Origin of the sequence: Kitasatospora sp. NPDC051705 (genome assembly GCF_044453265.1) — a bacterium.
Taxonomy (GTDB): Bacteria; Actinomycetota; Actinomycetes; order Streptomycetales; family Streptomycetaceae; genus Kitasatospora.
Genome location: NZ_JBITCO010000005.1, coordinates 55,966 through 98,261 on the forward strand (window position 1 = coordinate 55,966; position 42,296 = coordinate 98,261).

A 42,296-nucleotide genomic window follows, 5' to 3' on the forward strand; every position below is an offset into this window, starting at 1 on the left:
CACCAAGGACGGCCAGGACCTCCAGCTCACCCCGACCGAACTGCGCCTGCTGCTGGAACTCAGCCGCCGGCCCGGCCAGGCGCTCTCCCGCCAGCAGCTGCTGCGGCTGGTCTGGGAGCACGACTACCTGGGCGACTCCCGGCTGGTGGACGCCTGCGTCCAGCGGCTCCGGGCGAAGGTCGAGGACGTGCCGTCCGCGCCGACGTTGATCCGCACCGTGCGCGGGGTGGGCTACCGGCTCGACCCGCCGGCCTGAGCGCCCGGTGCGGCCTCCCGCGCCCTCCCCCGCACCACCCCGGCATGAACTCCCGTACGACGACAGGCTCCCGTGACTGACCAACAGACGACGACCCGGCGCTTCGCCACCGGCCGGTGGCGCCGGCTGCGCTCCCTGCGGGTGCGGCTGATCGCGGTGTTCGCCGCGGTCGCGCTGCTCGCCGCCGTGTCGGCCTCCGGCATCGCCTACTGGCTGAACCGCGACGCGGTGCTCAAGCGCGCCCAGGACACCGCACTCAACGACTTCCGCGTCTCGCTCAGCCGCAACGTCTCCGAGCTGCCGCTGAACGCGAGCTGCCCGGACCTCGTCTCGCTCGCGACCAGCGTCGCCAGCTCCGGGCTGAGTTACGACGTCGTGGTGGTCGATCCGGCGCACCCGGAGTGCAGCGCCTCCTCCGACCCGGGGCGCTTCACGCTGGCCGACGTCCCGACCCCGCTGCAGTCCACCGTCGCCAAGCCCCGCGAGATCACCGACACCAACCCGTACCCGTACCACCTGTACTGGCAGCGGCAGAACCTGGACGGCCGGCCGTTCGTGATCGGCGGCACCAAGGTGGTGCCGACCGGCCCGACGGCGTACATGTTCAAGTCGTTGGAGAACGAGCGGGCCGACCTCAACACGCTGGGCTGGTCGCTGGCCATCGCCACCCTGCTGGCGCTGATCGGCTCGGCGCTGCTCGCCCAGGCCGCCTCGTCCACCGTGCTGCGGCCGGTCAAGCGGCTCGGGGACGCCGCCCGGCGGCTCGGCGAGGGCCACCTGGACACCCGGCTGGAGGTCGAGGGCTCCGACGAACTCGCCGACCTGGCGCGGACGTTCAACCGGGCCGCGGAGTCGCTGCACGAGCAGGTCGAGGAGCTGAGCGCGCGCGAGGCGCAGAGCCGGCGGTTCGTCGCCGACATGTCGCACGAGCTGCGCACCCCGCTCACCGCGATGACCGCCGTCACCGACATCCTGGAGGACGAGGCCGAGTCGCTGGACCCGATGATCGAGCCGGCCGTCCGGCTCGTGGTGAGCGAGACCCGCCGGCTGTCCGACCTGGTCGAGAACCTGATGGAGGTGACCCGCTTCGACGCGGGCACCGCCAGGCTGGTCGCCGACGAGGTGGACATCGCCGACCTCATCATGTCCTGCATCGACGGCCGGGCCTGGTACGACGCCGTCGAACTGGACGCCCCGCGCGGCATCCTGGCCGTGGTCGACCCGCGCCGGCTCGACGTGGTCTTCGCCAACCTGATCGGCAACGCCCTCAAGCACGGCGGCTCGCCGGTGCGGGTCAAGGTCCGCGAGAGCGGCGGCTCCGTCCGGGTCGAGGTCTCCGACAGCGGCCCGGGCATCCCGGAGGACGTGCTGCCGCACGTCTTCGACCGGTTCTACAAGGCGGACCGGGGACGGGCCCGCTCGGAGGGCAGTGGCCTGGGGCTGTCGATCGCGATGGCCAACGCGCAGATACACGGGGGGACGATCACCGCGGCGAACGGGGAGGTCGGGGCGGTGTTCACGCTGACGCTGCCGCTGGCTCCGCCGCCTCCGCCGTCCGCGGACGGCGCCGTCGACGGCGCCGTCGGCGACGCAGCCCAGAACAAGGACGCCTCGTGACCTCCCCCACCTCCCCGACCGGCAGCACCCCGACCGGCAGCACGCTGCGCCGCGCCTGCGGCGCCCTCCTCCTGCTCGCATTGGCCACCGGCTGCGGCATCCGGCCGACCGCCGTCCCGGTGGACGCGGGCGCCCCGGCCAGCCGGACGGCCTGCCCGACCGCGACCCCGCACGTACCCACCGCCCTGGCCACGCCGTCCCCCGCCTCGCCCACCCCGACCGCGGCGCGCGGCGCGGCCAAGTCCGGTGCCTCCCCGAGCCCGTCGCCGGTGGTGGTGACCCCGGGAAGCCCGCCGCCGGACAACGTGTTCAGCGCCGTCCCGACGGCTGCGCCCTGCCGTTAGGGCGGGTCCGGGGACCGCGCCGGGCGCGGTCCCGGCTCGGTTCCGGGAGCGGTCCGGGCTCGGTTCCGGGAGCGGTCCGGGCTCGGTTCCGGGAGCTGTTCCGGGCGCCGGGGGCGCGTCCTGGAATGTTCACGCCCGGGGTGGAACCACCGCGCCACCGGTCCACGTCCTTCCCCCCGTGCAGCGAGATGGCACCAGGACACGCGACCAGCGTTCCGGCGCGCGGACCGAGACCCGGCCGGCGGCGGCCGTCCACCGATCCCTCCGCTCGGCGGGTCTGGCGGGCCTGGCCTGCCACCTGGCGCTGGTGCTCTGGCTGGTGGTGCTGCGGCCGCTCCCGGTGGCCTGGGTGTACGACGCCAACCTGACGCCGCTGGCCTCGTTGCGCTCCTCCACCGCCTGGCAGGTGGCCGGCGAGTTCGTCCTGCTGGCCCCGCTCGGCGTGCTGCTGCCGCTGGCCGGCGGCCGGCTGCGGGCCCCCTGGCTGCCGTCCTTCCTGCGCACCACCGGCGTCTCCGCCCTGCTGGCGACCGGCCTGGAGTTCCTCTCCTCCTGGACGCCCGGGCACGTCCTCAACGTCGACCACATACTGTTCGCCGTGATCGGCGTGGCCGCCACCCACCTGGCGCTCGCCCCCGGTCTGCGGCGGCTGCTGCGCGAGCGGCGGCCGCGGGTGCGCGCACCCCAGGTGACCACCCTGGTCGGCCCGCCGGTGCCCGCCGTCACCGCCCCCGTCGCCCCGGTGCGGGCCCGGCCCCGCGCCTACGCCGAGCCGACCCCGCCGGCCCGCTGAGCCCCGCCCGCCGCCACCCGGCAGACCCGACCGCCGACCTCGACCAGGCCGTCCGGACGCGGGCCGGTCAGCAGCTGCGAACCCCGGCCCTGGGTGACGGTCAGCGCCCGCCCGAGGCGCGCGGTCAGCAGCAGGGCCGCGGCGCCGGTCGCCTCGTCCTCGTCGATCCCGTCGTCCCGCCCGGGGAAGGCCCTCGCACGGACGGTGCCGGCCGCCTCGTCCTGCCAGGCCCAGGCGTAGATCCACTCCCCCGGCGGCGGCACCTCCAGCGCCTCCACCTCGGCCGCCGAGCGGTACCGGCGCAGGGTCCGCGGCGGGGCCCACTCGGGGCGCGCCGCGATCCTGGTCAGCCCGCCGTCGTGCCGGGCCGCGACCTCCCCGGCCGGGGTGACCAGCCGGTCCGCGCCGAGCAGCCAGGCGGCGCCCACGCAGGGGTGGCCGGCGAACGGCAGGCGCAGGGTCGGGGTGTAGATGTCGACCTCCCCGCGCTCCGGGTCGTCGACGAACACCGTCTCGCTGAAGCCGAGCTGCCGCGCGAACGCCTGCCGCTCCGCCCGGCCCGGCAGCGCGGCGCCGTCCCGCACCACGCCGAGCTCGTTGCCGTACCCGCCGTCGGGACCGCAAAAGACCCGCAGCACCTCATACGCAGTCATTTCCCACCTCGTCAATTGCCGTTCCGGAGCAGCGCAACTACTCCGTGACGAAAACACGGCGACGGATGTCGGCCGCCTCCAGTACTGTGCGCTGTCGTCCCCAACGGCTCCGCCGTTTTCTCCGCTTCCCCGGGAATCCTTCTTGAACAACCTCGACTTCAGCGCCGAGCCGCTTTTCTCCTGGTACGTCGTCGCGCTGGCCTTCAGCGGCGTCGCCATGCTGGTCCTCGGAGCGCTCAACCTCGGCGGCGGCCTGAAAATCGGCTGGCGGATCCTCAACGTCCTCGTCGGTCTCGGATTCCTGGGGTACGCCTACTACCTCGCGTTCGTCTTCGAGGGCGGCCGGTACGAGATCTTCTTCAAGGCGTTCATCCTGCCGATCGCCCTGATCGTCCACTCGGTGAAGGCCATCGTCGAGCGCGGCAACGCCAAGGCCCAGCAGCCCGTCCCGCCGGGCGCGCCGTACGGCCCGCCGGCCGGCTTCGACCCGAACGCGCCCGCGCAGGCGCCGTACAACCCGAACGCCCCGCAGCCGGCGTACGCCCCGCAGCCCGGCCAGGGGGTCCCGCCGCAGGCCGCCGCGCCGTACGCCCCGCAGCCGGGCGCACCGGCTCCGCAGGCCGCGGCGTACGCCCCGTCGGCCCAGCCGGTGGCGGACAACCCGTACGCGCAGCCCGCGCCCCCGGCGCAGCCGCCGCACCCGGCCGGCTGATCCGCCGCCCGGACGCCGAAGGCCCGTCGGTCACCGCTGATCAGCGGTGGCCGACGGGCCTTCGGCCGTTCCGGGTCACTTCCCCGCGCGGTGCGCACCCTTGCGGCGGTGCGCCACCAGGGTGCCCAGGCCGAGGACGATCGCGGTGGCACCGGTGATGGCCATCGGGGCGGAGGAGGGGCCGCCACCGGTGGAGGCCAGCCGGTCGTCCGTCGCCACGATCGGGGCGGGCGCGGCCGGGGCCGCGGCGACGACCCGCGGGGCGTCGTCGGCGACCGGGCTGGGCACCGCGGTGGTGGCCTGCACGACCGGGAGGACCGGCACGGCGGCCTGGGCGGCCGGGACGCTCGGCGGTACGGCCGGCAGGGTCGGGGCGGGCGCCGCGCCGGCGGGGCTGGTGGCGGGGGCCGGAGTCCCGGTGCCGCCCGCCGGAGCCTCGATCGCGAAGTCGATCCGGGGGCTGGTGGTCCCGTTCTGGGTCTCGCCGGGGCCGGGCAGGCTGCCGCCGTTGACCGTGACCGACTCGGCGCCGGCCGGGGTGTCCCGGGTGAAGGCCAGCCGGACGTTGACCGTCCGGGTCTCGCCCTTGGGGACGGTGACGGCGTCGGCGTCCTGGTTCCCGGTCCGCAGCCACACGGCCAGCTGGGTGCCGGGGATCTCCCACTCCTCGGGTGTGCCGGGCAGCCACCGGCCGTCCTGGGTCTGGAACTCCAGCCGGACCGAGGAGGCCCGGACGACGTTCTGCCCCTGCAGCACGATCCACGGGAGCACCCGCAGGTCCTTGCCGGTGCGGTTGGCGAGGACCAGCCGGAACGGCTTGGCCGGGCCGCCCGCGGTGAAGGTGGCCGGCACGCCCTCGACGGCGAGGTCGGCCAGCCCGGCCGGGGTCGGCCGCGTGGTCGGGTTGGCGTCCACCACGGTGAAGTTGGGGGTGCCGCCGTTGGCGAACGTGGTGCGCTGGTCCACCGGCAGGGTCGGGTCGGTCACCTTCGCGCCGAGGCCGCCCGCGGCACGGCCCGGGTGGGCGTCGGCGCCGAGGGTGAGCCGCAGCCGGTAGTCGGCCGAGGCGCCGGCCGCCAGGTGCAGCGGCGCAGCGGTGCCGTCCAGCTCCCACGAGGCGCCGGGGGCCTGGCCGCCGGTCGGCCGGGCGTCCTGCCACGACGATCCGCCGGGGCGCTGGAACTCCAGCTTGAGCTGGGACTGCTGGAGGCCGCCGTCGACGCCGGAGAAGCTGACGGCGGTCTCGGCGTCGACCGCGTGGTCGGCGGTGTTCCTGAGAGTGGCGGTGAACTCGACGGCGGTCCCGGTCCGGACGGTCTCGGGGAAGCCGTTCACCGTGACCTGGACCGGGGAGGCCTTGCCGTGCGGGCCCGGGTCGGCCGTGGGGGTCGCGGTGGCGACGGGCGCCGCGGACGCGGCGGGTGCGGAGGCCAGCGCCAGACCGGAGACCAGGGTGGCAGCGGCGGCGGCGGCGAGGAGTCTGCGGGGCTGGTTGCGCAATGGAACCTCACGGAGGAATTCGGGCTGATCCCGACAAGCGTGTGAAATCACAGGAAGGGAGGGGCCGTTTCCACGCCGTGAAGGCGCCGCCGGTCCTGCCCCCCAACCACCAGCGTCGGCGGAATCATATCGGGGTGGTCCGACCACTCCGCCACAGGGTTTCGGCCGGCCGGTGTCGGGTGGGGGAACAGTGTTTCCGCCCGCGCTCGGCCCGGTGTGGGGCACCGGTCGAGCCGGTGGCCCGACCGGTGCCGTCAGGGTGTCGGGGTGTCGGGGCGCGCGGGCGTCAGGGTGTCAGGCGGTGCACGTCGCGCGGGAAGAGCGCGGTGCGGCGGACGTTGTCCGCCCCGGTGAGCCGGGCCGTCCAGCGCTCCAGGCCGAGCGCGAACCCGCCGTGCGGCGGCATGCCGTGCGCGAAGGACCGCAGGTAGCCCGCGTACGGTCCGACCGGCTCGCCCCGCGCCGCCAGCGCCGCCAGGTAGTCCTCGTGCCGGTGCAGCCGCTGCCCGCCGGTGACCAGTTCGAGCCCCCGGAAGAGCAGGTCGAAGCTGTTGGAGTACTCCGGGCGGCCCGGCTCGGGGTGGGTGTAGAACGGCCGCTTGCGCATCGGGTAGCCGACCACGAACAGGAACTCGCTGCCGTGCTCGCGCAGCGCCCACGCGCTCAGCCACCGCTCGTGCGCCGGGGAGAGGTCCGGCTCGTCGACGCCCAGCATCCGCATCGCCTCGGCGAAGTGCAGCTGCGGGATCTCCGCCGGCACCTCGGGCAGGCGCACCTCCAGCAGCTCGACGGAGGAGGCGGCCCGGGCGGCGACGGAGGCGACCATCCCGGCCAGCACCTCGCGCAGCACCGCCATCACCTCCCGGTGGTCGGCGATGAAGCCGAGCTCCGCGTCGAGGCTGGTGTACTGCGCCAAGTGGCGGGCGGTGTCGTGCGGTTCGGCCCGGAACACCGGCCCGGTCTCGTAGACCCGCTCGAACACCCCGACCATCGCCTGCTTGAAGAACTGCGGCGACTGCGCCAGGTAGGCGGGCGGCCGAACCAGTCGAGTGCGAAGACCTCCGCGCCGGACTCGGTGGCCGAGGACACCACCTTGGGCGTGTGGATCTCGGTGAAGCCCAGGCCGTCGAGGGCGGCGCGGAACCCGGCGACGGACGCCGCCGAGATCCGGTGCGGCGCGGACAGCCGGGGGTGGCGCAGGGTGACCGGCGCACCGTCCAGGACGACCGGCAGCGCGGCCTCCACGGTGGGCCGGAAGAGGCTGAACGGCGGCGCCTCGGCGAGGCTGGAGAGCACCTCGACCGCCGGGGAGGTCAGCTCGACGCCGTTCGGCGCCTGGGGGTTGGCCGTGACCGTGCCGCGGATCCGCAGCACGGTCTCCTCCGGCAGGTTCGCGGCGGCGGCCGGGGCGACCACCTGGGCCAGGCCGGAGCGGTCCCGGAGGACGAGGAAGGTGACGGACTTCAGGGCCCGGCGGCGGTGCAGCCAGCCGGAGAGTTCAACGGTCTCGCCGACGTGGCCGGGTAGTTCGGCGGCCAGGACACGGGCGGTCGTCGGGTGGATCATCGCGGCCCTCCACGGGGCGTCGTGGTGATCCCTTGGGAGTGCGGGCGAGAAGGGGACTCGCGGTGCCACCGCACTTTCGCCGCCGCCGCAGGGGCGGCGGCCTCGTCGTGGCCCGGTGACGGGGGCCGGCCGGCGGGGCATTTCCTCCCCGCGCTCAGGAGTGTCTTCCCTCCGGGGCGTGAGGCCGCCTTCACAGCGATCGGCGGCTCTCTCGGCTCACGGTTCCCGGAGGTACTCGGCTCCCTCGAAGCGTTGGAGAGGAGGCTAGGTCGGGGAGGCGGGCCCCGCAAGCGAGTTAGATCAGGTGGTCGAACTCCCCGGCCTTGACCCCGAGGATGAAGGCCCGGAGCTTGGCGGCATCGGTCGTGACGATGACGCCCCGGTCATCCGACTCCCGCAGATGGCGCAGGTCTCCGGTGCCAGACGCGACTTCGAGGCAATTGTCGGCACCGTCCGCGTCACTGAATGACGACTTCTGCCAAGAGAGGTGGGACATCGGATCCCTTTCAGGTCTGGAGCATGTAGAGAAGATGCTGGATGATTCCCCACGAGTCACGGGAGTGGAGCTTACGCAAGGACGCACCGCCATCCACGGCGGGGAGCGCAAGGTCGCGCAACTGCTGGAACTTCTCATGGTAGGCCGCGATGTCGGACGGATCACCAAAGTGTTCAGCGCGCCTGGGCCCAGAGATCACGATCGTGGCCAGATCCATGCAGCCCGGGTCACAGAACAGGAACGAGGATGAGAGCGGCGCATGCCTTGGGGCTGTGAACGGCAGCACCTGGATGGTGACGTTGGGGAGCTGCGCCATCTCGACCAGGTGCAGTAGCTGGGCCCTCAGAACGGCATCACCGGAGAACCGCATCCGCAGCGCGGCCTCGTGAATCACGAAGCGGAACGTTCGCCGCTTGCCGTCAGTAAGAATCTGCTGCCGTTCCATGCGGAACCGGACTGCGGTATCCACGTCCCAGCGGGCGTTTCGATAGGAATCCTGGTAGATGGCCTCCGTATAGGCCGGCAACTGGAGGAGCCCCGGAATGTACAGCGTGTCGTAGCTGTCCAGATGGACAGTCCGATCCTCCAGCTCCGCCAGATCGAGGGCAAGGTCCGGCACCTGCCCCTCGAACTCCGTCCACCAACCCTTGCCGGTGCTGCGGCCCATCTCCGCAAGCGTCGCGCGATAGGCGGGATCGGTGCAGCCGTACGCATCGAGCCAGCTCTCGAGACGCTCGGGATTGAGCGTGATCCGACCGGCTTCGGTGTGGCTCACCGCCGGTCCCTTCATGCCGACCAGCGCGCCGGCCTCCGGCGCGGACAATCCCGCCGCCGCACGCAAGCGTTGCAGCTCTTCACCAAAGCGGCGCTGTCGCTGGCTGATCGGGCCCTTGTACCCCACGACTGTCCTTTCCTGTCCACCTGTGCGACGCCACACACCAACGAGTGACGGCAGTCTAGGAGGTCTCGCGGATCGGCTTGCAACATTGCCAACCTCACCCCTACTCTCAGTGTTGCACCGATCACATGACGGAGCGTCAGTAATGCCGTTCCAGGCGCCGCAGAGCAGCCTCGCCCGGCCTGGCTCACGGTCACGCTTCGCCTGAACTCACTCTCCTCTCCCGGAGGTTCTCCGTGCGTGCCTTCACCTCGCCCGAACCCCCCGACTGGTCCGCCGCCCGCGAGGAGCTGCGCGACCTGCTCTCCTCCTCCGGCTGGCCGCCGGACGTCATCTTCGACGCCGAACTCGCCCTCCACGAGCTCTTCGTGAACGCCTGGAAGCACGGCGGCAGCCCGGCTCCCCTGGTCGTCCTCGCCCTGCTCGACAAGCGCCTTCGCGTCTCGGTCTGCGACGGCAGCCCGGACCTCCCCGAGCAGCGCGACTCCGCCGACCCGTACGAACTCTCCGGCCGGGGGCTCCAGTTGGTCCGCTCCCTGACCCACCGCTTCGGCGCCGACGTCCGCACCCGGGGCAAGTCCATCTGGTTCGAGCTGGAGGCCGCCTGATGCCCGTCCACCGCCGCCCGATGAAGCCGACCGATCCGCGCGTCCGCTTCTACACCGAGGCCCACGCGAGGGCCCTCATCGCCGAACTCGACGAGCGCGGCCGCCGGTTCGGCCTGGTCTGGCCGTCCGCCACCACCGACCGCACCCTCGACGGCCGTGTGCTCGTCCGCTTCGGCACCGCGCCCGTGACCACGCTGCTCAACCTCCTGACCCTCCTGCTCGACGCCGAGCGCACCGGCGACGACCCGTGCGCTTCCTGATCGCCACGGCCTTCGCCGTCCTCCTCGCCCTCGCGATCGCCACGGTCGCCCTCGGCGTCGTCACGGCCCTCAACGTCGCCAGGCCCGGCGACGAGGACGAGTCCGCCTGACCGCCCCATCCCCTGCCCTCTCCCCGGGCGGCCTCCGCCCCGGCCGCCTCTCCCCCTCCCCGAAGGGCCCCGTCATGCCCGAACCCCAGCCGTGCCCGCTCCGCAACGCCCTCGCCGCGACGCACTACGCGGTCGCCGCCGCCTTCCGCGACTACGCCCCGACCGCCGGCGTCCCCGCCGTGCCGGACGACTTCGACTGGCCGCGGCTCGAAGCCTTCGTGCACCGCCTCGGATTCGAGGCGGACCACTCCGTCGTCGCCCTCGACCTCTACCGCCTGCTCACGGCCGTCCAGCGGATCGCCTACCGCGAGGCCGCCGGCCGCAACACCGCCTGGCCCGCCACCCGCCTCAACCCCGCCCCCGGACCGGCCCCCGGACCGCCCACCCCGTGACCCCCGCAGGGCGGGTGCGAGCTCAGCGCGGAAAGTCGGCCCGTCCGACGTCCTGCTCCACCCGCTCTCCGATTGCACCCTTGTCACCCGACCCCGGCGGGCGCCGACCCCGCCCTCCCGGCGCACGGGAAGTCGGCCGGACCGACGTCCCACGCCCACCGTCACCCGACCAGGCCACCCCCCTCCGGGTGGACCCTGAGCTGAACCCCGATGTCCGGCTACGCCTCCCCGGTGATCCGGCGGGGTACCGAATCGACTGCCAGGTGGACGCGATCGGGCCTGCGGGCAAGGAGAGTTGGAGTACGCCCGCCGGACCGCCCGGACCGGACGCCACCTCACGGAGCACACCATGAGCGCCCGCCTCGCCCGCCCCCGCCACAACCGCGTCATCGCCGGCGTCTGCGCCGGGATCGCCGAGCGCTTCGGCGTGACGCCGTGGACCGTCCGGCTGATCTTCCTGATCTCGATCATCCTGCCGGGGCTGCAGTGCCTGGTCTACCTGGCCCTCTGGATCCTGCTCCCCCAGGAGCCGTGACACCGGGGCCGCAACGCACGGAACCCGTGAAACCGGGACCGTGACCCCCGGGAGCCGCGCCGGCGGCCCCGGACGGCGACGGGCCGCCCGCCCCGGGATCACCGGGGCGGGCGGCCCGTCGCCGTACCGGCGGTTCGGTCAGCCGGTCAGGCCCGGCAGCGGCAGGGTGTTGGTCAGCCCGCCGATGGGGGTCTTGTCGACGCCCGGGATGGTCGGGACCGCGCCGCGGTTGGTCACGCCCGCGACGGGCGCCTCGGCGGCCGGGGCGGCCTGGCCCGCGGTCGGGGCGAGGGTGCCGAGCGTGCCGGTGACCTTGTCGCCGCCGGGCAGCTTGGACGCCGTGTCGGCGACCGCGCCGGTCACCGCGGGGTTCGTCAGGGTGCTGGTGGGCAGCCCGACACCGCCGGGCGCGGGTGCGTCGGCGGACGCGGTGCCGGCGCCCACCGCCGCGATCGCGATGCCGAGCGCCGCGGTGCCGGCGGCCTTCAGAGCCTGCTTCATGGTTCTACCCCTTGGGTCCTCGTCGGTGGCCGACGGCGCGCACGATCGCCGGAGGGCGACCGCCACCACGGCTCGTCAGCAATGACTGGCACACCGTAGTGAGCGGGTCGCGTCAGGACCAAAGGGCGTTCACTCAGCCGAGTGAGTCGTCGGATGAACACCAACTCCCGTTCGAAGCACTGGTGTTCACCCGACGACCGGGTCCGTCCGGACCGTTCAGCCGGCGACGCCGGCGCTGAACAGCCACTCGGCCTTGAGCTCGGCGTACCCCGGCTTGATCACGTCGTTGATCATCGCCAGGCGCTCGTCGAACGGCAGGAACGCCGACTTCATCGCGTTCACCGTGAACCACTCCATGTCCCCCAGCGTGTAGCCGAAGGCCTCGACCAGGTGGCCGAACTCCCGGCTCATGCTGGTGCCGCTCATCAGGCGGTTGTCGGTGTTCACGGTGACCCGGAACTTCAGCCGGCTGAGCAGACCGATCGGGTGCTCGGCGTACGAGGTCGCGGCCGCGGTCTGCAGGTTGGAGGTGGGGCACATCTCCAGCGGGATGCGCTTGTCGCGCACGTACGCGGCCAGCCGACCGAGCTGGACGCTGCCGTCCTCGCCCACCGTGATGTCGTCGACGATCCGCACGCCGTGGCCGAGCCGGTCGGCGCCGCAGCACTGCAGGGCCTCCCAGATCGACGGCAGGCCGAAGGCCTCGCCCGCGTGGATGGTGAAGTGGTTGTTCTCGCCCTTGAGGTAGTCGAAGGCGGCCTGGTGGCGGGTCGGCGGGTGGCCCGCCTCGGCGCCGGCGATGTCGAAGCCGACGACGCCCTGGTCGCGGTGGCGGTTGGCCAGCTCGGCGATCTCGGTGGAGCGGGCGGCGTGCCGCATCGCGGTCAGCAGGGTGCCGACGCGGATCCGGTGGCCGGCTGCGCGGGCGTTGGCCTCGCCGAGCCGGAAGCCCTCGTTGACGGCCTCGACGACCTCGTCCAGGGAGAGGCCGGCCTCCAGGTGCTGCTCGGGGGCGTAGCGGACCTCGGCGTAGACGACGCCGTCGGCGGCCAGGTCCTCGGCGCAGTCGGCGGCGACCTTGATCAGGGCCTCACGGGTCTGCATCACGGCGCAGGTGTGCGCGAAGGTCTCCAGGTAGCGGACCAGCGAGCCGGAGTCGGCCGCCTCGCGGAACCACTCGCCGAGCTCCTTGGGGTCGGTGGTGGGGAGTCCTTCGTAGCCGACCGCGGCGGCCAGCTCGACGACCGTCTCCGGGCGCAGCCCGCCGTCGAGGTGGTCGTGCAGCAGCACCTTCGGCGCGCGGCGGATCTGGTCGGGGGTGGGGATGCGCGGGCCGGTGCCCGCGGCGGTGACAGGGATCTGCTTCTCCATTGCGGAAATATAGCCCCTACGCGCGTAGACCCACCACCGCCAACACGGCCGGTTCGGCGAAAGTCCACCCGGAATTCCACCGCACGGGCCAGCCCGACACCTCCGGGCCAGCCCCCCCTGACCTGTGACCCGGCCGGCGACCCGCCGGCGACCCGTCGGCCGCCGGTCAGTCGTGCTGCAGCAGGCGGCCCCGCCGCGACAGCACGAAGTCCCGGAACGCCGCCGCCGGCGGGGTCAGCGGCCGCCCCGTCGCCCAGGCCAGCCCGATCGCCCGCCGGGTGCGCGGCGCCGTCACCTCCAGCTCCACCACCCCCGGCCGCGGCACCAGCGCCGGCGGCAGCAGCGCCACCCCCAGCCCGGCCGCCACCAGCCCGCGCAGCGTCTCGGTCTCCTCGCCCTCGAAGGCCAGCCTCGGCACGAACCCGGCCTCGGCGCAGAACCCGTCCGTGATCGCGCGCATCCCGTAGCCCGGCTCCAGCCCGACGAAGGTCTCGTCGGCCACCTCCGCCAGCCGGATCCGCCGCCGCCCGGCCAGCCGGTGGTCCACCGGGACGACCAGGTGCAGCCGCTGCTCGTCCAGCCCGCGGGCCGTGAAAGCCGGGTCCTCCGGGAGCGGCGCGACCAGGCAGAGGTCCAGCTCCCCGGCCCGCAGCCGTTCCAGCATCGCCGCGCCGTAGTCCTGCACCAGCTGGAACCGGACCTGCGGGTGCGCCGCCCGGAACCCGCCCAGCAGCGCCGGCACCGTGTCCGCCCCCATCGTGTGCAGGAACCCGAACGCGACCCGCCCGACCTCCGGATCCGCCTCCGCCCGCGCGGCCTCCGCCCCGCGCTCCACCTCCGCCAGCGCCCGCTCCACCGAGGCCAGCAGCAGCCGGCCGGCCCTGGTCAGCCGGACCGTCCGCCCCTGCCGGGCGAGCAGACCGACCCCCAGCTCCTCCTCCAGCCGGGCCACCGCCCGCGACAGCGTCGGCTGCGGCACCCCGAGCAGCGCAGCCGCCTGCGTCACGTGCTCCAGCCGGGCCACCGCGGCGAACTGCGCCAGCCGGGGCGCCAGCAGCACCGCCGGCTCGTCAGGCCCCAGCTCCGCCGCCCGGTACCGCGCCTCCGTGCCGTCCGGCAGCTCCGCCCCGGCCATCCCGCCACCACCTCGACTCATACGACAGTGCATCAATAATCCCCTGTTGATGCATTGGACGCATCAGCGCCGCGCGCCTAACGTCGACGACATGCAGCCCGCCGATACCAAGGCGTCCGTGGCCGTCCCGGATGCCCCCACCGCCGCCCCCGACCCCACCGCCGCGCCGGACGCCCCCACCGCCGTCCCGGACTCCCCCGGCACCGCCCCCGCACACGACGACCGCCACCGCCCCGGCCAGCGCTCCTTCCGCCGCGCCAACCTCGCCCTGTTCGCCGCCGGGATCGCGACCTTCGTCCTGCTCTACTCCACCCAGGGCCTGCTGCCGGTCCTCTCGGCCGACCTCGACCTCACCCCCGGACAGGCCAGCTGGACGGCCTCCGCCGCCACCCTCGGACTCGCCCTCGCCCTGCTCCCCGCCAGCGCCCTGTCCGACCGGTACGGCCGCACCGCCGTGATGACGGCCTCCACCCTCGCCGCCGCCGCCCTCGCCCTCGCCCTCCCGTTCGCGCCCGACCTCACCACCCTCGTCGTGCTGCGCGTCCTCCAGGGCGCCGCCCTCGCCGGCCTGCCCGCCACCGCGATGGCCTACCTCGCCGAGGAGGTCCACCCCAGCGCCCTGGCCTCCGCGATGGGCCTGTACGTGGCCGGCAACAGCATCGGCGGCATGGGCGGCCGGCTGCTCTCCGGCTGGACGGCCGCCGCCCTAGGCTGGCGCTGGGGCCTCGCCGCCTCCGCCGCACTGGCCCTGCTCGCCGTGCTCGCCTTCCGGCTGCTGATCCCCGCCGCCCGCCACTTCACCCCGGCCCCGGTGGACGCCCGCGCCCTCGCCCGCACCGTCGGCGGGCACCTGCGCAACCCGCTGCTGGTCCGGCTGTACCTGCTCGGACTGCTCTTCATGGCCGTGTTCGGCGCGGTCTACAACACCGTCGGCTACCGGCTGATCGGCGCGCCGTTCCACCTGCCGGAGTCCGTCGCCGCCTCGATCTTCGTCGTCTACCTGGTCGGCACCGGCACCTCCGCCGCCGCCGGCCGCCTCTCCGGCCGGCTCGGCCGCCGCGGCGCGCTCTACGTCTCGATCGGCGTGACGGCCGCCGGGCTGCTGCTCTCGCTCGCCGAGTCCCTGCTCTGCGCGCTGCTGGGCCTGGTGCTGATCACCGCCGGCTTCTTCGCCGGCCACGCCACCGCCTCCTCGGCGGTCGGCCGCACCGCCACCCGGGGCCGCGCCCAGGCCTCCGCGCTCTACCTGATCGCCTACTACCTGGGGAACAGCCTCGGCGGCACCGTCGGCGCCGACGCCTACCACGCCACCGGCTGGACCGGCGCCGCCGTCGTCGGCCTCGTCGCCATGACCCTCGCCGCCGGCGTCACCCTCCACGGCACCCGGCAGGCCCACACCGCCCGCCGAGCGGTCGCGAACGCCTGACGGCCACCGCGGATACGCTCCGGACCATGAGCACCGACCCCGCCGGGTACGCCCGGCTGCGTGAGATCGCGCGTCAGCTGCCGCAGGTGCCGGGAATAGGGAAGATCGAGATCGCCGACGGCGGGATCGTCGTGACGACGTCACCGGTGAAGCGTCACGAACTCGCCGCCATCCGCCTGGCGCGCGACAGTTCGGTGAGCCCTTGACACCAGCGTCCTGCGGACCTCCGCCTGAAGCGGCCCGTCAGGCCGCCGGCGGGTGGAAGCGGACGGCGGCCTCGACGTCGGGCGTGACGTGGATGTCGAGCTCGGACTCCAGCGCGGCCGCCAACCGCTGCAGCAGCGGAAGCGTGGGCACGGTGCCGGCTCCCTCGATGCGCTCGATTTCGTCCTCCGTCAGGTTGGCCCGACGGGCCACCTCCGCCTGCGACAGGCCGAGAGCAGTGCGGCGGTCGTAGAGCGCCTGCCCGAACGCCCAGGAGTAGTGGAACTCCAGCCGCTCCGCGGCGCTCTCCGGGCTCTCCTGGACATGCTCGCCCAGCAGCTCGCGCGTGCGGCGGGTCCGCCACTGAGAGTGGTTCACTACTGCTCTCCCTCCGAGACGATCCGGCTGAACTCCTCGTGCGCGGGTTCGTGTTCGGACTCGCAGATCTTCTGAGCCCACAGAGCCCGGGTGACCTCAGCAGTCTCGCGCATCCGCCTCTTGGTGAACACCGTCAGCAGAATGATCCGTCGCCCGGGCGCGAGCCAGTAGGTGATCCTCGTGGCCGCGCCCCCCAGATCGAAGCGAAGCTCGCGCACCAACCCGTCCAGGTGGCGCGAGTACGGCTCGCCGAGCGTCGTCGCACGATCGGCCAGAAGGTCGACGGCGCGCTCGGTCCTGCAATAGTGCAGCGGCGGAAGCGCGGCGAGCCACGTCCGGACTTCGGGTTCGATCTCGATGGAGAAGCGGTCGACTCCCATGTGCGGCAGCGTAGAGCACGCTGCCGCACAGGAAGTAATCGCATGACTACGCGATGCGGTCCAGCACGATCGGGTTCGGGGTGAACGCGGTGCCGGCCGGGGAGACCTCGATGCCGCCCTCCAGGGCCTCGACGGCGTAGGCGAAGCGCTCCGGGGTGTCGGTGTGCAGGGTCAGCAGGGGCTGACCGGCCACCACGGTGTCACCGGGCTTGGCGTGCATCTCGACGCCGGCGCCGGCCTGCACCGGGTCCTCCTTGCGGGCGCGGCCGGCGCCGAGGCGCCAGGCGCAGACGCCGACGGCGTAGGCGTCGAGGGTGGTGAGCACGCCGGAGGCGGGCGCGGGGATGACGTGCTGCTCGCGGGCGACCGGGAGCGGGGCGTCGACGTCGCCGCCCTGGGCGGCGATCATGCGGCGCCAGTGGTCCATCGCGGAGCCGTCGCGCAGCGCGTCGGCCGGGTCCTTGCCGTGCACGCCGGCCGCGGCGAGCATCTCGCGGGCGAGGGCGAGGGTGAGCTCGACGACGTCGGCCGGGCCGCCGCCGGCCAGCACCTCGACCGACTCGCGGACCTCCAGCGCGTTGCCGGCGGTGAGGCCGAGCGGGGTGGACATGTCGGTGAGCAGGGCGACGGTGTTGACGCCGGCGGTGGTGCCGAGGCCGACCATGGTGCGGGCCAGCTCGCGGGCGTCGTCCAGGTTCTTCATGAAGGCGCCGGAGCCGACCTTGACGTCCAGGACCAGCGCGCCGGTGCCCTCGGCGATCTTCTTGGACATGATGGAGGAGGCGATCAGCGGGATGGCCTCGACGGTGCCGGTGACGTCGCGCAGCGCGTAGAGCTTCTTGTCGGCGGGCGCCAGGCCGTCGCCGGCGGCGCAGATGACGGCTCCGGTGCCGCGCAGTACGTCGAGCATCTCCTCGTTGGAGAGCAGGGCGCGCCAGCCGGGGATGGACTCCAGCTTGTCGAGGGTGCCGCCGGTGTGGCCGAGGCCGCGGCCGGAGAGCTGCGGGACGGCGGCGCCGCAGGCGGCGACGAGCGGGGCCAGCGGGAGGGTGATCTTGTCGCCGACGCCGCCGGTGGAGTGCTTGTCGCTGGTGGGCTGCGCCAGCGAGGAGAAGTCCATCCGGACGCCGGAGCGGATCATGGCGTCGGTCCAGCGGCTGATCTCGCGCGACTTCATGCCGTTCAGCAGGATGGCCATGGCGAGCGCGGACATCTGCTCGTCGGCGACCTCGCCACGGGTGTAGGCGTCGATGACCCAGTCGATCTGAGCGTCGCTCAGCTCTCCGCGGTCGCGCTTGGTCCTGATGACGGAGATGGCGTCCATGCGTGCTCCAAGAGGGGGTTCAAAAGCGAAGAGTGTCGCGAGATGACCGGGTTACGGCCCACTCGCGACACTCTACGCGCGTAACAAATGCAGATGCTAGAGCCGCTCCGGCTTACAGGCGCTCCGGTCCGAACGCGTCGGGGAGGACCTCGCTCATCGGGCGCACGCCCGAGGGGAGCTCGATCAGCAGCTCCGGTCCGCCGTGCTCGTACAGCAGCTGGCGGCAGCGCCCGCACGGCATCAGCAGCTCGCCCGCGCCGTCGACGCAGGTGAAGGCCGTCAGCCGGCCGCCGCCCGAGGCGTGCAGCGCGGACACCAGCCCGCACTCGGCGCACAGCCCGAGCCCGTACGAGGCGTTCTCGACGTTGCAGCCGGTGACCAGCCGCCCGTCGTCCACCAGCGCGGCCGCGCCGACCGGGAACTTGCTGTACGGGGCGTACGCGTGGCCCATGGCCTCGCGCGCGGCCGCGCGCAGCCGCTCCCAGTCGACCGCGGGGCTCACCGGAGCCGCCGTCACTTGCCCTGGCCCTTGCGGTAGATCTGGCCGTCCGCCTTGGGCATCCGCAGGCGCTGCGAGGCCAGCGAGAGCACCACCAGGGTGATCACGTACGGCGTGGCGACGATCAGCGGGCGCTGGACCTCGTCGGTGAGCGCGTACCAGGCACCGAGGCCGCCCGCGATCACGATCGAGACCGCGGCGGAGGTGAACTTGCGCCGGTACAGCTGCCAGAGCGCGAGCAGGGCCATCGCGATGGAGACGGTCAGGATCAGGACGTGCACCGACTCCGGGTCGCGCAGCTGGAGGCTGTCGGTGAAGCCGAACAGGCCGGCGCCCATGGCGAGGCCGCCCGGCATCCAGTTGCCGAAGATCATCGCCGCGAGGCCGATGAAGCCGCGGCCGAGGGTCTGGCCGTCCTTGTAGAAGTGCGCCGCGACCAGCGAGAGGTACGCACCGCCGAGACCGGCGAAGGCACCGGAGGCGATGACCGCGAGGTACTTGTACTTGTAGACGTTGACGCCCAGCGACTCGGCGGCGGTCGGGTTCTCACCGCAGGAGCGCAGCCGAAGGCCGAACACCGTGCGCCAGAGCGCGAAGTAGCTGATCACGATCAGCGCGGCCGCCAGCACCACGACCACCGAGATGTTGGTGACCAGGCCGCCGAGCACCCCGGCGACGTCCGAGACGAAGAACCAGTGGTGGCCCTCGATGTCCTTCAGCCAGGAGGACAGGCCCGGGACGGTGATGTACGGCAGCGGATCCGCCGGCGGCGACTGGTTCGCACCGGCGCCGACCGAGATGTAGTCCTTGTAGTAGATCCGGTTGACGTACGCGCAGATGCCGGGGATCAGCAGGTTGATGCCGACGCCGGAGACGATGTGGTCGACGCCGAAGCTGACGGTGATCACCGCGTGCAGCAGACCGCCCAGCGCACCGCCGAGCATGCCGGCCAGCAGACCGACCCACGGGTTGTACAGGTAGCCCGCCCAGGCACCGCAGAAGGTGCCGGCGACCATCATGCCCTCGAGGCCGATGTTGACCACGCCGGCCCGCTCGGACCAGAGACCGCCCAGACCGGCCATGCCGATCGGCACGGCGGCGCTGAGCGCCGCGGTGACCTGCCCGGAGGAGGTCAGCGAGTGGTTGCCGGTGGCCATGCCCACGGCGGAGAACAGCACCAGGGCGCCCGCGATCAGCAGCAGCACGACCGGCCAGGAGAGCTTGCGCTTCTTGGCGGGGGCGCCGGGCGCCTTCGGACGAGCAGCGGTAGCCGTGCTCATGCGGACACCTCCTTCTTCTCAGTGGCCGCGAGCTGGGCGGCGAGCTGGGCGCCGACCTTCTGCTGCTGGCGCTTCAGGCTGTAGCGGCGCACCAGCTCGTACGCGACGACGACGCAGATGACGATGGTGCCCTGCATGACCTGGACGATCTCGAACGGGAAGGCCCCGTTCTTCGGCAGCGGCAGCTGGTTGCCGGTGGCGTCCAGGAAGGCGAACAGCAGGGCCGCGAAGGCCATGCCGATCGGGCTGTTCCGGCCGAGCAGGGCGACCGAGATGCCGAGGAAGCCGAGGCCCGGCTGGAAGGTCTGGCCGTAGAAGTACGAGTTCTGCAGCAGCTCGGGCATGCCGATCAGACCGGCCAGGCCGCCGGAGACCGCCATCGAGATGATGACCATGCGCTTGACGTTCACGCCGGACGCGGTGGCCGCCGACTCCGAGCGGCCGGTGGCGCGCAGGTCGAAGCCGAAGCGGGTGCGGGTCAGGGTGAACTGGAAGGCCACGCCGACCAGGACGGCGATGAAGAGGAAGCCCCAGAGCGGGCCGCCGGCCGTGTCGAACGAGAAGAAGTGGCTCGACTGCGAGATCGGCGCGGTCTGGATCGAGTTGCTGGTGCCGCTCTGCTCCGGGGCGAAGATGCCCGGGACGAGCAGCAGACCGACGATCGCGACGGCGATCGAGTTCAGCATGATGGTCGAGATGACCTCGCTGACGCCGCGGTAGACCTTCAGCAGACCGGCGATGCTGGCGTACAGACCGCCGACCAGCATGGCGGTGACCAGCAGCAGCGGGATCTGGATGATCGCCGGCAGGTCGACCTGGGCGCCGATGAAGGCCGCGAACAGCGCCGCGACCTTGTACTGGCCCTCGACGCCGATGTTGAACAGGTTCATCCGGAACCCGAACGCGGCGGCCGCGGCGGCCAGGTAGTAGGTGGTGGACCGGTTGAGGATCGCCACCTGGCCGTCCGACTTGGTGGCGTACGTGAGCATCACGTTCCACGCCTCGAACGGGTTCTTGCCCGAGGTCGCCAGCAGGACGGAACAGATCACCACGGAGAGCACGACCGCGAGCACCGGCGCCGCCAGTGCGAGCACGATCCGCTCACCGCTGATCCGCTGCGTCAGGCTGCGCTTGGCGGCAGGGGGGTTGGGACTGGTCATGTGGCTACTCCCCCGCCTCGGCGTCGCCGGCGGTGTCGGTGTGCGAGTGCTCGGCCTCGGTGCCCTCCGCCGCGGCGGCGTGCGCCTCGGCGACGGCGTCCGCGTCGGACTCGATGTGGCCGCTGGCGGCACCGGTCATCGCGGTGCCGAGGTCCTCGGCGGTGACGGTGGCCGGGTCGGCGTCGGCGACCAGGCGCCCGCGGTAGATGACCCGGATGGTGTCGGAGAGGCCGATCAGCTCGTCCAGGTCGGCGGAGATCAGCAGGACCGCCAGGCCCGCGCGCTGCGCGACCCGGATGTGCTCCCAGATCTGCGCCTGGGCGCCGACGTCCACACCGCGGGTGGGGTGCGCCGCGATCAGCAGCTTGGGCTGGTGGCTCATCTCGCGGCCGATGATCAGCTTCTGCTGGTTGCCGCCGGAGAGGGAGGCCGCGGTGACCTCGATGCCGGGGGTGCGGACGTCGTACTGCTCGACGATCCGCCAGGTGTCCTGCCGGGCGCCGGAGGGGTCGAGCAGGACGCCCTTGGAGTTGGGCTCCTCGGTGACGTGACCGAGGATCCGGTTCTCCCAGAGCGGGGCCTCCAGCAGCAGGCCGTGCCGGTGGCGGTCCTCGGGGATGTACCCGATGCCGGCCTCGCGGCGGGCGCGGGTGAGCGAACCCGAGAGGTCCTTGCCGTCCAGGGCGACGGTGCCGCCGTCCAGCGGCAGCATGCCCATGATGGCCTCGACCAGTTCGGCCTGGCCGTTGCCCTCGACACCGGCGATGCCGAGGATCTCGCCCTTGTGGATGCGCAGCGAGATGTCGTCGAGGACGACGCGCTCGATGCCCTCGGCGTCGGTCTTGGCGATCCGCAGGTCCTCGACGGCGAGCATCACGTCGGTGGTCACGGTCGACGCGCGGCTCTCCGGGGAGGGCAGCTCGGCGCCGACCATCAGCTCGGCGAGCTGGCGGGCGGTGACGGCCTTCGGGTCGGCGTCGCCGACGGTGGTGCCGCGCCGGATGACGCTGATCGCGTCGGCCACCGCCAGCACCTCGTGCAGCTTGTGCGAGATGAAGATGACGGTGACGCCCTCGGACTTCAGGTCGCGCAGGTTGTCGAACAGCGCGTCGACCTCCTGCGGGACCAGCACGGCCGTGGGCTCGTCGAGGATCAGGATCTTGGCGCCGCGGTACAGCACCTTGAGGATCTCGACGCGCTGGCGGTCCGCGACGCCGAGGTCCTCGACCAGGGCGTCCGGGCGCACGCCCAGGCCGTACTGGTCGGAGATCTCCCGGATCTTCGCCTTCGCCTTGGCGCCGATGCCGTGGATGTTCTCGCCGCCGAGGACGACGTTCTCCCACACGGTGAGGTTGTCGGCCAGCATGAAGTGCTGGTGCACCATGCCGATGCCGCGGGAGATGGCGTCGCCCGGGGTGTTGAACTCGCACTGCTCGCCGTTGATCGCGATGGTGCCCTCGTCCGGCTTCTGCATGCCGTAGAGGATCTTCATCAGCGTCGACTTGCCGGCGCCGTTCTCACCCATCAGGGCGTGCACGGTGCCGCTGCGGACGGTGAGGTTGATGTCGTGGTTGGCCACGACGCCGGGGAAGCGCTTGGTGATGCCGCGCAGTTCGACGGCCGGTGTCGCCGTCCCCGCGCTGGGGGTTCCGTCCTTGCGCAGGGGGACGGGGTCGGATGCGGTGATGGCGATCTCCTGGTGGTCTGGAGGCGCGTCGTTGCGCTGGGAGGGCCAAGGGTGAGGACGTGGGGACGGGACGGGGCCCGGGGGTACGCGTTCAGCGCACCCTGCCGGGCCCCTCCCGTTGTGCCGTGTCAATCATCGCGCTGCCGGGCAGGCGGCAGTCGCTACGTCGTCCGGGACGCGCGGGCCTTACTGGGCCGGGGCGGTCGGGACGGTGGTGGCGCCGGAGGTGATCGCCGTGGCGGCGGCCTTCAGCTTGTCCTGGATGTCGTCGATCTTGCCACCGGTGGTGGCCAGCGAGACACCGTTGGCCTTCAGGTCGAACAGCTTGACGCCGGTGAACGGCGCGCCCTTCTTGACCGACTCGATGTAGGAGAACACCGCGTTGTCGACGTTCTTGACCATCGAGGTCAGGATGCTGTTCTTGTACTTCGCCAGGGCCGGCTGGTTGGCCTGGTCGGAGTCGACACCGATGGCCAGGGCGCCCTGCTTGTTGGCGACGGCCTCGATGGCGCCGTTGCCGGAGGAGCCGGCGGCGGAGTAGATGACGTCCGCGCCCTTGTCGAGCTGGCCCTGCGCGGCCTCCTTGCCCTTGTCGGGCGAGTTGAAGCCGGAGAAGTCCGGGGGGGTGGTCAGGTAGGTGGTCTCGACCTGGATGTTCGGGTCGACGGACTTCACACCCGCCTTGTAACCGGCCTCGAACTTCTTGATCAGCTCGGACTGCACACCGCCGATGAAGCCGACGTGCTTGCTCTTCGACTTGTTCGCGGCGGCGACGCCGGCGAGGTAGGAACCCTCCTGCTCGGCGAAGACCAGCGACGTGACGTTGGACGGCTGGTCCTTGTCGTTCGAGTCGATGATCGCGAACTTGACGTCCGGGTTGTCCTTGGCGACCTTGTCGACCGCCTGCTGGTAGACGAAGCCGACCGCGATGATGGTCTTGTAGCCACCGTCGATCAGGTTCTTGAGGCGGGTCTCCTTGTCGGCCTCGGCCTCGCCGGTCTTGGCGTCGGCCTCGGTGACGGAGACGCCGAGCTCGGACTTGGCCTTGTCGAGACCGCGGGCGGCGGAGTCGTTGAAGGACTGGTCGCCACGGCCGCCGATGTCATAGGCCATACCGACCTTGAGCGAGCCGTCGGAGGAACCGGAGGAGGCGTTGTCAGTGCTCTTTGCGCCGCAAGCGGCGAGCGAGGCCATGCCCAGGGAACCCGAGAGCACAACCGCGGCGAGCTTCATTGAACGGCGCAAGGGAGTATCTCCTTCTCACACGCACCTGATTAGCGTGGTCGGACGCCACCGTAACGCGCGTAGAACACGGTTGTGTTACGGGCTGCCGGAGCATTCGGGTTGTTATCAAACCGTGGTCTCACGGTCGTCCCGAGGCCCTCTTCCCGTGCGCGGACGGTGATCCGGAACTGGTTTCAGACCAGTCTACGGAACTGTTCGAAAAGCCCGGATCAGCGCGGACCGGCCGGCGCCCTGCTGGGCACCGGCCGGTCCGGGGGGTCGTTCGCACACGTCGCGGGGACCTGCCGCACGGGCGGCGGTCCGCCGGCTCAGAGCTCCGGCTCGTCCAGGGCCAGCGCCGCGAAGAGCTCCACGCCGATCCCGATCGCCCGCTCGTCGACGTCGAAGCGGCCCTGGTGCAGGTCCCGGACGGCGGTGTCACCGGGGGCGCGGACGCCGAGCCGGGCCAGCGCGCCCGGGGCGTGCTCCAGGTACCAGGAGAAGTCCTCGCCGCCCAGGCTCTGCTCGGTGCCCTCCACCACCTGCAGGCCGTCCGCCCCGCCGGCCGTGCCGAACCGGGCCGTCATCGCCGCGTCCAGCAGCGCGACCGAGACCGCCTCGTTCACCACCGGCGGCACCCCGCGGTGGTAGTCCAGCGTCCACTTCGCCCGGTAGGTCTCGGCGAGCTTGGCGATCAGCTCGTGCAGCAGGTCCGGCGCCTCGCGCCAGCCGTCCAGCTCCAGGCAGCGGACGGTGCCCTCCAGCTCGGCGTGCTGCGGGATGACGTTGGGCGCGGAGCCGGCGGCGATCCGGCCCCAGACCAGGCTGACGCCCCAGCGCGGGTCCATCCGGCGGGCCAGCGCACCCGGCAGGTCGGCGGCCATCCGGGCGATCGCGGTCACCAGGTCGGTGGTCAGGTGCGGGCGGGCGGTGTGGCCGCCGGGGCCGTCCAGGTGGAGCACCAGGCGGTCGCAGGCCGAGGTGATGGCGCCGGTGCGCAGCGCGATCCGGCCCACCTCCACCTTGGGGTCGCAGTGCACGGCGAAGATCCGGCCGACCCCGTCCATCCCGCGGGCCTTGATGACGTCCAGCGCGCCGCCCGGCATGACCTCCTCGGCCGGCTGGAAGACCAGCCGCACCGGGCGGCCCAGCTCGCCGGTGCGGGCGGCCTCCGCCAGCACCAGGGCGGTGCCGAGCACCACCGAGGTGTGCACGTCGTGCCCGCAGGCGTGGGCCCGCCCGGGGACGGTCGAGCGGTACGGCACGTCGCTCTTGGCGTCGTCGATGGGCAGCGCGTCGATGTCGGCGCGGAAGGCCAGGAACTCGGCGTCCGGGGCGGTGCCGGCCGGGACGACGTCGACGATCAGCCCGGTGCCGCCGGGCAGCACCCGCGGGCTCAGGCCCGCCGCCACCAGCCGGTCGCGGATCAGACCGGTGGTGCGGAACTCCTGTCGGCCGAGCTCCGGATGCCGGTGCAGATCACGGCGGAAGGCGATCAGCTCGGGCTCCAGCCTCCTGACCCTGGCGCGCAGATCGGCGGCGGGGCGTGCGGCGGCGAGAGTGGCGCCCGGCTGAGCGGGCTCAGGACGGTTCATCTCAACAAGAGTAGGCCTGTTGGGGGGATTTGGCCCGACTTCCGGAAAACTAGTCCCCGGATGGGCGCATACCGGCCGAACAGGTGGGTATGACATCTCGTTTCAGCCGCCTTCCCCGGGTTGCTTGCCCTGTGCAACGATCACCCGGGCCGGTGGACACGGGCGCGGTGCCTTGACGGCGGCTCAGAAGCGGTCCACCGGGGAGTACCCGCCCCACACCCCGCGCAGTGCGTCGCAGACCTCGCCGACGGTGGCCCGGGCGGCCAGCGCCTCCTTCATCGGGTACAGCACGTTGTCCGCCCCCTCCGCGGCGCGGCGCAGCGCGTCCAGGGCCCGGGTGACGGCCGCGGAGTCGCGGTCGGCGCGCAGCCGGGCCAGCCGTTCGGCCTGCCGCCGCTCGATCGCCGGATCCACCCGCAGCGGGTGATAGGGCTCCTCGGTCTCCAGCCGGAAGCGGTTGACGCCCACCACCGTCCGCTCGCCCGAGTCGGTCTCCTGCTGGATCCGGTAGGCGGTGCGCTCGATCGCGGCCTTCTGGAAGCCCTGCTCGATCGCGGCCACCGCGCCGCCCAGCTCCTCGACCCGGGCCATCAGCGCCAGTGCGGCGGCCTCCACCTCGTCGGTCATCGACTCCACGGCGTAGGAACCGGCGAACGGGTCCACGGTGGCGGTCACGTCCGTCTCGTGGGCGATCACCTGCTGCGTCCGCAGGGCGAGCCGGGCCGCCTTCTCGGTGGGCAGCGCGATCGCCTCGTCGAAGGCGTTGGTGTGCAGCGACTGGGTACCGCCGAACACCGCGGCGAGCGCCTGCACCGAGACCCGGACCAGGTTCACCTCGGGCTGTTGGGCGGTCAGCTGCACCCCGGCGGTCTGGGTGTGGAAGCGCAGCATCCGCGAGCGGGGGTCCCGCGCGCCGAACTCCTCGCGCATCACCCGGGCCCAGATCCGCCGGGCGGCGCGGAACTTGGCGACCTCCTCCAGCAACGTGGTGCGGGCCACGAAGAAGAAGGAGAGCCGCGGCGCGAAGTCGTCCACGGCCATCCCGGCGGCCAGCGCCGTGCGGACGTAGGCGATGCCGTTGGCCAGCGTGAAGGCGATCTCCTGCGCCGGGTCCGCCCCGGCCTCGGCCATGTGGTACCCGGAGATCGAGACGGTGTTCCAGCGCGGGATCTCGGCCCGGCAGTAGCGCATGAGGTCCGCGACCAGCCGGAGCGAGGGCTGCGGCGGGAAGATGTAGGTGCCCCGGGCGATGTACTCCTTCAGCACGTCGTTCTGGACGGTGCCGGTGAGCCGGGCCGGCGCCACCCCCCGGGCCTCGCCGACGAGCTGGTAGAGCAGCAGGAGCAGCGCGGCGGGCGCGTTGATGGTCATCGAGGTGGACACCGCGTCCAGCGGGATCCCGTCGAACAGCGTCGCCATGTCCTCGACCCCGTCGACGGCCACGCCCACCTTGCCGACCTCCCCGGCGGCCTGCGGCGCGTCCGAGTCGTAGCCCATCTGGGTGGGCAGGTCGAAGGCCACCGAGAGTCCGGTGCCGCCGCCCGCGATCAGCTGCCGGTAGCGGGCGTTGGACTCGGCGGCGGTGCCGAAGCCCGCGTACTGCCGCATCGTCCACGGCCGCCCGGTGTACATCGTCGGGTGGACGCCCCGGGTGTACGGGTACTCCCCCGGGCGTCCGAGCCGGCTCGCCGGGTCCCAGCCGGCCAGCGCCTCCGGGCCGTACAGCGGCTCGATCTCGAATCCTGACTCGGAGCGGCGCGGTTCCGCGGCCATGGGCCCTCCTGGGGGCGGGAGCGGTGGTCCTCGCAATGTAGGGCGCGTCCGGCGGTTCCCGGCGGCCCGGCGCGCGGCGTCCGGGTGCCGGCCGCGCAGGGGCGTGACCGGGCGGCGGGCGCGCGGACGGGGTTGAGATGATCGGGTGAACGACCGAATGTGCGTACCCCCACACCGAGCCCCCAGGGAGTGGCAATGACCGAGCAGAAGGTGGCCGTGGTCACCGGTGCCAGCAGCGGAATCGGCGCGGCGACCGCCCGCCGGCTGGCGGCCGAGGGCTTCGACGTGGTGCTGACCGCCCGGCGGACCGAGCGGATCGAGGCGCTGGCCAAGGAGATCGGCGGCCGGGCCCACACCGTGGACGTCACCGACCGGGCCGCCGTGGACGCCTTCGCGGCCGAGGTCGGCCGGGTGGACGTGCTGGTGAACAACGCCGGCGGGGCGATCGGCGCCGAGAGCGTCGAGCACGGCGACCCGGCCGACTGGCGGGCGATGTACGAGGTGAACGTGCTCGGCGTGCTGCACATGACGCAGGCGCTGCTGCCGGCCCTGCGGGCCAGTGGCGACGGCACGGTGCTGGTGCTCTCCTCGACCGCCGCACTCACCGCGTACGAGGGCGGCGGCGGGTACGTCGCCGCCAAGCACGCCGCGCACACCATCGCGGCCACGCTGCGGCTGGAGCTGTGCGGGGAGCCGATCCGGGTGATCGAGATCGCCCCCGGCATGGTGCGCTCCGAGGGCTTCGCGGTCACCCGCTTCCGCGGCGACGAGGAGAAGGCCGCCGCCGTGTACGCCGGCGTGGCCGAGCCGCTGACCTCCGAGGACGTCGCGGACACCGTGGCCTGGGCGGTCACCCGCCCCCCGCACGTCAACATCGACCTGCTGGTGGTCCGGCCGCGCGCCCAGGCGGCCAACCACAAGGTGCATCGCGCCTGATCAGCGCCGGTCCGGGCGGCCCGGGGCCCGGTGATCATGCGCACCGTGCCGAGTGATACACACGTGCGATGAGAACCTTCCGGGCCGCCCGCCCACGGGTGCTGCTGACCGCCCTCGCGGCCGGCACCCTGCTGCTCGCCACCGCATGCGACGACACCGCCGGACCCGCCCGGGGCCAGGCCGCCGGCACCACCGCGCCCGCCGCCGCGAGTCCGACCGCCACGCCGACGCCCACCCCCGAGCCCACCGGGGAGGCCGACCCGGCCCTCAAGCCGTTCTACGGCCAGCAGATCACCTGGGCGGACTGCCCCGCGGACCCGAAGGCCGAGCAGGCCAAGGTCGACCTCTCCACGCTGAAGTGCGGCAAGCTGCACGTCCCGCTCGACTACGCGAACCCCGCCGGCGACGCCCTCGACCTCGCCCTGGTGAAGTACCCCGCCGCCAAGCCGGACCAGCGCCTGGGCTCGCTCATGGTCAACCCCGGCGGCCCGGGCGGCTCCGGCGTCGAGATGGTCACCTTCGGCACCAAGGACTTCGCCGGCAGCCTGCACAACCGCTACGACGTGATCGGCTTCGACCCGCGCGGCACCGGCGCCAGCTCGCCGATCCACTGCCTCGACGACAAGCAGCGCGACGCCGAGTCCCAGCAGGACGCCCCGCTCGACCCGGTGGCCCGCAAGGCCCAGTCGGACCGGCAGGACGCCGAGTTCACCGCCGCCTGCCAGGCGAAGTCCGGCAAGCTGCTGCCCTTCGTCGGCACCCGCAACACGGCGCGCGACCTGGACGTGCTGCGCGCCGCCGCCGGGGACCGCAAGCTCAACTACCTGGGCATCTCCTACGGCACCTACCTGGGCTCGCTCTACGCGGAGGAGTTCCCCGGCAACACCGGACGGCTCGTCCTGGACGGCGCCGTGGACCCGGCCGCCGACGACCTCGACGCCTCCGTGAGGCAGATCGTCGGCTTCGAGACGGCCTTCGACCGCTTCGCCGCCGACTGCGTCGAGAACCACGCGGACGAGTGCGCGCTCGGCAAGGACCCGGCCGGCGCCGCCAAGAAGGCCGCCGACTTCCTGGACGGCCTGCGCGACCACCCGCTGCCGACCAAGGACGGACGCAAGGTCGGCAGCGACCTGGCCTGGACGGCCGTCCGCTCGGCGCTCTACGGCGACGAGAACCAGACCTGGAACTACCTGCGGGTCGGCCTCACCGTGGCGATCAAGGCCGGCAAGGGCGACGTCCTGCTGGCCTTCTCCGACGACTACAACGAGCGCGACGAGAACGGCCACTACACGCCGCTCCACGAGGCGCACGCCGCGATCGGCTGCGCCGACGGGGCGGCCCCGGCACCGACGCCCGAGCGCGCCCAGCAGGCCGTGCAGCAGCTCCAGCAGCAGGCCCCGCTGATGACCAAGGGCGTGAGCGTCGAGGACTTCACCGAGGACTCCTGCCACGGATGGCCCTACAAGTCCCCCGAGAAGCCGCACACCATACGGGCCGAGGGCGCCGCCCCGATCCTGGTGGTCGGCTCGACCGGCGACCCGGCCACCCCGTACGCCTCGGCCGAGGCGCTCGCCAAGGGCTTCGCCAAGGCCACCCTGCTCACCCGGGTCGGCGAGGGCCACGGCGCCTTCGGCAAGGGCAACGCCTGCATCGACCAGGCCCTGGAGACCTACCTGATCGACGGCACCATGCCGGCCGAGGGGACCCGCTGCTCCTGACCCCGACCGGGCCGGCCACCGGCCGCCCACCGGGCCGGACCTAGCAGACGACGGCGGGGAGGGCGCTGACACGAAGGTGTCAACGTCACAACTTGATAGCTCGTCCGGATGAATTCCGCGCGCGCCCTCCCCAACTGATGACCGCTCAACTACCTTTGAGGAGTTGTCGACGGGCGCTCGAAGCCGCTCGCGGCCCCCCATACTTCAGCTGCTCCACCCACCCCACTCCACCGGCACCTTCCCGCCCTCACGAGGAGGACCCGCTGGCCAGCGACATCCCGCCACAGCGGCCCGAACCCAGCTCGGAGCCGACCCTCCTCGGGCTGCACCGCTTCAACGAGGCCGACGCCGGCGCCGCCGAGGAGGCCCTCCTGGCCTGCTGCGGCAGCCGCCGGTGGGCCCTGCGGCTCACCGCCCACCGGCCCTACCCCGACATAGGGTCCCTGCTGGCCGCCGCCAGCGAGGCCTCCTACGACCTCCGCCCGGCCGACCTCGCCGAGGCGCTCGCCGACGAGAGCTGGATGCCGCAGCCGCTGCTCGGCATGCGGGCGCCGGGCAGCCAGGCCGCGCACACCGCGCTGCGGGCCGCCCACGCGGCGTACGAGGCCAGGTTCGGCCACGTGTTCGTGGTCTGCCTGGAGGGCGTCGCCCCGGAGGAGATGCTCGACACCGTGCTCTCCTCGATCCGCACCCGACTCGCCAACGACCCGGACGAGGAGCGGCTGATCGCGGCGGACGAACTCCGCCGGATCGCCCTCACCCGGCTGGAGCACCTGGTCGCCACCCACTCGGAGGCCGGGGCGCGCTGAGCCGGCCGCCGCCCCGACCCACCCGCCCTACCCGCCCGTCGGCCCGACCGCCTGCGCGGCCCGGAGCTTGGCCACCTGTCGCCGGACGACCAGTTCGTCCGGCGCGGCGGCCGGCTCGGTGGCGACGCCGAAGGTGGTGAACACCGCGAGCACCGGCCCGACCCGGGCCAGCACCGCGCGCTGGGAGAGCACCGCGCTCCCCGATTCATTCGTGAGGGTGAATCCGAGGGCCGCGTCCGCTCCCCCGGGAGTGGGCGTGTCCACCCGGCTCAGCCGGTGCCCGGTCCGGATCGGCGCCTTCCTCCCCTGCTTCTCGGCGGGCGGGGCCGGCGCCGCCGAGGTGAACGCGGCGCACGGGCCGAACAGCTTCTCCAGCTCCGCCTGCAGTGCGGCGGCCCGCCCCGTCCGGTAGCCGAGCAGCCCGCCGTACAGCCCGCGCTCGGGGTCGGTCGCCCGCGCCACGCCGAGGTCCGTCTCCGCGTACGGGTAGCCCGGCCCCGGCGAGGCGGTGGCGGCGCCCGACGCGGCCGGGGTCACCGCGTCCAGCAGCGGCTGGCAGGCCGGCACGTCCGCCACCTCCCGCCCGGCCCCGGCCCCGGTGTCCCCGTGACCGGGCGTCATCACCGTCACCGCGTAGCCCGCCCCGAGGTCCGCGTCGGCCACCGCGGCGGCGCGCAGCTCGGCCGCGGACAGCTCCCGGGCGGGCGCCGCCCGGTCCGCGGAGGGGCCGCCGACGGTGGTGCAGCCCGCGGCGAGCAGCAGCAGACCGGCGAGGGCGGCGGCGGACGGTCGGGCGGGGCGGAACGGCACGGGGGCCTCGGCAGGGTGTCGGCGGCGGATCCGGCGCGGTGGGTCCGGCGGCGGGGCGGGCCGCCACCGTAGCGCAGCCGAACCGTCACCCAGAGCGACGGAACGGGCTCCGGTTCCCGTCCAACTAGGCCAGTCGTGCCTGATTGATCACACCTGAGGCCCCCGGAGGCGGTTCACCAGACGGCGTCGATAGGATGCTGGCGGCCGGTGGACCGTACCCGGCCGGGCTGACCGACACCGAAGCCGGCCGAGCCCCCAATCGCTTCCGGAGGGTTTTTCCGTGCCGGCTGGAACGCTGTACCGCGGCCGGGAAGGCATGTGGAGCTGGGTGGCTCATCGAGTCACCGGCGTCCTCATCTTCTTCTTCCTGTTCGCCCATGTCCTGGACACCGCGCTGGTGCGGGTGTCGCCCGAGGCCTACGACACCGTCATTCAGACGTACAAGACGCCTCTCGTGAACCTGATGGAGTACGGCCTGGTGGCCGCCATCCTGTTCCACGCCCTCAACGGCCTGCGGGTCGTCGCGGTCGACTTCTGGGCCAAGGGCCCGAAGTACCAGAAGCAGATGCTCTGGACCGTCGTCGGCGTCTGGGTCGTCCTGATGGCCGGCTCCTTCTACGGGATCCTGCAGCACACGCTGATCTCCTGGTTCGGGAAGTGAGCCGACACATGTCCACGGAAATCTCCGACGCGCTGGTGGTCCCCTCCGCCCAGGCGCACACCGGCAAGGGCCTCGGCACCGGGAACCCGGCCGACGAGTTCGTCATCGAGCCTCCGCGCAAGCGGACCGCGAAGACCCCGCGCCGCACCCGCACCAACTTCGAGATGCTGGCCTGGCTCTTCATGCGCCTGTCCGGTGTCGTCCTGGTCGTGCTGATCCTCGGCCACCTGCTGATCATGCTGGTGCTCGACGGCGGCGTCTCCAAGATCGGCTTCGCCTTCGTGGCCGGCCGCTGGGCCTCGCCGTTCTGGCAGGTCTGGGACCTCGCGATGCTGTGGCTCGCCATGCTGCACGGCGCCAACGGCATGCGTCAGGTCATCAACGACTACGCCGAGAAGGACTCGACCCGGCTCTGGCTCAAGGGGCTCATGGGTACCGCCACGGTCTTCACCGTGCTGCTCGGCACCCTGGTGATCTTCACCTTCGACCCCAACATCTGAGCCGCGAGCAACATCGGACATCGGCAGAGGCCAGAGGCGAGTTAACCCCCCATGCAGATTCACCAGTACGACACCGTCATCGTCGGCGCCGGCGGCGCCGGCATGCGCGCGGCCATCGAGTCGACGCAGCGCAGCCGCACCGCGGTCCTGACCAAGCTCTACCCCACCCGGTCCCACACCGGCGCGGCCCAGGGCGGCATGTGCGCCGCCCTCGCCAACGTCGAGGAGGACAACTGGGAGTGGCACACCTTCGACACGGTCAAGGGTGGTGACTACCTGGTCGACCAGGACGCCGCCGAGATCATGTGCAAGGAGGCCATCGACGCCGTCCTCGACCTGGAGAAGATGGGTCTGCCCTTCTCCCGCACCGAGCAGGGCCGCATCGACCAGCGCCGCTTCGGCGGGCACTCCCGCAACCACGGCGAGGCCCCGGTCCGCCGCTCGTGCTACGCGGCCGACCGCACCGGCCACATGATCCTCCAGACGCTGTTCCAGAACTGCGTCAAGCACGGCGTCGAGTTCTTCAACGAGTTCTACGTCCTCGACCTGCTGCTCAACGAGGGCAGGACGGCCGGCGTCGTCGCCTACGAGCTGGCCACCGGCGAGATCCACGTCTTCCAGGCCAAGTCGGTCGTGTTCGCCTCCGGCGGCACCGGCAAGTTCTTCAAGGTCTCCTCCAACGCCCACACCCTCACCGGTGACGGCCAGGCCCTGGTCTACCGCCGCGGCCTGCCGCTGGAGGACATGGAGTTCTTCCAGTTCCACCCGACGGGCATCTGGCGCATGGGCATCCTGCTCACCGAGGGCGCCCGCGGCGAGGGCGGCATCCTGCGCAACAAGGACGGCGAGCGCTTCATGGAGCGCTACGCCCCCGTCATGAAGGACCTCGCGTCCCGTGACGTCTGCTCCCGCGCGATCTACACCGAGATCCGCGAAGGCCGCGGCTGCGGTCCGGACGGCGACCACGTCTACCTGGACCTCACCCACCTGCCGCCGGAGCAGCTGGACGCCAAGCTCCCGGACATCACCGAGTTCGCCCGCACCTACCTCGGCATCGAGCCCTACACGGACCCGATCCCGATCCAGCCCACCGCGCACTACGCCATGGGCGGCATCCCGACCAACGTCGAGGGTGAGGTGCTGCGCAACAACACCGACGTCGTCCCGGGCCTGTACGCGGCCGGCGAGGTCGCCTGCGTGTCCGTGCACGGTGCCAACCGCCTGGGCACCAACTCGCTGCTGGACATCAACGTGTTCGGCAAGCGCGCGGGCGTCGCCGCCGCCGACTACGCGCAGACGGTGGACTACACCGAGCTGCCCGAGAACCCGGCCGAGAAGGTCCAGGCCATGGTCGACGGCCTGCGCGAGTCCACCGGCACCGAGTCCGTGGCGCAGATCCGCAAGGAGCTGCAGGAGACCATGGACGCCAACGCCATGGTCTACCGCACCGGCGCCACCCTGAAGCAGGCCGTCGAGGACATCGCCGCGCTGCGCGAGCGCTACAAGCACGTCTCCATCCAGGACAAGGGCTTCCGCTACAACACGGACCTGCTGGAGGCCGTCGAGCTGGGCAACCTGCTCGACCTGGCCGAGGTGCTGGCCGTGTCCGCGCTGGCCCGCGAGGAGTCCCGCGGCGGCCACTACCGCGAGGACTTCCCGACCCGTGACGACGTGAAGTTCATGCAGCACACCATGGCGTACCAGGAGGTTGCCGCCGACGGCACCACCTCCATCCGCCTCGACTACAAGCCGGTCGTCACGACCCGCTACCAGCCGATGGAGCGTAAGTACTGATGAGCACTCCGACCGTGGAGAAGCACTCGGCCGCTCTGGACGCGGCCGAGAGCGGTGCCACCCAGCTGATCACCGTCACCTTCCGGATCCGCCGGTTCAACCCGGAGGAGCACCCGGACCCGGTGTGGGTCGACTACCAGCTCGAGATGGACCCGAAGGAGCGCGTCCTGGACGCGCTCAACAAGATCAAGTGGGAGCAGGACGGCACCCTCACCTACCGCCGTTCCTGCGCGCACGGCATCTGCGGCTCCGACGCCATGCGGATCAACGGCCGCAACCGGCTGGCGTGCAAGACCCTGATCAAGGACGTCAACCCGGAGAAGCCGATCACGATCGAGGCCATCAAGGGCCTCACGGTCCTCAAGGACCTGGTCGTGGACATGGACCCGTTCTTCCAGGCGTACAAGGACGTCATGCCGTTCCTCATCACCAAGGGGAACGACCCGACGCGCGAGCGCCTGCAGTCCGCCGAGGACCGCGAGCGCTTCGACGACACCACCAAGTGCATCCTGTGCGCCGCGTGCACGTCGTCCTGCCCGGTGTTCTGGAACGACGGCCAGTACTTCGGCCCGGCCGCCATCGTCAACGCGCACCGCTTCATCTTCGACTCGCGTGACGAGGGCGCCGAGCAGCGCCTGGAGATCCTCAACGACCGTGAGGGCGTGTGGCGCTGCCGCACCACCTTCAACTGCTCCGAGGCCTGCCCCCGTGGCATCGAGGTCACCAAGGCGATCCAGGAAGTGAAGCGGGCCCTGGTCACCCGCCGCTTCTGAGCCACCCGGCCCGGCCCGACGAAGGCCCCCGTCCGCACCGCGGACGGGGGCCTTCGCGCGTACCGGCGGCGCGGTCGCCGGCCTCAGTCCGCGGCCGGGGCGGCGCGGCGGGCGGCGCGCAGGCCGCGGACCCCGACGGAGCCGACGGCGATGCCGAGGAGGAAGGAGGTGACGGCGAGGAGGAGGTGCACCCAGAAGAAGGCGGTCGGCTGGGAGTGGTCGCCGCCGGTGAAGGCCTGGCCGCCGGAGTCCTTCCACAGGTTCTTGACGAAGGTCGTCCAGATGATCATCGACCAGACGCCGAAGGCGGTCAGGAACCAGGAGGTGCGGCGGCTGAGCTTCATGGGATCCTCGGCGGGGGTGTGAAGGCGGTGTGCGTCCCCAGTATGCGCGGACGGCCGATCGGCGTACGGCGGGGCCCTCCTGCGGAGGACCGGCCCGGTGCGGCGGACGGCCGGCGCCCGGAGTGGGTACGGTCAGCTGGTGCCCACAGCCCGTCACACGTTCGCCCACCTGTGCGCCGCGGTCACCGCGGCCCTCCCCGTCCTGCTCGTCGCCCCGGCGGCGGCCGCCGCCCCGTACGAGCCGCCCCCGCCCACCGCGGTCGGCGGCGGCCGGCTCGGGCTCCCCGGGGTCCAGGTCGACCCGCTGGCCGGCGCCCCGGCGCTGCCCGGGGACCTCACCGGCCAGTCCTGGATAGTCTCCGACGCCACGTCGGGAGAGGTGCTGGCGGCGAACAACCCGCACCTGAAGCTGCCCCCGGCGAGCACCCTGAAGATCCTCTTCGCGGACACCGTGCTGCCCAAGTTCGACCGCAACCTGGTGCACCGGGTCGCGGACGAGGAGATCCTGGGGATCGGCGCCGGCAGCAGCCTGGTCGGCATCAAGGAGAACCTCGACTACCGGGTCGAGGACCTGTGGCGCGGGGTGTTCCTGAGCTCGGGCAACGACGCCGTGCACGTCCTCGCGCACATGAACGGCGGCGTGCAGCAGACCGTCGGCGAGATGCAGGCCCGCGCCGACGCCCTGCAGGCCCGGGACACCCGGGTGATCTCGCCGGACGGGTACGACATGGACGGCCAGGTCTCCTCGGCCTACGACCTCACCCTGTTCGCCCGGGCCGGCCTGCGCAATCCCGACTTCCGGATGTACTGCGCCACCCGGGACGCGATGTTCCCCGGCGCGGTGGACAAGAACACCGGCCAGCGCGGCAGCTTCGGGATCGCCAACACCGACCGGCTGCTGGGCAAGTACCCCGGCCTGATCGGGGTGAAGAACGGCACCACCACCAACGCGGGCTCGACCTTCGTCGGCGCCGCCGAGCGCAACGGCCGGACCCTGCTGGTGACGGTGATGCACCCGGCCAGCTACCAGAAGGTCTACGACGAGACGGCCGCGCTGCTGGACTGGGGCTTCGCGGCGGCCGACAAGGTGCGACCGGTCGGCCGGCTGGTCGACGAGCTGCCGCCCGGCAGCGAGCCGACCGGCCAGGCCGGCGGCGCCGCCGGCGTTCCCGCGCCCCCGCCGCACCCGTCCCCCACCGCCACGGCACCCGCCACCCCGGTGGCGGCCCCCGTCGCGGCCTCCCGGGGCACCGGGCCCGGCCTCGGCGGCTGGCTGGCCGTCGCGCTGGCCGTGGCCGCGGGCGGCTACGGGGCGCTGGTCGTGCACCGCCGCCGCAGGGCCGCGGGCTGATCCGCCGACGGGCCCGGGCACGGGCCCAGGGCTCAGGGGCCGGCTCCCAGGACGCTCAGGACTGGGCCGGACCCTGGGCCCGGGCCGCCGGCTCCGCCGCGGCCCCCGCCTCGTCGGCCGCCTCGATGACGGCCCGGCCGTGGGCCCTGGCCCGCTCCCGGGCGGCCTCCGGGTCGGCGAGGGCCGTCCAGGCCACGCAGTACATCAGCAGCCGGCTGACGAAGTTGATCCAGAGCAGCAGCGCCACCGGTACGCCGAAGGCGCCGTAGAGGCTCTTCCCGGCGACCGAGCCGAGGTAGGAGGCGAGCAGGATCTTCAGCGCCTCGAAGCCGACCGCGCCGATCAGCGCCCCCTGCAGCACGTCCCGCCGGCGCTGGCCGCCGATGCCGGGGAAGGGCGCCAGCAGGTAGGCGAAGAGCAGGGTGTCGCACCCTATGGCGATGAGGATGCCGATCCCGGTGAGCAGGTAGCCGTTGTGCAGGCCGAGCTGGTCGGCGATCCGCCCGGCCAGCGTCGTCCCCGCGGCGGAGGCGCCCAGCGAGACCAGCGAGACCAGGCCGAGGCCGCCGAGCACCACGCAGTCCCACGCCTTGCGCAGCACCGGGTTGCCGTCCTCCTCGGGCAGCTGCCACACGTCCCGGATCGAGGTGCGCATGGTGTCCACCCAGCCGAGGCCGGAGATCAGCAGCAGTGCCCCGCTGACGAGTCCGACGGCGCCCGCGTTGGCCACCAGCGACGGCAGGTTGAGTGCGTCGGAGATGCCCGGCAGCTGGTCGGAGATGCGTTTCTGAATGTCCGCCACCCGGCTGTCGCTGAACGTCGCCACGGCGATCGCCAGGGCGACGGTGAGCAGCGGGAACAGGGCGAGGAAGCCGAAGAAGGTGACCGCGCCGGCCAGTCTGTTCCCGCGGGCCGCGGTGAAGTGCTCGTACACCCGGTACGGGCGGCTGCGCAGCAGTCGCGTCACGAGCGGGCCGATGACCGGAAGGCGGGTCAGGAAGTCCACCCGACCGGTTATACCGGCCCGTCCCCCGAACGGCCGTCAGGCTCGACGCGCGGCCGGGGCCGCGTCGTGGCCGCCGGGGCCCGCCGCAGCTAGCCGCGGACCAGCCGGCGGGCCCGGGCGAGCGCCCTGACGGCCTGGTAGGCGCCGTAGCGGCCGTGGCTCAGCAGTTCGGTGCGCACGCCGTCGACGCCCGCCGGGGGGCGGTAGCCGGCCGGGCGCAGCCGGGCGCAGTGGGCGGCCGCGCGGCGGAAGTACTCGCGGCGGTCGCCGGGCGGGACCCGGCCGGGCTTGGAGACGACCGTGTTGAGGTGGTGCAGCATCCGGCCGTAGACGACGGGGCGCCAGTGGTCCAGGTCGGGGCGGCCGTCCAGGAAGCCGAAGACCAGGTCGTACTGGTCGAAGACGTCGAAGTGCTTGCGGCTGGCGGTGGCCAGGATGTTGCCGCCCTCCTGGCGCTGGCGGTAGTGCACGCCGACCTCGTCGAGCAGGGTGATCCGGGCGGCGGCGAGGAGCGCCGGGTACGTCCAGGGGGTGTCCTCGTAGTAGCCGGCCGGGAAGACCAGCCGCTGCGCGGTGACGAAGTCGCGGCGGTAGGCCTTGTTCCAGACGACCTGCAGCAGGTCGAGCAGGTCCGGGCGGGCGGCGAGGTCGAAGACCTCGGGGGAGGCGGCGCCGAAGACGTGGGCCGAGGCGGCGCGGGTGATCCGGCCGTCGACGTAGGTGCGGGCGTAGTCGTAGACCAGGACGTCCGGGTCGCCGGTGGCGGTGAGCCGGTCGTCGACGCTCTTGAGCAGGTTCGGGGTGAGCGTGTCGTCGCTGTCGAGGAAGACCACGTAGTCGCCGGTGGCGACCTCCAGGCCGGCGTTGCGGGCCCGGCCGAGTCCGACGTTCTCCGGCAGGTGCAGCACCCGGATCCGCGGGTCCGCGGCGGCGGCCTCGTCGAGCATCGCGCCGCAGCGGTCCGGGGAGCGGTCGTCGACCGCGATCAGTTCCAGGTCGGGGCCGCCCTGGCCGAGGACCGAGTCGAGGCACTCGGCGAGGTAGTCCTGGACCTTGAACACGGGGACGATCACGCTGAAGCGGGGCACGGGCCCCAGAGTAGTGGCCCGGAGGGGCCGCGGAGCCCGGAGGTAGGATCGGGGCGCACGTACGCACCGATCAAATGCGGTCACGCCCCCCACGGGCTGCCACGCTCCTTCCCGAGAAAGGCCTGCGTAGCCGATGGCTCCCCGCCTCTCCATCGTCGTTCCGATCTACAACGTCGAGCGTTACCTGGTCGAATGCCTCGACTCGATCGCCGCCCAGACCTTCACGGACTTCGAGTGCGTCATGGTCGACGACGGTTCGAAGGACGACAGCGCGGCCCTCGCCGAGGCTTACGCGGCCAAGGACTCCCGGTTCCGGCTGGTCCGCCAGGTGAACAAGGGCCTCGGCGCCGCCCGCAACACGGGCATCCGGCACATCGACCCGGACTCCGAGTTCCTGTGCTTCGTCGACAGCGACGACTCGATGCCGCCGAGCGCGTACGAGCTGATGATCAGCACGCTCGACGAGACCGGCTCGGACTTCGCCACCGGCAACGTGCTGCGCTTCCGCGCCGTGGGCTACTACCAGTCCGGCGGGCACTCCAGGCCGTTCCGGGAGACCAAGCTCAAGACGCACATCACCGAGATCCCGGCGCTGGTCACCGACCGCACCGCGTGGAACAAGGTGTACCGCCGCTCCTTCTTCGACGCGGCCGGCATCCTCTACCCCGAGGGCATCCTGTACGAGGACGCCCCGGTCAGCGTGCCGCACCACTACCTCGCCAAGAGCGTGGACGTCCTCTCCGAGCCGATCTACCACTGGCGCGAGCGCGAGGTCGGCGAGATGTCGATCACGCAGATGCGGACCAACCCCAAGGGCCTGATCGACCGCGTCACCTCGGTCGAGCTGGTCCGCGGCTGGCTGAAGAAGCAGACCGAGCCGCGCTTCGCCCAGTACCTGCGCTCCTACGACGAGAACACCCTCGTCGAGGAGATCCCGATGTTCTTCTGGTCCGTCGTGGACGGCGACAAGGAGTACCGGGACGCCTACCTCAAGAACGTCAGCCGGCTGCTCCGGGCGATCGGCCCCGAGCAGGTCCGCAAGCTGCGGGCGCCGCTGCGGCTGAAGTACCACCTGACCCTGCAGGGCCGCATCGACGAGTTCGTCGAGCAGATCAAGTACGAGGGCGAGAGCAACGGCGGCGTCCAGGCCCGCGGCCTGCTGCGGCCGTACGCCGACTACCCGTTCCTGCGCGGCGGGCGCAAGAGCGTGCCGTCCGGCGTGCTCAAGCTCGACAACTCGCTGGTCATGCGCAGCCGGCTGTACGAGACCGGCTGGGTCGGCGGGCGGCTGGAGCTGTCCGGCCACGCGTACCCGGAGCAGATGGGCGCGGCCGGCAAGCACGACATGGTCCGCACCCTGGTGCTGCGCGAGGCCAAGGGCCGCCGGGTGATCGCGGTGCCGATGAAGACCACGTACAGCCCCGAGGCCACCGCCAGCTGCCACCACGACCTGTACAACTGCGACTGGGCCGGCTTCAACGTCTCCATCGACCCGAAGAAGCTCCGGCACCGCGGTCAGTGGAAGGACGGCAACTGGCGCGTCCTGGTGGCCGGCGCCGGCAAGGGCGGCGTCTACAAGGGCCGGATCTGGGCCGGCTGGAGCGACACCGCCCAGTACATCCCGGCGCACTGGGTCGAGCCGGACGTGCGGATCGTGCCGTGGGTCCGGGACGGCAGCGTCTACCTGCGGGTGGAGACCGTCAAGGCCCGGGTGACCGGCCTGGCCGCGCACGGCGGCCGGGTGGAGGTCTCGGGTGCGGCCCGCTCCGGCGCGAGCTTCGCCGGGGCCAAGCTGCGGCTCCTGCACGTCGAGTCGGACCGCGAGCTGGCCTACCCGGTGGAGCTGGGCACGCCGGTCGGCAGCCTGCAGCCGTTCACGGTCTCCTTCCCGGTGGCCGAGCTGACCGCCCTGCGCGAGTCCTGGGCCGAGCTGGACCCGGTGGCGGCCGACCGCGCCCGCGACCGCTGGGACACCTCGCTGGTGCTCGCCGACGGCAGCACCGTCGCGATCGCCTGGGACGACCGCAACGCCCCCTCGCAGCTGCACCTGGCGCTGAACCCGGAGGCCCCCTCGGACCGGCGCCGGGCCCTCTACTCCAAGCCCTCCCCCAGCGGCTACCTGCAGTTCTCCGACCAGCTGCTGCAGCCGGTGGTGGACGAGGTCTCCTCCCGCGGCGCCGACGGCTTCCTGCTCAGCGGCTCGTTCCCGCTGCCCGGCACGCACCGCTGGGAGCTCGTCGTCCGGCACAACTGGCGCGAGGAGGAGCACGTCTACCCCGTGGAGATCGCGGACGGCCGGTTCCGGACCGCGATGCCGGCCGTGCCGACGGCCTCCTTCGCCGGCCGGGTGCCGCTCGCCCAGGGCACCTGGGGCGTCTTCTTCCGCCCGCTCGGCGCCCCCGTCGAGGAGATGCCGAGCTCGTACGCGCTGATCGCGCCGGAGTGCTTCGGCGCGCTGCCGCTGGAGGTGGAGTCGCGCGGCAAGCGCGTCGTGCTGGAGCGCCGCCACCACGACGGGATCTCGCTGGAGTCGCACTCGGCGCTGCTGCCCGAGGAGCGCAGCGGCTACCGCCAGCGCCAGCTGCGCAACGTCGACTACCCGGGCGCCCGCCGGCACCCGCTGCGCGACGCCGTGCTGTACAACGTCGGCCTCGGCGGCCTGTACGCCGACTCCCCGCGGGCGATCCACGAGGAGCTGGTCCGCCGCGGCCTGCCGCTGGAGCACCTGTGGGGCAGCGACGACCTGCAGGCCGAGCTGCCGCAGACCGCGGGCGCGCTGCGGCTCTGGAGCCCGGAGTGGTTCGAGGCGCTGGCGACGGCCAAGTACATCGTCACCAGCACCCACCTGCCCGACTTCTTCGTCCGCCGCCCCGGCCAGGTCGTCGTGCAGACCTGGCTCGGCAGCCCGCTGAAGCAGATCGGCCTCGATTTCGAGAAGGTCTGGTTCACCGATTCGAACTACCTGAAGGGCCTCGCCAAGGAGGTTCCGAACTGGAGCCTGCTGGTCGCCGGGAACAGCTGGTCGGCTCCGGTGCTGCGACGCGCGTTCGACTACAAGGGCGAGATCCTGGAGAGCGGTTCGCCCCGGAACGACCTCCTCTTCGCGGTCGACCGGGAGAAGACCGCCGAGCAGGTCCGGGAACGGCTCGGCCTGCCCGAGGGCAAGAAGGTCGTGCTCTACGCGCCGACCTGGCGCGAGGACCGGCGCCGGCCGGACGGCGGCTACCAGCTGGACCTGCGGATCGACCTGGAGGCGGCCAAGGCCGCGCTCGGCGACGACCAGGTGCTCCTGGTGCGCCGGCACAGCATGATGTGCGGCCAGATCCCGGACGCCGGCAACGGCTTCGTCTGGGACGTCGGCAGCTACCCCGACATGGCGGAGCTGCTGCTGATCGCGGACGTGCTGGTCACCGACTACTCGGCGAGCGTCTTCGACTTCGCCGCGACCGGCAAGCCGGTGCTGTTCTTCACCTACGACCTGGAGCACTACCGCGACAACCTGCGCGGCTTCAGCCTGAACTTCGAGGCGGAGGCGCCCGGCCCGCTGCTGGCCACCTCCGAGCAGCTGGTCGACGCGCTCGGCCGGGTGGACGAGGTCGCGGCCGAGCACGCGGACCGGGCCGCCGCGTTCCGCGAGAAGTACTGCGACCTGGACGACGGCAAGGCCGCCGCCCGGGTGGTCGACGCGATGCTCCGAAAGGAGTAACCGCCCCCCCCGCCCCGGGGGGGGGGGGGGGGCCCGGGGGGCCGCGCCCCCCCCCGCGGGGCCCCGGCGGGCGGGGGGGGCCCCCCGGGCCCCCCCCCCCCGCCGGCCGCCGCACCCCCCCCG

Annotated in this window: 43 protein-coding genes and 1 pseudogene (1 of these 44 running past the window's edge); 21 read left to right on the forward strand and 23 right to left on the reverse strand. The window is 72.6% G+C overall.

Annotated features, from left to right (window positions below):
• The 4 genes from ACIA8Q_RS08420 to ACIA8Q_RS08435 all read left to right on the forward strand — a co-directional run.
• A protein-coding gene (locus ACIA8Q_RS08420) for a response regulator transcription factor (RefSeq protein ID WP_063349065.1) crosses the window boundary here: on the forward strand, positions 1-256 show its final stretch. 422 nt of this gene lie to the left of the window's left edge; only the last 256 of its 678 coding nucleotides appear in the window; its start codon lies off the left edge, out of view; it ends in the stop codon at positions 254-256.
• 72 nt (positions 257-328) lie between these two features.
• Entirely contained in the window at positions 329-1,873 is a 1,545-nt protein-coding gene (locus ACIA8Q_RS08425) for a HAMP domain-containing sensor histidine kinase (protein ID WP_360216366.1), read from the forward strand.
• Positions 1,870-2,217, forward strand: coding sequence for a hypothetical protein (locus ACIA8Q_RS08430; protein ID WP_360216369.1), 348 nt, complete (start codon positions 1,870-1,872; stop codon positions 2,215-2,217). Before ACIA8Q_RS08425 ends, ACIA8Q_RS08430 begins: the two co-directional genes overlap by 4 nt.
• 178 nt (positions 2,218-2,395) lie before the next feature.
• Complete coding sequence (locus tag ACIA8Q_RS08435; RefSeq protein ID WP_360216372.1) at positions 2,396-3,010, forward strand: VanZ family protein; 615 nt, start codon at positions 2,396-2,398, stop codon at positions 3,008-3,010.
• Here ACIA8Q_RS08435 and ACIA8Q_RS08440 read toward each other — a convergent pair.
• The gene (locus ACIA8Q_RS08440; RefSeq protein WP_360216375.1) at positions 2,980-3,663 is read right to left on the reverse strand and encodes a PhzF family phenazine biosynthesis protein; all 684 of its coding nucleotides are present in this window, start codon (positions 3,661-3,663) and stop codon (positions 2,980-2,982) included. The genes ACIA8Q_RS08435 and ACIA8Q_RS08440 overlap by 31 nt on opposite strands.
• 142 nt (positions 3,664-3,805) lie before the next feature.
• Between ACIA8Q_RS08440 and ACIA8Q_RS08445 the strand changes: the two genes are divergently transcribed.
• Positions 3,806-4,375 (forward strand): hypothetical protein, encoded by a 570-nt coding sequence (locus ACIA8Q_RS08445; RefSeq protein WP_360216378.1) that lies wholly within the window; start codon positions 3,806-3,808, stop codon positions 4,373-4,375.
• Positions 4,376-4,450: 75 nt separating this feature from the next.
• Here the strand turns inward: ACIA8Q_RS08445 and ACIA8Q_RS08450 are convergent, their stop codons facing one another.
• The 5 genes and pseudogenes from ACIA8Q_RS08450 to ACIA8Q_RS08470 form a co-directional block, all read right to left on the reverse strand.
• On the reverse strand, positions 4,451-5,875 hold the full coding sequence (locus tag ACIA8Q_RS08450) for a hypothetical protein (RefSeq protein ID WP_396316915.1): 1,425 nt from the start codon (positions 5,873-5,875) through the stop codon (positions 4,451-4,453).
• 286 nt (positions 5,876-6,161) lie between these two features.
• Positions 6,162-6,866: an amino acid--tRNA ligase-related protein gene (locus ACIA8Q_RS08455; protein ID WP_396316916.1), complete on the reverse strand. Its 705-nt coding sequence runs from the start codon at positions 6,864-6,866 to the stop codon at positions 6,162-6,164.
• Between the two features lie 359 nt (positions 6,867-7,225).
• Positions 7,226-7,582, reverse strand: a pseudogene (locus ACIA8Q_RS08460) (OB-fold nucleic acid binding domain-containing protein); the annotation flags it as partial.
• Positions 7,583-7,736: 154 nt separating this feature from the next.
• Positions 7,737-7,937: a DUF397 domain-containing protein gene (locus tag ACIA8Q_RS08465; RefSeq protein WP_360219607.1), complete on the reverse strand. Its 201-nt coding sequence runs from the start codon at positions 7,935-7,937 to the stop codon at positions 7,737-7,739.
• A gap of 10 nt (positions 7,938-7,947) precedes the next feature.
• Positions 7,948-8,838: a helix-turn-helix transcriptional regulator gene (locus tag ACIA8Q_RS08470; RefSeq protein ID WP_360219604.1), complete on the reverse strand. Its 891-nt coding sequence runs from the start codon at positions 8,836-8,838 to the stop codon at positions 7,948-7,950.
• Between the two features lie 233 nt (positions 8,839-9,071).
• Here ACIA8Q_RS08470 and ACIA8Q_RS08475 point away from each other — a divergent pair, with 233 nt between their 5' ends.
• The 5 genes from ACIA8Q_RS08475 (at position 9,072) to ACIA8Q_RS08495 (ending at position 10,740) form a co-directional block, all read left to right on the forward strand.
• Complete coding sequence (locus ACIA8Q_RS08475; protein ID WP_360219601.1) at positions 9,072-9,443, forward strand: ATP-binding protein; 372 nt, start codon at positions 9,072-9,074, stop codon at positions 9,441-9,443.
• Entirely contained in the window at positions 9,443-9,703 is a 261-nt protein-coding gene (locus tag ACIA8Q_RS08480) for a hypothetical protein (RefSeq protein ID WP_360219598.1), read from the forward strand. Before ACIA8Q_RS08475 ends, ACIA8Q_RS08480 begins: the two co-directional genes overlap by 1 nt.
• A complete protein-coding gene (locus ACIA8Q_RS08485) occupies positions 9,691-9,813 on the forward strand; it encodes a hypothetical protein (RefSeq protein WP_360219595.1) in 123 nt (40 codons plus the stop codon). The genes ACIA8Q_RS08480 and ACIA8Q_RS08485 overlap by 13 nt, the downstream gene beginning before the upstream one ends.
• 74 nt (positions 9,814-9,887) lie before the next feature.
• Positions 9,888-10,205: a hypothetical protein gene (locus ACIA8Q_RS08490; protein ID WP_360219592.1), complete on the forward strand. Its 318-nt coding sequence runs from the start codon at positions 9,888-9,890 to the stop codon at positions 10,203-10,205.
• A gap of 349 nt (positions 10,206-10,554) precedes the next feature.
• Complete coding sequence (locus ACIA8Q_RS08495) at positions 10,555-10,740, forward strand: PspC domain-containing protein (RefSeq protein ID WP_360219589.1); 186 nt, start codon at positions 10,555-10,557, stop codon at positions 10,738-10,740.
• A 138-nt stretch (positions 10,741-10,878) separates the two neighbouring features.
• Here ACIA8Q_RS08495 and ACIA8Q_RS08500 read toward each other — a convergent pair whose 3' ends face one another.
• The 3 genes from ACIA8Q_RS08500 to ACIA8Q_RS08510 all read right to left on the reverse strand — a co-directional run bounded on the left by ACIA8Q_RS08500 (position 10,879) and on the right by ACIA8Q_RS08510 (position 13,747).
• Positions 10,879-11,241 (reverse strand): ATP-binding protein, encoded by a 363-nt coding sequence (locus tag ACIA8Q_RS08500; RefSeq protein WP_360219586.1) that lies wholly within the window; start codon positions 11,239-11,241, stop codon positions 10,879-10,881.
• Positions 11,242-11,457: 216 nt separating this feature from the next.
• Positions 11,458-12,612 (reverse strand): adenosine deaminase, encoded by a 1,155-nt coding sequence (locus tag ACIA8Q_RS08505; RefSeq protein ID WP_360219583.1) that lies wholly within the window; start codon positions 12,610-12,612, stop codon positions 11,458-11,460.
• Positions 12,613-12,778: 166 nt separating this feature from the next.
• The gene (locus ACIA8Q_RS08510; RefSeq protein WP_360219580.1) at positions 12,779-13,747 is read right to left on the reverse strand and encodes a LysR family transcriptional regulator; all 969 of its coding nucleotides are present in this window, start codon (positions 13,745-13,747) and stop codon (positions 12,779-12,781) included.
• A gap of 91 nt (positions 13,748-13,838) precedes the next feature.
• Between ACIA8Q_RS08510 and ACIA8Q_RS08515 the strand changes: the two genes are divergently transcribed.
• Together ACIA8Q_RS08515 and ACIA8Q_RS08520 are read left to right on the forward strand one after the other, a co-directional pair.
• Positions 13,839-15,173 (forward strand): MFS transporter, encoded by a 1,335-nt coding sequence (locus tag ACIA8Q_RS08515; RefSeq protein WP_360219577.1) that lies wholly within the window; start codon positions 13,839-13,841, stop codon positions 15,171-15,173.
• A gap of 26 nt (positions 15,174-15,199) precedes the next feature.
• Positions 15,200-15,379 (forward strand): hypothetical protein, encoded by a 180-nt coding sequence (locus ACIA8Q_RS08520; RefSeq protein ID WP_360219575.1) that lies wholly within the window; start codon positions 15,200-15,202, stop codon positions 15,377-15,379.
• Positions 15,380-15,416: 37 nt separating this feature from the next.
• Here ACIA8Q_RS08520 and ACIA8Q_RS08525 read toward each other — a convergent pair whose 3' ends face one another.
• The 10 genes from ACIA8Q_RS08525 to ACIA8Q_RS08570 form a co-directional block, all read right to left on the reverse strand.
• Positions 15,417-15,755, reverse strand: coding sequence for a helix-turn-helix transcriptional regulator (locus ACIA8Q_RS08525; RefSeq protein WP_360219573.1), 339 nt, complete (start codon positions 15,753-15,755; stop codon positions 15,417-15,419).
• A complete protein-coding gene (locus ACIA8Q_RS08530) occupies positions 15,755-16,135 on the reverse strand; it encodes a type II toxin-antitoxin system RelE/ParE family toxin (RefSeq protein ID WP_360219570.1) in 381 nt (126 codons plus the stop codon). Before ACIA8Q_RS08530 ends, ACIA8Q_RS08525 begins: the two co-directional genes overlap by 1 nt.
• Before the next feature lie 46 nt (positions 16,136-16,181).
• Positions 16,182-17,459 carry a thymidine phosphorylase gene (locus ACIA8Q_RS08535; RefSeq protein ID WP_360219567.1) on the reverse strand — a complete coding sequence of 426 codons (1,278 nt, stop codon included), beginning with the start codon at positions 17,457-17,459 and terminating at the stop codon, positions 16,182-16,184.
• 112 nt (positions 17,460-17,571) lie between these two features.
• On the reverse strand, positions 17,572-17,961 hold the full coding sequence (locus tag ACIA8Q_RS08540; RefSeq protein ID WP_360219564.1) for a cytidine deaminase: 390 nt from the start codon (positions 17,959-17,961) through the stop codon (positions 17,572-17,574).
• 11 nt (positions 17,962-17,972) lie between these two features.
• Positions 17,973-19,238, reverse strand: coding sequence for an ABC transporter permease (locus ACIA8Q_RS08545; RefSeq protein ID WP_360219561.1), 1,266 nt, complete (start codon positions 19,236-19,238; stop codon positions 17,973-17,975).
• On the reverse strand, positions 19,235-20,398 hold the full coding sequence (locus ACIA8Q_RS08550; protein ID WP_360219558.1) for an ABC transporter permease: 1,164 nt from the start codon (positions 20,396-20,398) through the stop codon (positions 19,235-19,237). Before ACIA8Q_RS08550 ends, ACIA8Q_RS08545 begins: the two co-directional genes overlap by 4 nt.
• Positions 20,399-20,402: 4 nt before the next feature.
• Positions 20,403-21,977 (reverse strand): ABC transporter ATP-binding protein, encoded by a 1,575-nt coding sequence (locus tag ACIA8Q_RS08555; protein ID WP_387901224.1) that lies wholly within the window; start codon positions 21,975-21,977, stop codon positions 20,403-20,405.
• Positions 21,978-22,271: 294 nt separating this feature from the next.
• Entirely contained in the window at positions 22,272-23,330 is a 1,059-nt protein-coding gene (locus tag ACIA8Q_RS08560) for a BMP family ABC transporter substrate-binding protein (protein WP_360219555.1), read from the reverse strand.
• 308 nt (positions 23,331-23,638) lie between these two features.
• The gene (locus tag ACIA8Q_RS08565) at positions 23,639-24,904 is read right to left on the reverse strand and encodes an amidohydrolase (RefSeq protein ID WP_396316917.1); all 1,266 of its coding nucleotides are present in this window, start codon (positions 24,902-24,904) and stop codon (positions 23,639-23,641) included.
• Between the two features lie 183 nt (positions 24,905-25,087).
• Entirely contained in the window at positions 25,088-26,677 is a 1,590-nt protein-coding gene (locus ACIA8Q_RS08570) for a methylmalonyl-CoA mutase family protein (RefSeq protein WP_360219549.1), read from the reverse strand.
• Between the two features lie 195 nt (positions 26,678-26,872).
• Between ACIA8Q_RS08570 and ACIA8Q_RS08575 the strand changes: the two genes are divergently transcribed.
• The 3 genes from ACIA8Q_RS08575 (at position 26,873) to ACIA8Q_RS08585 (ending at position 30,140) form a co-directional block, all read left to right on the forward strand.
• Positions 26,873-27,613, forward strand: coding sequence for an SDR family oxidoreductase (locus tag ACIA8Q_RS08575; RefSeq protein ID WP_360219546.1), 741 nt, complete (start codon positions 26,873-26,875; stop codon positions 27,611-27,613).
• 68 nt (positions 27,614-27,681) lie between these two features.
• Positions 27,682-29,331 (forward strand): alpha/beta hydrolase, encoded by a 1,650-nt coding sequence (locus ACIA8Q_RS08580; RefSeq protein ID WP_396316918.1) that lies wholly within the window; start codon positions 27,682-27,684, stop codon positions 29,329-29,331.
• A gap of 137 nt (positions 29,332-29,468) precedes the next feature.
• Complete coding sequence (locus tag ACIA8Q_RS08585; RefSeq protein WP_396316919.1) at positions 29,469-30,140, forward strand: 2-oxo-4-hydroxy-4-carboxy-5-ureidoimidazoline decarboxylase; 672 nt, start codon at positions 29,469-29,471, stop codon at positions 30,138-30,140.
• A 27-nt stretch (positions 30,141-30,167) separates the two neighbouring features.
• On the opposite strand, the gene ACIA8Q_RS08590 is transcribed toward ACIA8Q_RS08585, so the two are convergent.
• Positions 30,168-30,950, reverse strand: coding sequence for a hypothetical protein (locus ACIA8Q_RS08590; RefSeq protein ID WP_360219540.1), 783 nt, complete (start codon positions 30,948-30,950; stop codon positions 30,168-30,170).
• Between the two features lie 280 nt (positions 30,951-31,230).
• Here ACIA8Q_RS08590 and sdhC point away from each other — a divergent pair, with 280 nt between their 5' ends.
• The 4 genes from sdhC to ACIA8Q_RS08610 are packed head-to-tail and all read left to right on the forward strand — an operon-like array spanning position 31,231 to position 34,678.
• Complete coding sequence (gene sdhC, locus ACIA8Q_RS08595) at positions 31,231-31,611, forward strand: succinate dehydrogenase, cytochrome b556 subunit (RefSeq protein ID WP_360219537.1); 381 nt, start codon at positions 31,231-31,233, stop codon at positions 31,609-31,611.
• An 8-nt stretch (positions 31,612-31,619) separates the two neighbouring features.
• Positions 31,620-32,111, forward strand: coding sequence for a succinate dehydrogenase, hydrophobic membrane anchor protein (gene sdhD, locus ACIA8Q_RS08600; protein ID WP_360219534.1), 492 nt, complete (start codon positions 31,620-31,622; stop codon positions 32,109-32,111).
• 51 nt (positions 32,112-32,162) lie between these two features.
• Positions 32,163-33,905, forward strand: coding sequence for a succinate dehydrogenase flavoprotein subunit (sdhA, locus tag ACIA8Q_RS08605; RefSeq protein ID WP_396316920.1), 1,743 nt, complete (start codon positions 32,163-32,165; stop codon positions 33,903-33,905).
• Positions 33,905-34,678 (forward strand): succinate dehydrogenase iron-sulfur subunit, encoded by a 774-nt coding sequence (locus ACIA8Q_RS08610; protein WP_360219528.1) that lies wholly within the window; start codon positions 33,905-33,907, stop codon positions 34,676-34,678. The genes sdhA and ACIA8Q_RS08610 overlap by 1 nt, the downstream gene beginning before the upstream one ends.
• 83 nt (positions 34,679-34,761) lie before the next feature.
• On the opposite strand, the gene ACIA8Q_RS08615 is transcribed toward ACIA8Q_RS08610, so the two are convergent.
• Positions 34,762-35,022 carry an SCO4848 family membrane protein gene (locus ACIA8Q_RS08615; protein WP_360219525.1) on the reverse strand — a complete coding sequence of 87 codons (261 nt, stop codon included), beginning with the start codon at positions 35,020-35,022 and terminating at the stop codon, positions 34,762-34,764.
• 139 nt (positions 35,023-35,161) lie between these two features.
• Between ACIA8Q_RS08615 and ACIA8Q_RS08620 the strand changes: the two genes are divergently transcribed.
• The gene (locus ACIA8Q_RS08620; RefSeq protein WP_396316921.1) at positions 35,162-36,373 is read left to right on the forward strand and encodes a D-alanyl-D-alanine carboxypeptidase family protein; all 1,212 of its coding nucleotides are present in this window, start codon (positions 35,162-35,164) and stop codon (positions 36,371-36,373) included.
• A gap of 55 nt (positions 36,374-36,428) precedes the next feature.
• On the opposite strand, the gene ACIA8Q_RS08625 is transcribed toward ACIA8Q_RS08620, so the two are convergent.
• Both ACIA8Q_RS08625 and ACIA8Q_RS08630 read right to left on the reverse strand, forming a co-directional pair.
• Positions 36,429-37,379 (reverse strand): YihY/virulence factor BrkB family protein, encoded by a 951-nt coding sequence (locus tag ACIA8Q_RS08625; protein WP_360219522.1) that lies wholly within the window; start codon positions 37,377-37,379, stop codon positions 36,429-36,431.
• 89 nt (positions 37,380-37,468) lie between these two features.
• On the reverse strand, positions 37,469-38,467 hold the full coding sequence (locus ACIA8Q_RS08630; RefSeq protein ID WP_360219519.1) for a glycosyltransferase family 2 protein: 999 nt from the start codon (positions 38,465-38,467) through the stop codon (positions 37,469-37,471).
• 133 nt (positions 38,468-38,600) lie between these two features.
• Between ACIA8Q_RS08630 and ACIA8Q_RS08635 the strand changes: the two genes are divergently transcribed.
• Complete coding sequence (locus ACIA8Q_RS08635; RefSeq protein ID WP_363364108.1) at positions 38,601-42,173, forward strand: CDP-glycerol glycerophosphotransferase family protein; 3,573 nt, start codon at positions 38,601-38,603, stop codon at positions 42,171-42,173.
• Positions 42,174-42,296 lie beyond the last annotated feature (123 nt).

Coding starts and splice junctions, on each gene's coding strand:
- ACIA8Q_RS08440 (WP_360216375.1), bottom strand. CDS start 3,663: ATGACTGCGTATGAGGTGCTGCGGGTCTTTTGCGGTCCCGACGGCGGG.
- ACIA8Q_RS08455 (WP_396316916.1), bottom strand. CDS start 6,866: ATGGTCGGGGTGTTCGAGCGGGTCTACGAGACCGGGCCGGTGTTCCGG.
- ACIA8Q_RS08465 (WP_360219607.1), bottom strand. CDS start 7,937: ATGTCCCACCTCTCTTGGCAGAAGTCGTCATTCAGTGACGCGGACGGT.
- ACIA8Q_RS08480 (WP_360219598.1), top strand. CDS start 9,443: ATGCCCGTCCACCGCCGCCCGATGAAGCCGACCGATCCGCGCGTCCGC.
- ACIA8Q_RS08490 (WP_360219592.1), top strand. CDS start 9,888: ATGCCCGAACCCCAGCCGTGCCCGCTCCGCAACGCCCTCGCCGCGACG.
- ACIA8Q_RS08495 (WP_360219589.1), top strand. CDS start 10,555: ATGAGCGCCCGCCTCGCCCGCCCCCGCCACAACCGCGTCATCGCCGGC.
- ACIA8Q_RS08500 (WP_360219586.1), bottom strand. CDS start 11,241: ATGAAGCAGGCTCTGAAGGCCGCCGGCACCGCGGCGCTCGGCATCGCG.
- ACIA8Q_RS08505 (WP_360219583.1), bottom strand. CDS start 12,612: ATGGAGAAGCAGATCCCTGTCACCGCCGCGGGCACCGGCCCGCGCATC.
- ACIA8Q_RS08510 (WP_360219580.1), bottom strand. CDS start 13,747: ATGGCCGGGGCGGAGCTGCCGGACGGCACGGAGGCGCGGTACCGGGCG.
- ACIA8Q_RS08515 (WP_360219577.1), top strand. CDS start 13,839: ATGCAGCCCGCCGATACCAAGGCGTCCGTGGCCGTCCCGGATGCCCCC.
- ACIA8Q_RS08520 (WP_360219575.1), top strand. CDS start 15,200: ATGAGCACCGACCCCGCCGGGTACGCCCGGCTGCGTGAGATCGCGCGT.
- ACIA8Q_RS08530 (WP_360219570.1), bottom strand. CDS start 16,135: ATGGGAGTCGACCGCTTCTCCATCGAGATCGAACCCGAAGTCCGGACG.
- ACIA8Q_RS08535 (WP_360219567.1), bottom strand. CDS start 17,459: ATGGACGCCATCTCCGTCATCAGGACCAAGCGCGACCGCGGAGAGCTG.
- ACIA8Q_RS08545 (WP_360219561.1), bottom strand. CDS start 19,238: ATGAGCACGGCTACCGCTGCTCGTCCGAAGGCGCCCGGCGCCCCCGCC.
- ACIA8Q_RS08550 (WP_360219558.1), bottom strand. CDS start 20,398: ATGACCAGTCCCAACCCCCCTGCCGCCAAGCGCAGCCTGACGCAGCGG.
- ACIA8Q_RS08565 (WP_396316917.1), bottom strand. CDS start 24,904: ATGAACCGTCCTGAGCCCGCTCAGCCGGGCGCCACTCTCGCCGCCGCA.
- ACIA8Q_RS08570 (WP_360219549.1), bottom strand. CDS start 26,677: ATGGCCGCGGAACCGCGCCGCTCCGAGTCAGGATTCGAGATCGAGCCG.
- ACIA8Q_RS08575 (WP_360219546.1), top strand. CDS start 26,873: ATGACCGAGCAGAAGGTGGCCGTGGTCACCGGTGCCAGCAGCGGAATC.
- ACIA8Q_RS08580 (WP_396316918.1), top strand. CDS start 27,682: ATGAGAACCTTCCGGGCCGCCCGCCCACGGGTGCTGCTGACCGCCCTC.
- ACIA8Q_RS08585 (WP_396316919.1), top strand. CDS start 29,469: ATGACCGCTCAACTACCTTTGAGGAGTTGTCGACGGGCGCTCGAAGCC.
- sdhD (WP_360219534.1), top strand. CDS start 31,620: ATGTCCACGGAAATCTCCGACGCGCTGGTGGTCCCCTCCGCCCAGGCG.
- sdhA (WP_396316920.1), top strand. CDS start 32,163: ATGCAGATTCACCAGTACGACACCGTCATCGTCGGCGCCGGCGGCGCC.
- ACIA8Q_RS08610 (WP_360219528.1), top strand. CDS start 33,905: ATGAGCACTCCGACCGTGGAGAAGCACTCGGCCGCTCTGGACGCGGCC.
- ACIA8Q_RS08615 (WP_360219525.1), bottom strand. CDS start 35,022: ATGAAGCTCAGCCGCCGCACCTCCTGGTTCCTGACCGCCTTCGGCGTC.
- ACIA8Q_RS08635 (WP_363364108.1), top strand. CDS start 38,601: ATGGCTCCCCGCCTCTCCATCGTCGTTCCGATCTACAACGTCGAGCGT.